The sequence below is a fragment of the Roseateles terrae genome (assembly GCF_014192155.1).
GTDB classification, from domain to species: Bacteria; Pseudomonadota; Gammaproteobacteria; order Burkholderiales; family Burkholderiaceae_C; genus Roseateles; species Roseateles terrae.
On sequence record NZ_JACHXO010000011.1, the window covers coordinates 1 to 57,206 of the forward strand.

The 57,206-nt window shown below is 66.8% G+C and carries 48 protein-coding genes (1 of these 48 running past the window's edge); 21 read left to right on the plus strand and 27 right to left on the minus strand.

Features of this window, described 5'->3' with window-relative positions:
* Positions 1-204: hypothetical protein (locus tag FHS28_RS23930; RefSeq protein WP_221194207.1), on the plus strand; the 204-nt coding region annotated here is incomplete at its 5' end.
* On the opposite strand, the gene FHS28_RS22900 is transcribed toward FHS28_RS23930, so the two are convergent.
* Both FHS28_RS22900 and FHS28_RS22905 read right to left on the minus strand, forming a co-directional pair.
* Positions 201-1,181, minus strand: coding sequence for an MBL fold metallo-hydrolase (locus FHS28_RS22900; protein ID WP_088454480.1), 981 nt, complete (start codon positions 1,179-1,181; stop codon positions 201-203). The two genes, FHS28_RS23930 and FHS28_RS22900, sit on opposite strands and share 4 nt — an antisense overlap.
* Positions 1,182-1,236: 55 nt before the next feature.
* A complete protein-coding gene (locus FHS28_RS22905; RefSeq protein ID WP_246410505.1) occupies positions 1,237-2,949 on the minus strand; it encodes a long-chain-fatty-acid--CoA ligase in 1,713 nt (570 codons plus the stop codon).
* 271 nt (positions 2,950-3,220) lie between these two features.
* On the opposite strand from FHS28_RS22905, the gene FHS28_RS22910 reads away from it, so the two are divergent.
* The gene (locus FHS28_RS22910; RefSeq protein WP_088454478.1) at positions 3,221-4,204 is read left to right on the plus strand and encodes an esterase/lipase family protein; all 984 of its coding nucleotides are present in this window, start codon (positions 3,221-3,223) and stop codon (positions 4,202-4,204) included.
* Here the strand turns inward: FHS28_RS22910 and hppD are convergent.
* Entirely contained in the window at positions 4,137-5,261 is a 1,125-nt protein-coding gene (gene hppD / locus FHS28_RS22915) for a 4-hydroxyphenylpyruvate dioxygenase (protein ID WP_088454477.1), read from the minus strand. The two genes, FHS28_RS22910 and hppD, sit on opposite strands and share 68 nt — an antisense overlap.
* Positions 5,262-5,381: 120 nt before the next feature.
* On the opposite strand from hppD, the gene FHS28_RS22920 reads away from it, so the two are divergent.
* Positions 5,382-5,864: an Lrp/AsnC family transcriptional regulator gene (locus FHS28_RS22920; protein WP_088454476.1), complete on the plus strand. Its 483-nt coding sequence runs from the start codon at positions 5,382-5,384 to the stop codon at positions 5,862-5,864.
* A 27-nt stretch (positions 5,865-5,891) separates the two neighbouring features.
* On the opposite strand, the gene FHS28_RS22925 is transcribed toward FHS28_RS22920, so the two are convergent.
* The 5 genes from FHS28_RS22925 to fusA all read right to left on the minus strand — a co-directional run bounded on the left by FHS28_RS22925 (position 5,892) and on the right by fusA (position 10,784).
* Entirely contained in the window at positions 5,892-6,770 is an 879-nt protein-coding gene (locus FHS28_RS22925; protein WP_246410507.1) for an HDOD domain-containing protein, read from the minus strand.
* Positions 6,771-6,887: 117 nt separating this feature from the next.
* On the minus strand, positions 6,888-7,154 hold the full coding sequence (locus tag FHS28_RS22930; protein WP_184295496.1) for a hypothetical protein: 267 nt from the start codon (positions 7,152-7,154) through the stop codon (positions 6,888-6,890).
* 67 nt (positions 7,155-7,221) lie between these two features.
* A complete protein-coding gene (locus tag FHS28_RS22935) occupies positions 7,222-7,407 on the minus strand; it encodes a hypothetical protein (protein WP_088454473.1) in 186 nt (61 codons plus the stop codon).
* Between the two features lie 531 nt (positions 7,408-7,938).
* Complete coding sequence (locus tag FHS28_RS22940; RefSeq protein WP_088454472.1) at positions 7,939-8,598, minus strand: hypothetical protein; 660 nt, start codon at positions 8,596-8,598, stop codon at positions 7,939-7,941.
* An 80-nt stretch (positions 8,599-8,678) separates the two neighbouring features.
* Positions 8,679-10,784 (minus strand): elongation factor G, encoded by a 2,106-nt coding sequence (gene fusA, locus FHS28_RS22945; RefSeq protein WP_088454471.1) that lies wholly within the window; start codon positions 10,782-10,784, stop codon positions 8,679-8,681.
* Positions 10,785-11,152: 368 nt separating this feature from the next.
* Between fusA and FHS28_RS22950 the strand changes: the two genes are divergently transcribed.
* Positions 11,153-12,349: a PQQ-dependent sugar dehydrogenase gene (locus FHS28_RS22950; protein WP_184295499.1), complete on the plus strand. Its 1,197-nt coding sequence runs from the start codon at positions 11,153-11,155 to the stop codon at positions 12,347-12,349.
* 4 nt (positions 12,350-12,353) lie between these two features.
* On the opposite strand, the gene FHS28_RS22955 is transcribed toward FHS28_RS22950, so the two are convergent.
* From FHS28_RS22955 to ftrA, 4 genes are all read right to left on the minus strand, one after another.
* Positions 12,354-12,863, minus strand: a complete 510-nt coding sequence (locus FHS28_RS22955) for a GNAT family N-acetyltransferase (RefSeq protein ID WP_088454469.1) — start codon at positions 12,861-12,863, stop codon at positions 12,354-12,356.
* Positions 12,864-13,001: 138 nt separating this feature from the next.
* Positions 13,002-13,652 (minus strand): GNAT family N-acetyltransferase, encoded by a 651-nt coding sequence (locus FHS28_RS22960; RefSeq protein WP_088454468.1) that lies wholly within the window; start codon positions 13,650-13,652, stop codon positions 13,002-13,004.
* Positions 13,653-13,895: 243 nt separating this feature from the next.
* Complete coding sequence (locus tag FHS28_RS22965; protein ID WP_184295503.1) at positions 13,896-15,080, minus strand: GGDEF domain-containing protein; 1,185 nt, start codon at positions 15,078-15,080, stop codon at positions 13,896-13,898.
* Positions 15,081-15,181: 101 nt separating this feature from the next.
* Positions 15,182-16,129 (minus strand): transcriptional regulator FtrA, encoded by a 948-nt coding sequence (gene ftrA, locus FHS28_RS22970; RefSeq protein ID WP_088454466.1) that lies wholly within the window; start codon positions 16,127-16,129, stop codon positions 15,182-15,184.
* Positions 16,130-16,227: 98 nt separating this feature from the next.
* Between ftrA and FHS28_RS22975 the strand changes: the two genes are divergently transcribed.
* Positions 16,228-16,686 carry a rhodanese-like domain-containing protein gene (locus tag FHS28_RS22975; RefSeq protein WP_088454465.1) on the plus strand — a complete coding sequence of 153 codons (459 nt, stop codon included), beginning with the start codon at positions 16,228-16,230 and terminating at the stop codon, positions 16,684-16,686.
* 262 nt (positions 16,687-16,948) lie between these two features.
* Here the strand turns inward: FHS28_RS22975 and FHS28_RS22980 are convergent, their stop codons facing one another.
* Genes FHS28_RS22980 through FHS28_RS22990 form a run of 3 tightly spaced genes read right to left on the minus strand, consistent with a single transcriptional unit; the run spans position 16,949 to position 18,993 of the window.
* Positions 16,949-17,491, minus strand: coding sequence for a CreA family protein (locus FHS28_RS22980; RefSeq protein ID WP_088454464.1), 543 nt, complete (start codon positions 17,489-17,491; stop codon positions 16,949-16,951).
* A 54-nt stretch (positions 17,492-17,545) separates the two neighbouring features.
* A complete protein-coding gene (locus FHS28_RS22985; protein WP_088454463.1) occupies positions 17,546-17,926 on the minus strand; it encodes an antibiotic biosynthesis monooxygenase family protein in 381 nt (126 codons plus the stop codon).
* Complete coding sequence (locus tag FHS28_RS22990) at positions 17,923-18,993, minus strand: hypothetical protein (RefSeq protein ID WP_088454462.1); 1,071 nt, start codon at positions 18,991-18,993, stop codon at positions 17,923-17,925. Before FHS28_RS22990 ends, FHS28_RS22985 begins: the two co-directional genes overlap by 4 nt.
* 74 nt (positions 18,994-19,067) lie before the next feature.
* Here FHS28_RS22990 and FHS28_RS22995 point away from each other — a divergent pair, with 74 nt between their 5' ends.
* The 4 genes from FHS28_RS22995 (at position 19,068) to FHS28_RS23010 (ending at position 23,191) form a co-directional block, all read left to right on the plus strand.
* On the plus strand, positions 19,068-19,772 hold the full coding sequence (locus FHS28_RS22995) for an ArsR/SmtB family transcription factor (RefSeq protein WP_088454461.1): 705 nt from the start codon (positions 19,068-19,070) through the stop codon (positions 19,770-19,772).
* A complete protein-coding gene (locus tag FHS28_RS23000; RefSeq protein ID WP_088454460.1) occupies positions 19,769-20,599 on the plus strand; it encodes a DUF72 domain-containing protein in 831 nt (276 codons plus the stop codon). Before FHS28_RS22995 ends, FHS28_RS23000 begins: the two co-directional genes overlap by 4 nt.
* 215 nt (positions 20,600-20,814) lie before the next feature.
* Positions 20,815-22,014, plus strand: coding sequence for a GGDEF domain-containing protein (locus FHS28_RS23005; protein ID WP_088454459.1), 1,200 nt, complete (start codon positions 20,815-20,817; stop codon positions 22,012-22,014).
* 64 nt (positions 22,015-22,078) lie between these two features.
* Entirely contained in the window at positions 22,079-23,191 is a 1,113-nt protein-coding gene (locus FHS28_RS23010) for a calcium:cation antiporter (protein WP_088454494.1), read from the plus strand.
* 129 nt (positions 23,192-23,320) lie between these two features.
* Here FHS28_RS23010 and FHS28_RS24700 read toward each other — a convergent pair whose 3' ends face one another.
* From FHS28_RS24700 to icmF, 3 genes are all read right to left on the minus strand, one after another.
* Positions 23,321-24,877, minus strand: coding sequence for a methyl-accepting chemotaxis protein (locus FHS28_RS24700; protein WP_088454458.1), 1,557 nt, complete (start codon positions 24,875-24,877; stop codon positions 23,321-23,323).
* Between the two features lie 217 nt (positions 24,878-25,094).
* Complete coding sequence (locus FHS28_RS24705) at positions 25,095-26,639, minus strand: methyl-accepting chemotaxis protein (RefSeq protein ID WP_088454457.1); 1,545 nt, start codon at positions 26,637-26,639, stop codon at positions 25,095-25,097.
* A gap of 65 nt (positions 26,640-26,704) precedes the next feature.
* Entirely contained in the window at positions 26,705-29,998 is a 3,294-nt protein-coding gene (gene icmF / locus FHS28_RS23025) for a fused isobutyryl-CoA mutase/GTPase IcmF (protein WP_088454456.1), read from the minus strand.
* A gap of 184 nt (positions 29,999-30,182) precedes the next feature.
* Between icmF and FHS28_RS23030 the strand changes: the two genes are divergently transcribed.
* From FHS28_RS23030 to FHS28_RS23045, 4 genes are all read left to right on the plus strand, one after another.
* Positions 30,183-30,866 carry an ANTAR domain-containing response regulator gene (locus FHS28_RS23030; RefSeq protein WP_088454455.1) on the plus strand — a complete coding sequence of 228 codons (684 nt, stop codon included), beginning with the start codon at positions 30,183-30,185 and terminating at the stop codon, positions 30,864-30,866.
* A 566-nt stretch (positions 30,867-31,432) separates the two neighbouring features.
* Positions 31,433-32,650 (plus strand): CmpA/NrtA family ABC transporter substrate-binding protein, encoded by a 1,218-nt coding sequence (locus FHS28_RS23035; protein WP_088454493.1) that lies wholly within the window; start codon positions 31,433-31,435, stop codon positions 32,648-32,650.
* Between the two features lie 12 nt (positions 32,651-32,662).
* Positions 32,663-33,643, plus strand: coding sequence for a nitrate ABC transporter permease (gene ntrB / locus FHS28_RS23040; RefSeq protein ID WP_088454454.1), 981 nt, complete (start codon positions 32,663-32,665; stop codon positions 33,641-33,643).
* Between the two features lie 10 nt (positions 33,644-33,653).
* Complete coding sequence (locus FHS28_RS23045) at positions 33,654-34,457, plus strand: ABC transporter ATP-binding protein (RefSeq protein ID WP_088454453.1); 804 nt, start codon at positions 33,654-33,656, stop codon at positions 34,455-34,457.
* A gap of 10 nt (positions 34,458-34,467) precedes the next feature.
* On the opposite strand, the gene FHS28_RS23050 is transcribed toward FHS28_RS23045, so the two are convergent.
* Positions 34,468-35,757: a type IV pili methyl-accepting chemotaxis transducer N-terminal domain-containing protein gene (locus FHS28_RS23050; RefSeq protein ID WP_184295509.1), complete on the minus strand. Its 1,290-nt coding sequence runs from the start codon at positions 35,755-35,757 to the stop codon at positions 34,468-34,470.
* Between the two features lie 363 nt (positions 35,758-36,120).
* Between FHS28_RS23050 and nirB the strand changes: the two genes are divergently transcribed.
* The 4 genes from nirB to cobA are packed head-to-tail and all read left to right on the plus strand — an operon-like array spanning position 36,121 to position 42,705.
* Positions 36,121-38,631, plus strand: a complete 2,511-nt coding sequence (gene nirB, locus FHS28_RS23055) for a nitrite reductase large subunit NirB (protein WP_088454451.1) — start codon at positions 36,121-36,123, stop codon at positions 38,629-38,631.
* A 9-nt stretch (positions 38,632-38,640) separates the two neighbouring features.
* Positions 38,641-39,021 carry a nitrite reductase small subunit NirD gene (gene nirD, locus FHS28_RS23060; protein WP_088454450.1) on the plus strand — a complete coding sequence of 127 codons (381 nt, stop codon included), beginning with the start codon at positions 38,641-38,643 and terminating at the stop codon, positions 39,019-39,021.
* A gap of 10 nt (positions 39,022-39,031) precedes the next feature.
* Entirely contained in the window at positions 39,032-41,857 is a 2,826-nt protein-coding gene (locus tag FHS28_RS23065) for a nitrate reductase (protein WP_088454449.1), read from the plus strand.
* Positions 41,854-42,705 carry a uroporphyrinogen-III C-methyltransferase gene (gene cobA / locus FHS28_RS23070; protein ID WP_246410509.1) on the plus strand — a complete coding sequence of 284 codons (852 nt, stop codon included), beginning with the start codon at positions 41,854-41,856 and terminating at the stop codon, positions 42,703-42,705. The genes FHS28_RS23065 and cobA overlap by 4 nt, the downstream gene beginning before the upstream one ends.
* Before the next feature lie 60 nt (positions 42,706-42,765).
* Here the strand turns inward: cobA and FHS28_RS23075 are convergent, their stop codons facing one another.
* Positions 42,766-43,944, minus strand: coding sequence for a YbfB/YjiJ family MFS transporter (locus FHS28_RS23075; protein WP_088454447.1), 1,179 nt, complete (start codon positions 43,942-43,944; stop codon positions 42,766-42,768).
* 306 nt (positions 43,945-44,250) lie between these two features.
* Positions 44,251-45,792 (minus strand): methyl-accepting chemotaxis protein, encoded by a 1,542-nt coding sequence (locus FHS28_RS24710; protein ID WP_088454445.1) that lies wholly within the window; start codon positions 45,790-45,792, stop codon positions 44,251-44,253.
* 146 nt (positions 45,793-45,938) lie between these two features.
* Here FHS28_RS24710 and FHS28_RS23090 point away from each other — a divergent pair, with 146 nt between their 5' ends.
* Positions 45,939-46,718 carry a type III pantothenate kinase gene (locus FHS28_RS23090; protein ID WP_088454444.1) on the plus strand — a complete coding sequence of 260 codons (780 nt, stop codon included), beginning with the start codon at positions 45,939-45,941 and terminating at the stop codon, positions 46,716-46,718.
* Positions 46,719-46,725: 7 nt separating this feature from the next.
* On the opposite strand, the gene FHS28_RS23095 is transcribed toward FHS28_RS23090, so the two are convergent.
* From FHS28_RS23095 to FHS28_RS23120, 6 genes are all read right to left on the minus strand, one after another.
* On the minus strand, positions 46,726-47,514 hold the full coding sequence (locus FHS28_RS23095) for a nucleotidyltransferase domain-containing protein (protein WP_088454443.1): 789 nt from the start codon (positions 47,512-47,514) through the stop codon (positions 46,726-46,728).
* Between the two features lie 192 nt (positions 47,515-47,706).
* Entirely contained in the window at positions 47,707-49,056 is a 1,350-nt protein-coding gene (hslU, locus tag FHS28_RS23100; protein ID WP_088454442.1) for an ATP-dependent protease ATPase subunit HslU, read from the minus strand.
* Positions 49,053-49,589, minus strand: coding sequence for an ATP-dependent protease subunit HslV (hslV, locus tag FHS28_RS23105; RefSeq protein ID WP_088454441.1), 537 nt, complete (start codon positions 49,587-49,589; stop codon positions 49,053-49,055). Before hslV ends, hslU begins: the two co-directional genes overlap by 4 nt.
* A gap of 269 nt (positions 49,590-49,858) precedes the next feature.
* Entirely contained in the window at positions 49,859-51,601 is a 1,743-nt protein-coding gene (locus FHS28_RS23110; RefSeq protein WP_088454440.1) for a hypothetical protein, read from the minus strand.
* An 86-nt stretch (positions 51,602-51,687) separates the two neighbouring features.
* Positions 51,688-52,347, minus strand: a complete 660-nt coding sequence (gene dksA / locus FHS28_RS23115) for an RNA polymerase-binding protein DksA (RefSeq protein WP_375140798.1) — start codon at positions 52,345-52,347, stop codon at positions 51,688-51,690.
* A gap of 133 nt (positions 52,348-52,480) precedes the next feature.
* Positions 52,481-53,626: a CobW family GTP-binding protein gene (locus FHS28_RS23120; RefSeq protein WP_088454491.1), complete on the minus strand. Its 1,146-nt coding sequence runs from the start codon at positions 53,624-53,626 to the stop codon at positions 52,481-52,483.
* A gap of 120 nt (positions 53,627-53,746) precedes the next feature.
* On the opposite strand from FHS28_RS23120, the gene FHS28_RS23125 reads away from it, so the two are divergent.
* The 3 genes in view from FHS28_RS23125 to glyQ are tightly spaced (at most 48 nt apart) and all read left to right on the plus strand, a layout consistent with a single transcriptional unit that may run on beyond the window.
* On the plus strand, positions 53,747-54,631 hold the full coding sequence (locus tag FHS28_RS23125; protein WP_088454490.1) for a CorC family transporter: 885 nt from the start codon (positions 53,747-53,749) through the stop codon (positions 54,629-54,631).
* Entirely contained in the window at positions 54,631-56,190 is a 1,560-nt protein-coding gene (gene lnt / locus FHS28_RS23130) for an apolipoprotein N-acyltransferase (protein ID WP_088454439.1), read from the plus strand. The genes FHS28_RS23125 and lnt overlap by 1 nt, the downstream gene beginning before the upstream one ends.
* Before the next feature lie 48 nt (positions 56,191-56,238).
* Positions 56,239-57,206 carry the 5' portion of a glycine--tRNA ligase subunit alpha gene (gene glyQ / locus FHS28_RS23135; RefSeq protein ID WP_088454438.1) on the plus strand. 34 nt of this gene lie beyond the right edge of the window, so only the first 968 of its 1,002 coding nucleotides appear in the window; the start codon lies at positions 56,239-56,241; the stop codon falls past the right edge of the window.

Sequence of the window (57,206 nt, forward strand, 5' to 3'; positions counted from 1 at the left end):
CTCAGCGCCGATGATAGTGCGGATTCCCGTGTGAAAGTAGGTCATCGTCAGGCTAATAACCCTGCAAACCCCCTGAACTCCAGCAGTTCAGGGGGCTTTGCTTTTTGGGTATTCGAATTTGATCCGTCGGTGGATGACACCGACCAAAGCAAAACGCCAAGCCCAGCCCGTGCATTTGCTTCTGAAGTATTTGTATCTGATTAGCTGGCGGTCAGGACATTCACTCCCGACGCGTTCCCCTTGAGGGATAGGTGCCCCGCCCGCAACAGCGCATCCGCGAGCTGCCCCACCCATTCGGACGCGGAAAGCGCGCCTCCCGCAGCGGATCCACCGGCCACGAGCGCCCACATTCGTTGATAAACGGGCGTCTGAAGCGCCCAGTGAATCAAGGCAGTGCGATCCAGCCCGCCCACCTCCATGAGGTGAAAGACCAGCAGTGCCTTGGCCGCGTGCACCGCATGCCGAATGGGCTCACGACGAAAGTAGCGAAGTCGTTCCCTCGCCCTCGCCAGGGCGTCCGCCACATCAACAAAGGGCGAGCCGTGTCCCGGAATCACAAGGGTGGGCCGCAACCGTTCGATGAGGTCGAGACTGTCTTCCACCTCTCCAAATGCGTCCCGCCCGTTCAGTTCCGGGAACACGATCCCGAATCCGTTTTCCCACAGGGCGTCGGCGGAGATCACCGTGCGCGATCCCAGTTCAAACAGAATGATGGACGCGGGATCATGTCCCGGCGCCGCATGGATCTGCCACTGATCAAACGGCGGCGGCAGGTGGGATCCTGGCATGAGGCGCCCCGCAGGTAGGAAGCGCTCGGCCAGTTGCCCGGTGTCGGCGAAACTCAGACCGGAGTCGTCCCACGCCAACGCCGCGTCAAACTCGCCAGGTGGAATCCAGATTGGCACCTTGAACTTCGCCGAAACCGCGGCGTTCCCGCCGCAGTGATCCGAATGCAGATGGGTATTGGCGATGCCGACAAGCTCGTCCCCCGACAAAGCCGCTTCCAGCAGCGCGAGCGTCTGAGCTGCATGCGAGATGTGCCCGGTATCAACCACCATCGCCTGCTTGCGGGCCGAGGCGGACCCAAGTCCCGCGCCCTTGGCATGCAGCACCACATTGTTGGACGACAGCCAGCCTCGCTCCAACACCGTCACCCCGGGAATCCGCAAGTCGGCGGTCATGGACGATGCTCGCCACGAAGTCCACAGCCACCGGTCACCCGCACAGGCGCTGCCCTCACTGCTGCCGCAGCTCCCGCCGCAGGATCTTGCCCACATTGGTCTTGGGCAACTCATCGCGGAACTCGATGTACTTGGGCCGCTTGTAGCCGGTGAACTGGCCATGGCAGTAAGCGCTCAGATCTTCTTCAGCCAGGGCCGGGTCCTTCTTGATCACGAACAGCTTCACCGCCTCGCCCGAATGCGGGTCGGGCACCCCCACGGCGGCGCATTCCAGCACGCCTGGGTGCATGTTCACCACCTGCTCGATTTCGGTGGGGTAGACATTGAACCCGCTGACCAGAATCATGTCCTTCTTCCGGTCCACGATCCGGGTGAACCCCTGCGCATCCATGACGCCGATGTCGCCGGTCTTGAAGAACCCATCCGGCCCGATGGCCTGCGCGGTTTCTTCCGGGCGATTCCAGTAACCGGCCATCACCTGCGGACCGCGAATGCAGATCTCGCCACGCTCGCCCAGGGGCACATCGCGACCGTTGTCATCCCGGATGGCGATTTCAGTATTGGGCACCGGCAAGCCGATTGACCCGTTGAAACCATCGACGTCCAGCCGATTGATCGTCGCGACTGGAGAGGTTTCGGAGAGGCCGTACCCTTCCACCACCGCGCAGCCGGTGATGCGCTGCCATTTCTCCGCCGTCGCCTGCTGTACCGCCATGCCGCCGCCGTTGGAAATCACCAGCTCGCTGAAGTCCAGCTTGGCAAAGCTCGCATCATTGGCCAGCGCATTGAACAGGGTATTCACCGCCGGGAACATGTTGACCTTGTAGTTGCGCAAGGTCGCCACAAATCCTGGGATGTCCCGTGGATTCGGAATCAGTAGGTTCATCATGCCCAGCCGTGCGCCCAGCATGTAGCAGGCCGTCAGGGCGAAGATGTGATACAGCGGCAGCGCGCAGACGATGGTCAGGGGCTTGTTGCCGAGTTTGCCGAGCATCGGCGCAAACCAGGCTTCGCTCTGGAGGATATTGGCCACCACGTTTCGGTGGAGCAGCGTCGCCCCTTTGGACAGACCCGTGGTGCCGCCGGTGTATTGCAGAAAGGCCGGGTCATCCGCCCGCAGCGTCACAGGCTTGAGCTGCGACTGCGCGCCTTGCGACAGGGCCTGCTTGAACCGCGTGACCGTCCGCCCCTGGGTCATCGGCAGCCGGAACTCCGGCACCATCTTCTTGAGATGCCGCACCGCGAAGTTGATCAGCGGTCCTTTCCACCAGCTGAGCATGTCGCCCAGGCCGGTGAGCACCACATGCTTCACCTGCGTCCGCTCGATCACCTCTGACAGCGTCCTGGCGAAGTTCTCCAGCACGATGATGGCTTCCGCCCCGGAGTCCTTGAGCTGATGTTCCAGTTCACGCGGGGTATAGAGCGGGTTCACATTCACAACCACATAGCCGGCGCGCAGGATGGCGGCGATGGTCACCATGTACTGCAGCACGTTGGGCATCATGATGGCCACGCGTGCGCCCTTGGCCAGTCCGCGACCTTGCAGCCACGCCCCCAGCGCCTTGGAGTGTTCATCGACCTCGGCGAAGGTGATGCGCTGGTCCATGCAGACGGCCGCATCGCGGCTGGCATGAACGCGGAACGCTTCTTCCAGCAGCTCCACCAGGGACCCATACCGGTCCAGCGGAATCTGGGCGGCCACCCCGGGCGGATAGCTCGCGAGCCACGGCTGGGCGGCATGCGTGCGGGGCGGGGTTTCAGCAGTCATGGTTACAGCAGTCATGTCTCCGTCGCTCTCGTTATGGGCCCAGGGGCGCGAGGACCACGGGCCAGTGAAGTTGCCCATGCTCGCGTCAGACGAAGCGCAGGACAAAGGGGAGTTGCCCTAGCCTCCCCGTCACCTTAATGACAGGCCCGCAGCCGGGCCACAAGTCTGTCCTGATGTCACGGACGGAAAAGTCTGACCCGCGGGCCGCCACCCCCGGGCGCCTACACTGCGCTCACCTGATTTTTGAGCCACGCGCCTTGAGCGCCGAGAGATGAACGGCCACATTCACCGCTTCACGTCCCTGTTCCGCTGGGTGTTCGGCCCACTGCTGTCTGCCTGGGTGGGGGGCCGCTATGGCCTGGTCCCCGGCCTCGCCGCGCTGGCGGTGTTCCTGGCGGGGCCGGGCCTCGTGATGCTGCCCAGCTTCCTGGCTCTGCGCTTCTTCCCGCCGGCGCCGGGTCTTCCGGCTGCCCCGTGGTCGGACCTGATGGCCGCCTGGTGGCGCGAAGTCGTTGCCGTGACGCGGGTCTTCAACTGGGATCAGCCCTGGGCAGAAAACCGGTTTCCTGACTTCCTGCCGGAGCGCACCCATGCGCCGCGGGGCATCTTGCTGGTCCATGGCTACAGCTGCAACCGCGGGCTGTGGAACGCCTGGATGCCGCGCCTCCAGCGCGACGGCATTCCCTACATGGCGGTGACGCAGGAGCCGGCCTTCGGTTCCATCGACGCATACGCGCCCTGCATCGATGAGGCCATGCGCCGTCTGCACGCCCTCACGGGCTCGCCGCCGCTGATCGTGGCGCACAGCATGGGCGGCCTGAGCGCGCGCGCCTGGTGGCGCAGCGTCGGCCATGCGCCGGAGCGGATCCACCGCATCCTCACGCTCGGCACTCCCCACCGTGGCACCTTGCTCGCACGGCTCGGCAGCACCGTCAACGCCCGGCAGATGCGGGATGATTCCCCCTGGCTGCTGCAGCTGGCCGATGAGGAGCCGGACGTCCTCGGTGGACATTTCGACTGCCTCTACGGCCACTGCGACCAGGTGGTTTTCCCCTCGGAAACGGCGCTGCTCCCAGGGGCCCGGGTGTTGCATCTGCCGGCCCGGGGCCACCTTCAACTGGTGTTCGAACCGCAGGCCTATGACCGCGCGATCAGCCTGATCCACGCGGCCCCGATCGACGCAGGTGTCAAGCCTCGGCCTTCAGCACCCCGCGTCGAATCTGATCCAGCTCGATACTCTCAAACAACGCCTTGAAGTTGCCTTCACCGAAGCCTTCATTCCCCTTGCGCTGAATCAGCTCGAAGAAGATCGGGCCGATGACTTCCTTGGTGAAGATCTGCAGCAGCAACTCATGCGGCGCGCCCTGGTGGGCCGCACCGTCAATCAGGATCCGCAGCCGGCGCAATTCATCCACCGGCTCCTGATGCTCCGGCAGGCGCTTGCTGACCAGGTCGTAATAGGTGTCGATGGTGTCCTGGAACTGCACGCCGGTGGAGATCATCCCCTCCACCGTCGCGTAGATGTTGTCGGTGCCCAGGGCCACGTGCTGAATCCCTTCCCCGTGATAGAGGTCGAGGTATTCGGCGATCTGGCTCTTGTCGTCGCTGCTCTCGTTGATGGGAATGCGGATCTTGCCGCAGGGGCTGGTCATGGCCTTGGACTTCAGACCGGTCAGCTTGCCTTCGATGTCGAAGTAGCGGACTTCACGGAAGTTGAACAGGCGCTCGTAGAACTCCGCCCATTCCTTCATCCGGCCGCGGAAGACGTTGTGGGTCAGGTGATCGATGTAGGTCAGGCCGTGGCCCTTGGGTCGAGATTCGACGGGTTTGCCTTGCGCATCCAGCAGCGGCACGAAATCCACGTCATAGATGCTGATGTTGCCGATCTCGCCCGGAGCAGCGCCGTTCTTCCCTTGCCACCGGTCCACGAAGTAGATCAGCGAATCGCCGATACCCTTGATGGCGGGGATATTCAGCTCCATCGGGCCGGCCTTGTTGTCAAAGCCCCAGGCGCCGAGTTCCAGCGCACGGCGATAGGCAAAGGCCGCATCGTTCACGCGGAAGGCGATGGCGCAGATGGACGGACCATGCAGACGGGCAAACCGCTGTGCAAAGGCGTCGGTTTCGGCGTTGACGATGAAGTTCACGTCCCCTTGCCGATACAGCGTCACATTCTTGTGGCGATGGCGGGCGACGGCCACAAATCCCATCGAGGTGAACAGCGCGCCGAGCGCGGCCGGATCGGGAGCGGCGAATTCGATGAATTCAAAGCCGTCGGTGCCCATCGGGTTGTCCCAAGGGGTGAATGCCATGCGTGTCTCCAGATTTGTCAAAAATCAATGCGTGAGACTGTAGGCGTCGGCCCTCGCAGTTTTCATGCGATCTGATGCCATTCCGCTGCATCGGCGCAGGAATCCTGCAAGAATTCGGAAATGGACAAGCAGATCGAGCTTGATGCGATCGACCGACGCATCCTCCACGCCCTCCAGGCGGATGGCCGCATGACTTACGACGCGCTCGCGGCCGAGGCCAACCTGTCGGCGTCGGCGGTGCTGCGCCGCGTCCGGCGGCTGGAGGAACTGGGCGTCATCCAAGGCTATGTGGCCCTGTTGAATCCGGAGCGGGTAGGGCTGGGCCTGACGGCCTACATCAATGTCCGCCTGGAAAAGCACACCGAGACCCACAAGCGCAATCCGATGGATCTGTTCCGGGCGGCGGTCCAGAGCTGGCCGGAGGTGGTGGAGTGCTCCGCCCTCACGGGGGACATGGACTACCTGCTTCGAGTGCTGGTGGAAGACATGTCCCACTACGCCCGGTTCATCACCGAGACGCTGCTCAAGCATCCCAGCGTGCAGGACTGCAAGACCAGCTTTGTGCTGGACCGCTTGAAGAACACCACGGCGCTGCCTGTGTAAGGGCGGCCGACCCATGCAATGCCGGCCTCAGCCGGGTGTGCCATCCAGCTCGTGCAGCAGCTTGAGCGTATGCGACGGCGACAACGTCAACAGCTCGCCGATTTCGGCCAGATCATCCGGAATGGCGGGGTTCTCCCAACTGACCGAACTGTGCCGCGCCAGGCGAACGGCCAGCATCACGCATCGCACCTGCGGATCGCGGGCTTTCTTGTCGTTGGTGATGTGCGCCAGAAGCTCGGGCAGGTGCCAGGCCTTCATCAGCGCCTGTTCCAGATCCCCCAGCTCGATGTTCAGCACCTGCTTCTGCGCCGCGGTGCTGCGTAATCCGGGCTGGGCCGCCTGCAGGCGCTGAATCTCCAGCGCCAGGGTCGGCGCCTCGCACCAGAGCAGCATCTCGGAGAAATCGTGCAGCAGAGCGGCGCTGTGGATCACTTCCGCATCCGGGTCGGCGCGGTGAGCCGCAAAGCCGAGGGCAAAGCGTGCCGCCCGCTCCGCCCGTAGCAGCACGCGCTGCAATCCAGCCAATGCGTCCGGCCGACCGGCGAGCCGCTCCTCCACCGTCGGTTGAGGGCCGAAGGCCTTGAAGAAGGGCGTGATGCCCAGGAGCACCAGCGCGGCCGTGACCGTTTCTGCGTCGGTCAGCAGCCGGCTGGAGCGCTGCGACGCCGCATGCGCCAGCAGCTTCAGGGTCATGAGCGGATCCTTGTTCAGGATCTCGCCCAGCAGGTGGGCGTCTGCTGCGTCCTCATTGGATCGCCACAGTTCCAGCTGCTCGCTGGTACTCGCCAGGACTGGAATAGTCATATGGCGAAGGTGGGCGGTCCACGCGGACAGGTCGCGAAGCGGCTGCTCCAGCATGGGCTGGGCCGGGGGTACCGGCACAGGAAGAGGAAGCAGGTCGCTCATGGTCGGGCAGGGCCTTGGGGGCAGTGATGCACGGAGTGCTTGGATCGTATATCGGCTCCGCATCCGCCAGCTTGATGCCCACAAGCACGGCGATGAGGGCGATCCACACGGGCGCCATCACAGACGCCGGACGCCCGCGAGGGTGCCGACCAGTTGACCGTTGACATACAGCCCGCCGTGATCCGACGAACCACCTCCCAGCGGACCGAACTCCAGATGAAGATCGGTGCCGGCCTCGGACCGTGCGGCGGTGGGTGCCAGCAGCCAGGCCCAGCGGATCAGCCGACCGCCCAGACGGAGCAGACGGCTCGAGATCCATTCCCGCCAACCGCGGGGTTCGGCCAGGCGGCTGTGGGCGCTGGCCATGCAAATGATCGAAGACATGAGAATTCTCCCTGGGTCGCCTCCCTGACGCCCCGGGATCGATCTCGGGGCGCGGAAGGTCAGCCTTTCATGGACTGAGTTCGTGCAGATGCCGCAGCTCGCGCTGCAACGACTGATGGGCTTGTTGACGCTTGCCGCCGGCGCTGGGGCCATGTCGGCCGGCAGATCGCTTGAGGCAGGGCGCCACATGCGGATTGCGTGGCTTGCGCGTGGTCAGCGTTTGCTGGGCACGTGGGGCAGTGAACTTGGCCATGAGTAGCCTCCTGGTGTTGACAGCTGAAAGAGGGAATAGGGCGGTGTTGGGCTCTTGTTGAGCCGGCTCGCCTCGTAACTTGCGCAAATGATAAACACTCGATTATCAAGCGCAAGTGCTTTTTATCTGGTGTTGTCACTCGCCGACGGGACGCGACGGCAATGCCCGACGGCAATGCCCGACGGCAATGCCCGACGGCAATGCCCCGGCGGCAATGCCCCGGCGGCAATGTCCGGCGGCCAGGTGCATCGGCTACTTGCATCGGCCGCACACATCGGGCGTGCACGTCGTCGAAGTGGCTCAGCGTCAGCCGTCGTCGGGACTTCCGCCCGGGGCAAGAGATGTCATGCCTTGACAGGGGAGCATCACGGCCGTCTCTGGCAGGCCTGTGCCGTGTCTGGCAGGCCTATGCCGTGTCGGGCAGGCTTATGCAGTTCCGGGCAGGCCCCTGCGCTGCCGCATGGCTGAAGCGCCCAATCCCTGAGCGACCTCAGCCCGTCGCGCTTGACCTTTCGCGATCAGCCCGCGCGCTCAGCGCTTCTTCGGCTTGAGCGGGGCGACGCTCTGCTGCAGCTTGCGCCACGCGTCGGCTTCGGAGACGCCCGATGGACTGGCGGTGACCACCGGCTTGCCGGCGGCGGCCGCTGCGGCAGCCCGCGTGGAGGCGCTCGTCGATACCGGTGCCGGCGCGGGGGCCGCAGCGGCGACCGGCGTCAACACTTCTCCCAGCAGATCCAGCAATCGGGTGCGCGCCCGCTGGGGATGCCGGCGATAGTAGGTGAGCACCAGCCCGACGATGAAACGTTCGTCATCGTCCTGCGGAAGGCCGGGCGGAGGCTCCGCCGCTGCCATGCCAAGAGCGCCCGGCGCCGCGCCGGAAGGACCGTGAGCCCCTGCCCCTGCTGCACCTGCAGACGCCGCACTCAGACCATGCTCCTGGTCCATCCACCCCATCGGCTTATGGCACAACTGCTCGAACTGCCGCGCCAGCCGCTCTCCAATCTGACGGGAGCGGCTCTTGATCTGGCTCCAGTAACTGGGCTGGATCTGCAAGCGCTCCGCAAAGCGCCGCTCCAGACCGCGCAGGGCGGCGGCATCGGGGTGCTTGAGGGTGGCGGCAACGAACTCTTCGAACAGGCGCATCGCGTTGTCCAAACGGATCTGCGCGACGTCGCGGGGGGCGGAACACATGCCGCAATGATAAAGCTTCGTTCACCTGCCCCTTGGCAGGTCCCGTCAACAGCCGCACGTTTGTTGAGGCTTCCCCGGTCCTACTCGTCGTCCTGCACCCGGTGTTGCGAGATGAGCTGCGCCTGGACTGACGGCGGCACCGCCTCATGATGCGAGAACGCCAGCGTGTAGCGCCCCTGGCCGCTGGTCAGCGCATTGAGCCGATTCTGATAGGCGGACAGCTCGGCCAGCGGCGCGGAGCCCAGCACCACGATCTGACCCGTGACCGGGTTGCGGGTGCCGCTGACCTGCCCGCGGCGGGCGGCCAGGTCGCCGGTGATGTCGCCGGTGGCCGATTCCGGCGCGGTGATTTCCACCGTCACGATCGGCTCCAGCACCAGCGGACGGGCCTCCTTCACCGCTGCCATCAGGGCCTTGCGGGCTGCGGTGATGAAAGCCACCTCTTTCGAATCGACCGTGTGGTGCTTGCCGTCGAGCACCGTCACCCGCAGGTCCTGCAACGGATAGCCCGCGACCACACCGCGGGCCAGCGCCTGCCGCACGCCTTTTTCAACGGCGGGCATGAATGCGCCGGGGATGGCGCCGCCCTTGACCTCATCGCGGAACTCGAAGCCGGCGCCCCGGGCCAGCGGCTCCACCCGCAGCCAGACCTCACCGAACTGCCCGGCACCGCCGGTCTGTTTCTTGTGCCGATGGTGCCCCTCCGCGGCAGCCGCGATCGTCTCCCGGTACGCCACGCGGGGCGGCTGCGCCACCACCTCCACCTTGTACGGGTCCTTCAGCCGCTCCAGCAGGCAGCGCAGATGCAGGTCGCCCAGCCCGTAGACCAGCGTCTCGCCCCCCTGCGCATTGCCTCCGCCAGCACCCCCTTCCGCCTCTCCGGCGCGCTCCAGCCGCAGACAGGGGTCTTCTTCCACCAGCCGCGCCAGTACGTCCCACAGGCGCTGCTCGTCGCCATGCCGGGTCGGCCGCAGGCTGAGGCCGTGCACGGCCACGGGCAGCTCGACCGGGCTCAGGTGCAGATGCTCGTCCTCGGGCGCATCGTGCAGCACCGCATCGAAGTGCAGATCGTCCAGCTTGGCCAGGGCGCACAGCTCGCCGGGCAGTGCCTGGTCGATGTCCACATGCTGTCGCCCCTGCAGCCGCAGCAGGTGGGCCAGCCGCACCGGCTTGCGGGCATGGCCGACGAATACCTGCGCATTGCGCCGCAGCGTGCCCTGATGCACCCGCACCATCGCCAGCTTGCCGAGGTAGGGATCGGACAAGATCTTGAACACATGCGCCACCACGTGCCGCTCCGGATCCATCGCCACCTGCAGCGGCTGCGCTTCTTCGCCTTCGCCTTGCAGGAACTGTGGCGGGTTGGCCTCGGTGGGATTGGGCAGCAGCTTTTCGATCACCCCCAGCAGCTCCGCCACGCCCGCACCCGTGCGCGCCGACACAAAACACACGGGGATCAGATGCCCCTCCCGCAGGGCCTGCTCCAGTGGCGTATGCAGCTCGGTGGCGGGCACATCGCCGTCATTGAGGTAGCGATCCACAAAGGCGGGATCGACTTCGACCACTTGTTCCACCAGCGCGCGATGCGCGTCTGCCACTGAACCGAAGTCGGTTTCTCCCTCGGTGCCAAAGAAGCAGTCCTGCACCCCGGTTCCGGCCTGCGCAGGCAGATTCATTGGCAGGCACTCCCGACCGAAGGTCTGCTGCACCTGAGACAGCAGCGACGCCAGGTCCACCCCGGGCACATCGATCTTGTTGATGATCAGCATCCGGGTGAGCCCGCGACGGGCGGCGGCTTCCATCAAGCGCAGCGCCATCAGCTCGATGCCGGTCTGGGCGTTGATCACGACGGCCACGGTTTCCACCGCTTCCAGCGCCGGCAGCGCCTGGCCGATGAAATCGGGCGACCCGGGGGTGTCCAGCATCTGCAGGTGCAGGCCGTCGTGATGGGCATGCAGCATCGACGTCTGCAGCGAATGCTGCATGCGACGCTCCTGCGGATCGTCGTCGCTGACGGTGCTGCCCTTCTCGACCGAGCCGGCGGTCTTGATGGCGCCCGTCTTGAGCAGCAATGCTTCGGCCAGCGTGGTCTTGCCGGCGCCGGCAGGGCCGGTCAGCGCCAGCGTGCGGATGGACGCAATGGCATCCACCGGCCCCGTGGGGGTCGGGGCAAGGGATTGGGACATGGCTCGCTCCTCTCGCTGAGGGTGGGAATCTGTCGGAGCCTGAATCCTGATTGCGGTCAGGGTAGAGGATGCGGCGCGTCGGCACAAGGGCCTCGGCGGGCGGACCGGTGGGGCAGGCCGCCGCTGACCTCCAGGAATTCCCGCTGTTGCGGGCAGGGCCGGGCGTTGTCGGCACGGCACGATCTGCCGGCGCGCGGCATAGACTGCGCGTGTGAACCCTCAAGATTTCAGGAGCAGTGACAGTGATGGTGATGCGGCCCGCGAAGCGTTCTCAGCGCAGTGATGGACAGGCTGGTGCACAGCCCCTGGAGCCAACGCTGATGCAGGCAGCGACACAGGCAACGACGCCGGCAACGATGCGGGCAAGGATGCAGACACACACGCCTGCCGCGCGCCGGCAGATGCTGGGACTGCTGCTGTCCGGCCTGGTGCTGGCCACCGCCGCCGGCCTGATGGCGCGCCCGGTGCAGGCCGCGGCCCCGCTGATGCAGGACAACAGCGCCGGCAAGCCCGAGGCAGACATCCCGCTGCAGACCTTGTCCACGGGCCTGGACCGTCCGTGGGGCATGGCGCAGCTGCCCAATGGCGATCTGCTGGTGACGCAAAAGGGCGGCGCTCTGCTGCGGCTGTCCGCGACCGGCAAGACGCTGGCGACGATCACCGGTGTGCCTGCGGTGGCCGACCGCGGCCAGGGCGGGCTGCTGGGCATCGCCATCGACCCGGACTTCAGCGCAGGCAGCCCGTGGGTCTACCTGTCGTACTCCGAGCCGGGCACCGGCAAGGAAGCCGGCCTGGCCGGCACCTCGGTGGCGCGCGGCAAGCTGGTCGGGCAGGCACTGGTCGATGTGCAGGTGATCTTCAGCCAGCAACCCAAGGTGGAGGGCGGGGGCCATTTCGGCTCGCGTCTCGTCTTTGGCCGGGACAAGACGCTGTTCATCACCACGGGCGAGCGCATGAAGGGCGAGCCTTCGCAAGACCTGATGCAGACGCTGGGCAAGATCGTCCGCATTCAGCGGGATGGCAGCATTCCGGCCGGGAACCCGGACTTTGGCAAGCCCTCCCGGCCAGGGGTGTGGAGCTATGGACATCGCAATGTCCAGGGCGCTGCCTTGCATCCTGCGACCGGAGAGTTGTGGATCAGCGAACATGGTCCGCAGGGCGGTGACGAGATCAACATTGCCCGTGCCGGGAAGAACTACGGCTGGCCGGTGAAGAGCTACGGCTGTCCCTATGGTTCGCCGGTAGGCGAGGCGTGCCGCATCGGCGGGGGGGGGCAGGCACCGGCCTTCGAGGAACCGCTGACCACCTGGGTGCCGCTCTCCATCGCGCCTTCGGGGCTGACCTTCTACACCGGCACCATGTTCCCGGCCTGGCGCGGCAACCTGTTCTCGGGGGCGCTCGGCGGTCAGGCCCTGTGGCGCCTGACGCTGGATGGGGACAAGGTGGTGGCGCGCGAGAAGCTGTACGGCAGCCTGGGCGAGCGGATCCGCGACGTGATCCAGGCGCAGGACGGGGCGCTTTTGCTGCTCACTGATAGCGGGAAGCTGATGCGCCTGGCGCGCTGAGTCGTCAGGGCAGCAGCTTCCAGTAGAGCGCTGTTGCGCGCAGCGTGCCGTCGGGATTCGCCGCGAATTGGGGAATCTCGCCGGTGCGCTGCCAGCCCCCGGACTGGTAGAAGGTCTCGGCGGGAGACTGCGCTTCCGTATCCAGCACCAGCAGGGTGAGCCCGGCCTCCCGCGCGGCGGCTTCCACGGCGGCCATCAACTGGACGGCCACACCGCGACGACGGGCGTCCGGGTGGACCATGAGCTTCTGCACTTCACCGCGATGGCGTCCATTGGGTTTGCCGCAGAGCGACAGCTGCACGGTGCCCAGCAGCTCGGGTCCTTCATGCAGCAGCCAGAGCCGATGCTTCGGGCCGAGCTGGTCGAAGACCTGCTCCCAGTAGTCGCGCATCTGCGGCTCATCGACGTCGGCCAGAAAGCCCAGGGACGCACCGCCGTCCACCACCTGGAAGAACAGCTCACCGAGGGCCGGGATCCAGTCGCGGTCTTGGGGGCTCAGGGACAGCAAGGGCATGGGCGTGTGCAGCGGGCGGAGCGGTTGAGACCGGGGTTGCAATGGCAGCAGCGAGCGGATGGCGATGGCCAATGCCGTCGCGGTTGCCGTCGCGGTTGCCGTCGCGGTTGCGGTGCTGGCGATTGGGGTGGGATGCGGTCAGACCAGATGCGGCAGGCGCTTGTAGTAGATGGCGACATTCTGCAGCTGACCTTCGGCGCCGTGGCAGTGATCGGGGATCTGACCGGCGCGTTGCCAGCCGAGATGGGCGAAGACGGCTTCGGCCTGCGAGTCGGCGCAGGTTTCGAGTTGCAGGAGATAACGGCCCTGGGTGGCGGCGGTGCATTCCACCCGGCTCATCAGATGGCTGGCGACGCCCCGGCCGCGTTCCTGGGTATGCACCATCAACCGCTGGACTTCCCCACGGTGGTGCGCATTGGCGAGCGGGCACAGGGACAGCTGCACGGCGCCGAGCAGGCGTCCGGGTGCTTCGGACTCACAGGCGATCCAGAGGCTGTGGTGTTGACCCAGCCGGGCGAAGACGCCGTGCCAATAGTCGAGAGCGGCGTAGCGGGACAGCGGGGCGAGGAATCCGAGCGTGGCGCCCTGGTGGACGTTGTCGATCAGCAGGTGGGTGAGGGCAGGGAGCCACTGCAGGTCTCTGGAGCTCAACTGCACGATCTGAATAGGGGCTCGCTGCTCGGCTGGCGCCGGCAGGGCGTCGCTGACTTTGGCGCTGGCGCTCGCATGGGCGCTGCGGGCGGCGCGGACGGATGCGGAAGCGGAGACGGGACTCAGGGCAGCAAACATGAACGGGCAACTCCAGGTCGGAACGACTTGTCCGTCTTGTGGACGGGACCTGGAAAACCCTGACGCAAGGTGTGTGCCAGCGCACGGTCGCTCGGGCCTTGGCTCACTTGCTGTGGGCGGTAATCGCGCGGTCGCTTGTGACGCGATCAGCGAGCGACTGCGAAAGCCAGGCCTCCCCGACCCTCAACGAGGCACACGAAACATCGTCTGGCGCTTCAATCCACCGCGTGGACGTCTGGTGACTCACAAGATCTTGAGTTCGGCCTCGAGTCCGGGTTCGGCGCAGAGGCGACCACGGCCTTGATGCTTGGCGGCATAAAGGGCCGTCTCGGTGCGCTGGAGCAAATCGTCCAGATTGCGGTCGCCCGACCGCAGCTTGCCCCAGCCGGCCGAAAAATCCAGCGGCATGCCGAGGGTCCCGGGCGCCGATTCCAGAAGTGCCTGACGAAGCCGCCGATCCAGCGCGGGCGGTCCCACCAGATCCGAGCGGGCCATCAAGACCGCAAAGCGCTGGCCGTCGATCCGGGCCACCAGATCGCCCAGCCGTTTCTGTTCGTCCAGGCTGCGCGCGAAGAGCTGAATGGCGGCGTCGCCCTTGTCCTCGCCCAGCGTCTGGTTGATGGCTTTCAGGCCGTCCAGATCCATCACCAGCAGCATCAGCGGCTCGTTATAGCGGCGGGCCATCGAGATCATGTCGACTGACCGCTGCTGGAAGGCCCGGCGATTCGCCAGCCCGGTGGCGCTGTCCACCTGACTCAGCCGACGCAGTTCGCCTTCGCTCTGCTCGCGCCAGGCCACCAGCACCGCCATGCCGACGGTCAGCACGCAGACATTGGCGGTGACGGCAAACAGCACATTCAGCGGATGCGGCGCATCGAAGCGGGGCAGTCCCTCCGCCCCGATGCCGGCCAGCCAGGCCCGTGCCAGGTTCAGCAGCGCGGCGACGCCCAGGCTCACCGCCAGCAGCAGCCGCCATCGCAGGTGCCCGGTCGAGCCGCGTTTCACCACCGGCTTGACCGGCAGCATCACGCTGACCGCGAGCCCCAGCATCTGCAGTCCCAGACAGCCGTTGGACCATGCCAGCCGAAAGTCCTGATGGCCCCAGCCGATGCCATAGCCCGCCATCACGATGGCCGGCATGGCCCATTGCAGCCAGCGTCCCAGCCGGTCGGGCAGCCATTGACGGGTGGCCATCCACAGCAGGCTCAGGCTCAGGCTGAGCAGACCGAGCGCCGCGGTGGCCACCAGCGGGTGGCCTTCCTCGGGCAAGAGCAGCAGCGCCCATCCGCCGGCCTGCGCGGCGGCGGCCCACTGCGCAAAGCGGGCGCCGGGGCTGTTGCGCCATCCCAGTTGCAAGGGCAGCAGCACGGCCAGCGCCAGGGACAGGATCAACAGCAGGCTGAAGAGCGTCGGAACGTCGAAGCGCATCACAAAGGAGCCGGAGCGGGACCGGCCAGGATGGAGCTGCCCCATTGTGGCCCCAGCTGGGGCCCGGTGTTGCCTGCGTCAGCGCGGCGGCTTGACCGCCGTCATGCGAATTGGCGACGGTACCGGGAGGGCGCGGGCACTCCCAGCCGCCGGAAATGCCGCCGCAGCGACTCCGGCGACCCCAGCCCCGACAGGTCCGCCACGCCTTCCACGTCGAGGTCCGGGTGGGTCTCCAGCAACTCCTTGGCCAGGGCGACCCGTTCCCGAACCAGCCACTCCATCACGGCCACCCCGGTGCTGGCCTTGAAGTGCCGCTGCAAGGAGCGTTCGCTCATGCCCACATGCTGCGCCAGGCTCGCCACCCGATGATCGTTGCGGGGATGGGCCCGCAGATGCGCCTGCAGGCGCGCCATCGGGCTGTCCGCCCGCGTGGGCATGGGCCGCGGCACGAACTGCGCCTGCCCGCCTTCCCGCTGCGGCGCCATCACCAGCCGCTGTGCCACCGCATTGGCCACGGCACTCCCATGGTCCTTGCGCACCAGATGCATCAGCATGTCCAGACCGGCGGCGGAGCCGGCGGATGTGATCACCGAGCCTTCATCGACATACAGCGCCGATGCGTCCACCTCGATCTTCGGAAACGCCTGCTTCAACTGCTGCGCATACCGCCAATGCGTCGAGGCGCGGCGCCCGTCCAGCAGCCCGGCATGGGCCAGCACGAACACGCCTGAGCAGATGCTGCAGATGCGCGCGCCGCGCACATGCGCCTTGCGCAGCGCATTCAGCAGCGGCTGAGGCGGCCGCTCGCTGGCGTCTCGCCAGCCCGGCACCACGATCGTGTCGGCCCGCCGCAGCATCGCCAATGAATAGGGGGCCTGGACCTGTACGCCGCCCGTCCCCCTCAGCGGACCTGCCTCCACGGCGCACACCGCATGGCGGTACCAGTCCACGCCCAGCTCGGGACGCTCCAGGGCAAACAGCTCCACGGCGCAACCGAATTCGAACATGCAAAGGCGGTCATACGCCAGGATGGCAACCAGATGGGTCATGGCGGGATCTTACCGATCCGTGTCGGTCCTGCCACTGGCGCAACCGCGTGGTGATGGCGACACTGAATCCCGTCCCATCCCCCTATTCAGGAGCCCCCATGACCTTGACCACAGCCGCCCCGCCCGAAACGCTCGACGCGACCCACGTTGCCAGCTCAGCGCATTCAACCAATGCAGTGACGGCGGTCCCGGCTGCTGACAGTGAAGAAGCGCTGGCGCACTTCGAATCGGCGTTCCGCTTTGAGACCGATTGTTGGGATGTGCATGACGCCCTGTCGAGTGGTGCGCCGGGATTTGTCTTGATGGATGCGCGCAGTCATGCCTTGTACGACGCGGGCCACATCCCGGGCGCGATCTCGATGCCGCACGGCAAGATCACGGAGGGGAGGATGTCCGTCTACCCGCGAGCCACGATGTTTGTGGTGTATTGCGCGGGTCCTCACTGCAACGGTGGGCACCGGGCAGCTGTTCGGCTTGCGAGGCTGGGGCGTCCCGTGAAGTTGATGACGGGCGGCATCACGGGCTGGCAGGACGAAGGTTTCGCGCTGGTGAGGTAGGGGGGCGCCCCAGCCTTCAGCTCACGAGTGGCCACCATTGATGGCGTGCGAGCTGCTTTCCGGCATGGGAGGTGGTGCGGCACTGGCCCAGAAACGCCGAGTCGGGGCCTTTTTGCGGAAGTCAAGAAGGGAATGGCCGGCGGAGCCGGACAGGAATGACATGGAGCAAAAAGGTTCCGGCTCGGTGCTTTCGAGCGGAGTCAAAGAACGTTCCCCCCAAATGAAGCGCCCCCGGAAACAGCGCGCTCCATTCGTCATTGGGTTACTTCAGCGGAATGGGTGTCCCCCGATCGACCGGCACTGCAGTCACGCTGTTCTGCGGCGAGCCTTCGATCACCCGATCGGAGTAGGTCAGATAAACCAGGGTATTGCGCTTCGGATCCACCATCCGCACCACCCGCAGCCGCTTGAACACCAGGGACCGCCGCTCGGAGAAGACCTCTTCTTTTTTCGGCAGCGGTTTCGGGAAACTGATGGGCCCCACGGCCCGGCAGGCGATTGACGCTTCGGATTTGTCTTCCGCCAGGCCGAGCGCGCCCTTCACTCCGCCGGTCTTGGCCCGCGACACAAAGCAGGTGACGCCCGGCACCCCGGGGTCATCGTAGGCATCCACCACGATTTTGTGGTCTGGCCCGATCAACTTGAACACGGTATCCACCTCACCGATGGTGTCCGACTCCGCGGCACGGGCCGCGCCGGGCCACAGGCCGATCAGCGCCGCCACGAGCCCGGTCACCGACAGGGCCTGAACCGCACGCGCGTAGCGCGGAGAAGGAAGAGTGAGCGATCGATAGGAACGGGACATAAACAGGTTCTCCTCGGATGCGTCGTTGTAGCACGGCGCATGCCTGATGCGTGTTCACGCCCTGTGGTCTGTGGGTGGCATCTCCGTCACCTCAGCATGGCGCAGGCGGCTGTCCAGCGGCGCCTCGTCCCGCTCCCGCAAGCCATAGTCCCGCACCACCTGCGCCACTCGCAGCCGATAGTCCTGGAACACGCCGCCGCGACCGGCCGCCTGCGCCGCCCGATGCTCATCGAGCCGCCGCCATGCCTGCACCGAGGCTTCGTCCCGCCAGAACGAGAGCGACAACATCCGCCCCGGATGCGTGAGGCTCTGAAAGCGTTCCACGCTGATGAAGCCGTCCATGGTTTCCAGCACCGGCCGGAGGTTGGCGGCGCGTCGCAGGTAGTGCTCCCGCTGGCCTTCTGCGGGCAGCACTTCAAAGATGACGGCGATCATGCGAGGACTCCGCTGGAGGGCGGCGACTCATTCCAACTTCGCCTCTTGACGTCTGCTTCTGTACCAGCCTCCACCGTCACCGCCGCCGTCACGTCCCCCTCTGCCCCCGCGGGCTCGTCATCAAACAGCAAGACCGTCATGTTTGCCAAGGTCATCGCCCGGTGACGGGTCGGCAACGGCTTGTACGCCGACGCTTGCACCCAGCGCAAGGCCGACGCCGCGGTCGTCAGCGCCATGCTTTCCCCGGGACATGCATGCGCGCCCGCCCCAAAGATCCATTCGCTGCCGGCCAGCAGCACGGTCACTGGCGCCCCTGCGGCCACTGCAACGCCGCCCACCGCCAGATCCCGCTGCGCAAACCGCCGCGTCAGTCGAACGGCGCCGCCGTCCCGGGCGATCGCCCGCAGCCCATCGCGGTCCGGCGCTTCGCCCGACACCGCCAGCTGCCACAACCCATGCCCCAGCAGCGCGCTCCCAGCTTCGTGGCTTTGCCACAGCCATGCCAGTCGATGCGCCTCCCGGGTCATCGCATCCGCCCAAGGCTTGCGGTCCCCGCAGCTCCGGTGGTGCAACCAAGCCGCCTGCAAGGGCGCATCAGGAGCGTCGGCCTCTGCCTGCCGTAGCGCTTGCAACAGGGCTGCGACCGCCGCATGCCCACCCATCACCGACGCCCGCGTGGCTTCCGGCGCCAGTGCGGCCGCGATGGCCCGCAACTGCCGCACCAGCAGGTGCTGCTGCGGGACGGTCATCACCCGCATGCCCAGCAGCCCGGCCACCGTGCCTGCGGGCACGGCCCACACCCAGTGATCCCACCCGTGGCACTGCACGGCCAGCGCCGCCTGCCGCGCCGCTTCTTCCCGCACCGCCGCATCGGAGACCGCCCGCATCACCTGCAGCACCAGCGACTTCTCTGCCGCATGCGTGGCGTCATCCCGCTGCCGCAACCATCGATTGAACACCTCGGTCAGCGGTCCCGGCCACGCTGCGAGCGCGGGCGGCACAGGCACACCGGGCGGCCGCACGCCCAGATCGGGATGAACCAGCAGGGCATGGGGGCAGGGGGACATGGCAGATTCTCCAAAGACGGGACAGCGACATGGTCGTGCACCGCTGACGCCCATGCTTCGCTTAGGATCGAAACATGGATGCAAGCCTCACTGCCGACGAAGCGCTGGCCCACATCGCTGCGAGCATGGCGGAGCCGGTGCGTGCGCGCATGCTGTGCTGCCTGATGGACGGCCATGCGCGGACTGCCACGGAGCTGGCGGCGGTGGGGGAGGTGGCGGCGTCCACCGCGAGTGCGCACCTGTCGCGGTTGTTGACGCAGGGCCTGGTGGCTTGCCTGGCCCAGGGCCGCCACCGCTATTACCGGCTGGCCGACGACACGGTCGGACAAGCGCTGGAGGCTTTGCTGGTGGTGGCTGGACAGCCGCGCCCGACCTTTGAGCCGAGCACGCCCATCGCCTTGCGGCAGGCGCGCCGGTGCTACGACCATCTTGCCGGACACTGGGGTGTCCAGCTGCATGACCATGCCCTGCGCAGCGGCTGGATCACGCCTGAGGACGAACCGGACCGCCCGGGCGCCTACCTGATCAGCGACCGGGGCCTGGCGGCGTGGAAGGGGCTGGGCGTGGACCTGAGTGGGGCCTTGCAGGGGCGCCGAAGGCCGGCCTGCGCCTGCATGGACTGGAGTGAGCGCCGCCCGCATCTGGGGGGGGCGCTGGGGGCGATGTGGCTGCAGGCGCTGCTGTCGCAGGGGTGGCTGGAGGCTGCGCTGGACAGCCGGGCCTTGACGATCACGCGGCGGGGCCGGACCCGTCTGACGCAATTGCTGGAGACTTCATGAGCGACGCTGGTGGAACTTCTGATCGGACGCGGACGGCTTCGATCCGCGTTGGCATTGGGGGATGGACCTATGCACCGTGGCGAGAGACCTTCTATCCGCCGGACGTTTCCGCTGCCAAGGAATTGCAATGGGCGAGCCGCCGCTTGAGCGTCATCGAGATCAACGGCACTTACTACAGCACCCAGCGACCGGCGACCTTTGCGAAATGGCGGGACGCCACGCCGGACGGTTTTGTGTTTTCCATCAAGGCGCACCGCCTGACCACCAACCGCCGCGTGCTGGCGGAGGCGGGTGAATCGGTGCAGCACTTTCTGAACAGTGGTGTTGCTGAGCTGGGGCCGAAGCTGGGTCCGATCCTGTGGCAGTTTGCACCCACGAAGCGTTTTGACCCGGACGACTTCGGCGCATTTCTGAAGTTGCTGCCGCGCGCGCTGGACGGTGTGCCGCTGCGGCACGCGGTGGATGTCCGCCACGACAGTTTCCGCACGCCGGCCTTTCTCGCTTTGGCGCGCCGTCACGAAGTGGGTGTGGTCTTCACTGAATCGGACGACTACCCGGCGCTGCCGGACCTCACATCCGACTTCGTTTATGCCCGTGTCATGCGCACGCAATCCTCTCTGGTCACGGGCGTGACGGAGGAGGTGCTGGACGGCCTTGCTGCCAGCGCCCGTGCCTGGTGTGCCGGCACTCAGCCCACGGGCCTGCCCCTGATCGATGCGACATACAAAGCGCCAGCCCAACCGCGCGACGTCTACCTGCTCTTCATCAGCGGCGCCAAGGAGCGCGCCCCTGCCGCCGCCCAGGCCCTCCTGACCCGCCTGCGCTGACCGCCCCACTCCCGCGCCCCCCCGGCCGTCGCGCCGTCGCCCAGCGACGCGCCCCTCCAGCCACTCCCGCGGAACTGGCTTTGCCAGGCCGCTGGGAGGCGCCCCCTGGGGGCAGGAGCGAAGCGACTGGGGGGCCCAAAGCCTTTGCTTCGCCAGGCCGCTGGGAGGCGCCCCCTGGGGGCAGGAGCGAAGCGACTGGGGGGCATAATCAGCCAATGATTCACATCCCGACATTGATGCTGGCACTGCTCAGCGGCTTTGCGATGCTGGGTGTGCAACTGTGGATGGCGCGGCGCAGCCGCCTGCGCTACCTCGACCTCGGTGTCTGGACCTCAGGCTCCTGGATCCTCCTGCTCGGCTTCACCCTGCTGGCCGCGCGCATCATCCTTCCCACCTGGATCTCCGCCCTCGCAGGCAACGGCTGCATCGCCGTCGGCCTGGTGGCCTACAGCGAGGGCATCCATCGCCATGTGCTCGGACGCGGCATGCCGCGCTGGTGGATCTGGGCCGGTCTCACCGTCGCCTGGCTGCTCATCGCGTGGATGCTGGCGTGGCCGTTTTACCTGCGCACCATCGGCATCTCGCTGCTCTTCGCAGCGTTGCTGCTGCCCGGGATCGGTGTTTTGCTCGGCCCCGGCTGGCGCGCGGAGTACTCGCTGCGCAGCGTCGCGCTCACCTTGCTGCTGGCGGCGGGCAGCCTGCTGCTGCGCGCCGTCCATGCCTGGCGCCATCCCGAGGACTATCAGGATCTGCTGCAAAGCAGCCTCGGCCAGGGCCTGACCTTCCTCTTCAGCTTCATCTGCCTCATCGGTACGGGCTTCGGTTTCGTGCTGGCCAACTTCGAGCGCATCGCCCGCCGCATGGAAGATATGGCGTCCACCGACGCCCTGACCGGCTGCCTCAACCGGGCGACCGCCGACGCGCTGCTGCGTCATGCGCTGGAACTGGGGCGCCGCGAGCAGACGCCGGTCGGCTTCGTCCTGCTGGACCTGGACCACTTCAAGATCATCAACGACACCCACGGCCACAGCGCCGGCGACACCGCGCTCCAGGACTTTGTCGCCGAAGTGCGCCGTCGCCTGCGGGCCTCGGATGTGATGGGGCGCTGGGGCGGCGAGGAGTTCGTGCTGGTGCTGCCGTCCACCGATGCCGCCGGTGCCGCACGCCTCGTCGAGCAGATCCGCGAAGGCGTCGAGGCTCTGCAGATCCGCCATGCATGCGGGGACGCCTTCGGCATCACAGTGTCGGCCGGTGTCGTGATTGCAGAGCCGCACCGGCATCTCAGTGCCGAGCAGCTCTTCACCCTGGTGGATCAGGCGCTGTACCGCGCCAAGGGCGCGGGGCGCAACCGCGTGCATGTGCACGGCGCAGCAGCCCCCTGGCCAGAGGTGACCCCCGGTCCTGCGGCAGCTTGAGGACGCGGCGGATGCGCAGCCTCGCGTCGGGCAGAGCGGCCGCGCAGTGGTCTATGCTCAGACCATGTCTGCCACCCACTCGACTTCCTTCCTGAGCCGTCTGCCCGCGGCCTTGCCCCTCTGGACCCTGCTGTCTCCCGTCGCCGCCCTGGGCGCGCTGCTCGGGCTGAGCAGCGGGGGCGGATGGATGGTCCTGTCACTGGTCAGTGTGCTGCTCATTGCCTCCGTGCTGGCCGCTGTGCACCATGCGGAGGTGGTCGCCCACCGCGTGGGCGAGCCCTACGGCTCGCTGGTGCTGGCCGTGGCCGTCACCGTCATTGAAGTGGCGCTGATCGTGTCGCTGATGCTGGCCGGTGGAGAAGCCACCAATACCCTGGCGCGAGACACGGTGTTCTCCGCCATCATGATCGTCTGCAACGGCGTGCTGGGCCTGTGCATCCTGGTGGGCGGCTGGAAGCACCAGGTGCTGCGCTTCCGTGTGGATGGCACCAGTCCGACGCTCGCCGTGCTGGCGGCGCTGTCGGTGCTCACCCTGGTGCTCCCGGCCTTCACCACCAGTTCTCCCGGACCGACCTTCACCCGCACGCAGCTCTTCTTTGCCGGCGCGGTGTCGCTGGTGCTCTATGGCGCCTTTGTGTTCGTGCAGGCGGTGCGCCACCGCGACTACTTCCTGCCGGTCACCGGTGCCGACGACCAGCACAGCCATGCCGAGCCGCCCAGCAACCGCGTGGCGCTGGTGAGCCTGGCCCTGCTGATGGCCTGTCTTGTGGGCGTGGTCGGGCTGGCCAAGATGCTGGCGCCGACGATTGAACAGGCGGTGAGCAGCATCGGCGCGCCGCCCTCGCTGGTGGGGGTGATCGTCGCCTTGCTGGTGCTGCTGCCGGAGACGGTGGCCGCCGTGCGTGCCGCGCTGCACAACCGGCTGCAGACCAGCCTGAACCTCGCCCTCGGCTCGGGTCTGGCCAGCATCGGCCTGACCATTCCGACGGTGGCCGTGCTGTCACCGCTGTTCCCGCATTCGCTGGTGCTGGGCCTCTCGCCCCTGAGCATGGTGCTGCTGTTCCTGACCTTCATCGTGGGCGGCCTGACGCTGGGCGGCGGCCGCGCCACCGTGCTTCAGGGCGCGGTCCACATGGTCGTTTTCGTCGTCTTCCTGTTCCTGGCGGTCATTCCCTGACAGCAGGTTCGAACGCAGCCCCCGTTGACGTGACAAGCGGCCACGTCGACGGCGGGGCGCGCCGTTGGCTGACACTCTCGTCCGTGAGGCAGGTCGGTGCCGCACGAAGGGTTTCTGGCGCTCGACGTTTCAGCGCGGCGACAGGCGGAAGGCACTCACCAGTTCATTGAGCTGCTGCGCCTGATTCTGCAGCGAGCCCGCCGCCGCGGCGGACTCCTCCACCAGCGCCGCGTTCTGCTGCGTCATCTCGTCCAGCCGCTGCACCGCCACGTTCACCTGGCCGATGCCGCCGCTCTGCTCGGAGGCTGCGGTGGCGATCTCGTTGACGATCTCCGCCACGCGGCGCACGCCCTGCACGATTTCGCCCATCGTCTCGCCGGCATCCGTCACCAGTCGCGTGCCGGACGCCACCCGGTCGACGCTTTCGCCGATCAGCTGCTTGATTTCCTTCGCCGCGGTGGCACTGCGCTGGGCGAGGGCCCGCACTTCACCGGCCACCACTGCAAAGCCGCGGCCCTGTTCACCCGCGCGCGCCGCTTCCACCGCCGCATTCAGCGCCAGAATGTTGGTCTGGAAAGCGATGCCGTCGATGACACCGATGATGTCGCTGATCTTGCGCGAGCTGGTTTCGATCTGCTGCATCACCTGCACCACTTCTCCGACCACCGCGCCGCCCTTGGAGGCCGAGTTGCGCGCTTCGCTGACCAGCGCATTGGCCTGCTGGGCCGAGCTGGCGGTATGGGCCACCGTGCCGGTGAGTTCCTCCAGCGACGACGCCGTCTCCTGAAGATTGGAGGCGGTGGACTCGGTGCGCGCGGACAGATCCTGATTGCCGGTGGCAATCTCCCGCGTGGCCACATTGATCGTCTCGGTGCCTTCACGCACCTGGCTGACCATGCGCCGCAGCGAGTCCTGCATGCGGCTGAGTTCCCGCAGCAGCACGCCGATCTCGTCGCTGCGCTCCACATGGATGTCCTGGCTGAGGTCGCCGCTGGCAATCGTTGCGGCCACCGCGCCGGCATGCACCATGGGCGCCCGCACCGAGTGGGTGATGCGCCAGGCGATGACCACCCCCAGCACCACAGCCAGGCCCGTCAACACAATCATCAGGCTGGCGGCCTCTCGGGCCTGCCGCGCCTGTTCCGCCGCGAAGGCGTCGGTGTCTTCGGCGATGAGGGTGGTGAGCTTCTCCACGGCGGCCAGGTACTCGGCCGCTGCAGGCGCGAGGGTCTTGTCGACCTGCTGCTGCCCCGCCGCCGGGTCTGCCTTGATGGCCTCCATCACCGACTTGCGGATGTCCACATAGCGCTTGCGGGCGTCGGCGATCACCGCCATCTGTGCCTTCTGCTCCTTGTCGTCGATGTCGGACTCGAGCCTGGCCTGCAGTTCGTTGATGCGTTCCGTGGTTTTGCCCATCTGGTCGCCCAGATAGTCGATCAATTGCTGTTGTCCGCCGGACTTCGCAATCGACATCACGCGGTTCAGGTTCAGTTCGGTGGAGCCGCGCCACTGGAAAGACTGCGTTCGTCGCTGTTCCTGCTGGTGAAGCGCCTCGCTCAGCCGCATCATCTCGCGCAGCTTGTAGACGCCGACGCCGGTCATCAGCGCCGCCATCGCCAGCACCGCCGCAAAGCCGATTTGCAGCAGCGTGGTGATCTTCATCCGGTTGAGCTTCTGGATCAGCATGGCAATCCCCAACGTCTCGTGATGTGTACGCTGATTATGGGAGTCGGCCCTGCTGTGCAGCAAGCCGTCGAGCGCTGCGATCGCTCTGGCCGAGGCACTTGTCACGTCATGGCACGTGCGAGGCCGTCCCCGATGGGCAGGGCAACGTTGTCGGCGCGGATGCCGCAACAATCCCTTCACGAGACTGACGGCGGATGCCTTGCGCGCTGGAGCGACTTCAGACCAGCTTGAACACCCGCACCAGATCGGCCAGTTCGGCGGCCTGCTGCTGCAGACTGTCGGCGGCAGCGGTGCTTTCTTCCACCAGCGCGGCGTTCTGCTGCGTGACCTGATCCAGCTGCGTCACCGCCAGCCCGATCTGCTGGATGCCGCGTGACTGCTCCTGGCTGGCCGCCGCGATCTCGCCGATCAGCACGCTGACCTGGCGCACCTGACCGACGATGCCCTGCATGGCTTCACCGGCGTCCCCCGCGCGGCGCGAACCGGAGGCCACCTGTTCCACGCTGCGCGAGATCAGCGCCTTGATTTCCCGAGCGGCCTGTGCGGACCGCTGTGCGAGCGCGCGCACTTCCGAGGCCACCACCGCAAAACCGCGCCCCTGTTCCCCCGCGCGTGCAGCCTCCACCGCGGCGTTCAGCGCCAGGATGTTGGTCTGGAAGGCGATGGCGTCGATGACGCCAATGATGTCGGCGATCTGGCGGGACGAGGCGCTGATCTCATCCATTGTGCGCACCAGATCAGACACCACGGTTCCGCCCGAGTCTGCGGCGCTGGCGGCTTCCGTCGCCAGCGAGTTGGCCTGCCCGGCGGTGGCGGCATTGTTGTGGACGGTGCTGGTGAGCTGCTCCATCGAGGCGGCGGTCTGCTGAAGACTGCTGGCCTGTTCCTCCGTCCGCTGGCTGAGATCCAGGCTGCCGGTGGCGATGTGGCTGGAGCCGGTGGCAATGTTCTCGCTGCTGCCCCGCACCCGGGTCACGATGCCGCGCAGGGCATCGGTCATCGAGCCCAAGGCGGCCACCAGCCGCGCCGCCTCGTCCGCGCCGGTGCTGGCGCTGCGTTCGCGCAGGTCGCCTTCGGCCACGGCTTCCGCAAAGGTCACCGCTTCCTTCATCGGTTCGGTGATGGAGCGGGTGGTCAACCAACCGGCCATCACCGCGAGCAGCAGGGCCATGCCCGTCGCGGTCAGGCTCCACAGCCGCACCGAGGCGCTGGTGGCCTCGGCTTCCCGGTACGACCCCGCACCCACACGCACCTGAAGTTCCAGCAGCTCGTCGATGGCTGCCTTGGCCTGTGTGCCCAGCGGCATGATCCGCTCGCCATACAGCGTCTGGGCACGCGCCACGTCGCCGTCCTTGAGGGCATCCCGCGTGGCCAGCAGGCCTTCTTTCACATAGCGGGTTCGCACCTCGGTGAAGGCCTGGGCCAGGCGCTTTTCCTCGTCGGTGAGGTAGGTGGCGAGGTAGGCCTTCCACAGGCCGGACACCTTGCCGATATTGGCCTGCAACTGCTGATCGAGCTCCGGCAGCTTCGCCGGGTCGCGCAGCATTTCCATCACCAGGATGCGGTTGCGCAGCATCAGGCCGTCGATGTCGCCGATCTGCTTGAGAGGAAGGGTGCGGTCCTCATAGAGCGTCTTGAGCTCGCCAAAGACGCGGCCGCTGCCGCGGATGCCCAGTGCCGAGATCAACACCAGCAGCACCAGCATCAGCCCGAAGGCCAGGGACAGGCGCGTGCCCGTGTTGAAGCTTCTGAGCAGACCCATCGTGCACCTCCCGAGTGCGCGCCGGCGGGCGCGGGCATGTTCGTGCTGTACCTGTTTGGCTGTGCTTACATGCTGCGCCGGTACTGCCCACCGACCTCGAACAAGGCCGCGGTGATCTGACCCAGCGAGCAGACCCGCACCGCATCCATCAGCACTTCGAAGACATTGCCGTTGTCGATCACCGCCTGCTGCAGCCGCTGCAGCATGGCCGGGCTGGCGTCGGCATGGCGGGCCTGGAAGGCTTCCAGGCGGGTCAGCTGGCTGGTCTTCTCTTCCTCGGTGGAGCGCGCCAGCTCAATGTGCTCCGGCACCGGGTCGCCATGCGGATTGCGGAAGGTGTTCACGCCGATGATCGGGTACTCGCCGGTGTGTTTGAGCATCTCGTAGTGCATCGACTCTTCCTGGATGCGGCCACGCTGGTAGCCCGTCTCCATCGCCCCCAGCACGCCGCCCCGCTCGGCGATGCGCTCGAATTCCGCCAGCACCGCTTCTTCCACCAGCTCGGTCATCTCCTCGATGATGAATGCGCCCTGGCTCGGGTTCTCGTTTTTCGCCAGGCCCCACTCGCGGTTGATGATCAGCTGGATGGCCATGGCCCGGCGCACTGATTCCTCGGTCGGCGTGGTGATGGCCTCGTCGTAGGCGTTGGTGTGCAGCGAGTTGCAGTTGTCGTAGATGGCGATCAGCGCCTGCAGCGTGGTGCGAATGTCATTGAAGGCGATCTCCTGCGCATGCAGGCTGCGGCCCGAGGTCTGCACGTGGTACTTGAGCTTCTGGCTGCGCTCGTTCGCGCCGTAGCGGTCCCGCATCGCCACCGCCCAGATGCGTCGCGCCACGCGGCCCAGCACGGTGTACTCCGGGTCCATGCCATTGCTGAAGAAGAAGCTCAGGTTGGGGGCGAAGTCGTCGATGTGCATGCCCCGCGCCAGATACGCCTCCACAAAGGTGAAGCCGTTGGACAGGGTGAAGGCCAGCTGCGAGATCGGATTGGCGCCGGCCTCGGCAATGTGATAGCCGCTGATCGAGACCGAATAGAAGTTCCGCACGTTGTGACGCACGAAGTAATCGGCGATGTCGCCCATCACCTTCAGCGAGAACTCGGTCGAGAAGATGCAGGTGTTCTGGCCCTGGTCTTCCTTGAGGATGTCCGCCTGCACCGTGCCGCGCACCTGCGACAGCACGGTGGCGCGCAGGCTCGCAGCTTCTTCGGCGCTCGGCTCCCGGCCCTGCTCGGTGCGGAATCGTTCCATGCGCTGGTCGATGGCGGTGTTCATGAACATCGCCAGGATGGTGGGCGCCGGTCCGTTGATCGTCATGGACACCGACGTCGCCGGATCGCACAGGTCAAAGCCGTCGTAGAGCACCTTCATGTCGTCCAGCGTGGCGATGCTCACGCCGGAGTTGCCGACCTTGCCGTAGATATCCGGCCGCGGGGCGGGATCGGCCCCATAAAGGGTGACCGAGTCGAAGGCGGTGGACAGCCGCTTGGCCGGCATGCCTTCGGACACCAGCTTGAAACGCCGGTTGGTGCGGAAGGCGTCGCCTTCGCCCGCGAACATGCGGGTGGGATCTTCGCCTTCGCGCTTGAAGGGGAACACGCCGGCGGTGAAGGGGAAGTAGCCCGGCAGGTTCTCCAGCATCAGCCACTTCAGCAGTTCGCCGTGGTCTTCGTACGGCGGCAGCACCACCTTGCGCACCCGGGTGCCGGAGAGGCTGGAGGAGACGAGCGCAGTCCGCTGCTCCCGGTCGCGGATCTTCACCACGAATTCATCGCCGGCATAGGCCTGCTGAACCTGCGGCCAGCGGGCCAGCAGCTCGCGTGCATCGGCATCCAGACGGGCCTGCCGTGTCTGCGCGAGAGACTGCAGCGCCGCGACGTTGGACGAGGCATCCGCCTGCGTCAGCATCGCCGCGCTGGCTTCGAGCTGCTGCACTTCGCGCGCCAGGCGGGCCTGGGCACGGGCACGGCGCTTGTAGCCCCGCACCGCGTCGGCAATCTCGGCCAGGTACCTGGCTCGGGCCGGCGGCACGATCGGCGTCTGGTGGGTGCTGAAACGGGTGGCCGCCAGCGGCAGCCGACCGCCGGTCAGGCCCAGGCCCAGTTCCGCCAGACGCGGCTTCAGCGCCTGATACAGCGCCGTCACGCCGTCATCATTGAAGCGGCTGGCCATGGTGCCGAACACCGGCATTTCATCAGGCTTGCGGGTCCAGGCCTCGCGGTTGCGCTGCACCTGCTTGGCCACATCGCGCCAGGCGTCGGCCGCGCCCTTGCGGTCGAACTTGTTGATGGCCACGAACTCGGCGAAGTCCAGCATGTCGATCTTCTCGAGCTGGCTGGCCGCGCCGAATTCCGGCGTCATCACATACATCGGCACGTCCACATGCGGCACGATGGCGGCGTCCCCCTGACCGATGCCGGAGGTCTCGACGATCACCAGGTCGAAGCCGGCCACCTTGGCCGCGGCGATGACGTCCGGCAGCGCCTTGGAGATCTCCGAGCCGAAGTCCCGCGTGGCCAGCGAGCGCATGTAGACCCGCGGACCGGCCGCCCACGGGCTGATCGCATTCATGCGGATGCGGTCGCCCAGCAGCGCGCCGCCGCTCTTGCGGCGCGACGGGTCGATGGAGATGACGGCCACCCGCAGACGGTCGTCTTCATCCAGGCGCAGTCGGCGGATCAACTCATCGGTCAGGCTGGACTTGCCGGCGCCGCCCGTGCCGGTGATGCCCAGCACGGGCACCCGCAGGCCGGCGGCGGCGTCGCGCAGCGACTGGGTGAAGGTCTGGAAGTCGGGGTCCGACTGTTCGTTCTCCAGCGCGGTGATCACCCGGGCGAGCGAGCGCCAGGCCGATTCGTCGTGGCCCTGCAGCGCGTCGAGGCGGTAGGGCGGCTGCGCCGACAGGGCCTTGTCGCAGCGCATCAGCATCTCGCCGATCATGCCCTGCAGGCCCATGCGCTGCCCGTCTTCGGGACTGTAGATGCGCACGCCGTGCGCGTTGAGGTCGCGGATCTCGGCCGGCACGATCACGCCGCCGCCGCCGCCGAACACCTGGATGCCTTCGCCGCCGCGCTGCTTCAGCAGCTCCACCATGTACTTGAAGTATTCGACGTGGCCGCCCTGGTAGCTGCTCACCGCGATGCCCTGCGCGTCTTCCTGCAGCGCGGCGGTGACCACTTCATCGACCGAGCGGTTGTGGCCGAGGTGGATCACCTCCGCCCCCATGCCCTGAAGAATGCGCCGCATGATGTTGATGGCGGCATCGTGCCCGTCGAACAGACTGGCGGCGGTCACGAAGCGGACCTTGTGGGTGGGGCGGTACTCGGCCAGGGCCTTGTACTCGGCGGACAGCTCGGTCATGGATGGTCTCCTGCTGGGTCGCCCGCGCCCGTCTGTGTGCGGACCGTGTCGCTCGTGGCGACGCTGGGCATCCCGATGCGGTCGATTCTAGGCGCCGATTGACGTTAACGTAAACGGGATCCAAGGGTATACCCTCGATGCAACCCACCTGCGAACCGCCCTTCCAGCGCCGGCGCAGCAAGGCATGGAACTTGCGCCGCGCCGCTGTGTGAAAGCCTCACGTCCGCCCTCGTCCACCGCCCCGGACCCCTCCGGGCCCGTCCCCGTGTCCCCGCCGGCCACCCAGGGCCTGCGGGTGCTGCTGATCGACGACGGCGCCCACCGGGTCCATCTGCTCAGCGAGGAACTGGCGCGCCAGGGCTGCGAGGTGGTGGGCGTGATCGAGCAGGCCACGCTCATTCACGACTGCGTCCTGCGGCTGCAGCCGGATGTGGTGATCGTTGATGCGGAGTCCCCCACCCGGGACACGCTGGAGAACCTGGCCACGCTGTCGGCCCGCATGCCGAGGCCGGTGGTGGTGTTTGCGGAGGATGCCGACCAGACGCCGATGCGGCGCGCGATCAAGGCCGGCGTGAGTGCCTATGTGGTGGCGGGCCTGCAGACCCAGCGGCTCGCGCCGGTGCTGCAGGTGGCCATTGCCCGTTTCGAGCAGGACCTGGCCCTGCGGGAGGAGCTCAACAAGGCGCAGGAACAGCTGGCCTCCCGCAAGCGCATCGAGCGTGCCAAAGGCATCCTGATGAGCGAGATGGGCCTCGATGAGGACAAGGCTTACCAGCGGCTTCGCAAGCTCGCCATGGACCGGGGCGAGACGCTGGTGCAGGTGGCGCAGCGGGTGATCGACGCGCATGACCTGCTGCGTCCCGGCTGAACCGGGGCCACCCACGCCTTTGCGTAGCCTCGTGGCGCAGTACTGCCACACCAAGCCGACACCCTGACCCCACGCACCAGCACCGCGCACCAAGCCTACGCACCATGCCCGCCCGTGGTGCCCTTCCATCGTGCACGACGCGCCGGGATGCGCCGGGATGCGCCACGGTCGCAGCCGGTCTGCGGGCTGCCAGGCCCAGCCCCGATGACGGGCCACCGGCCTGTCGTCCCCGGTCATTGAGGGCCCACAGCCCTGTCGTCCCCGGTCACTCATCGGGCGGCCCATGCAGCCCCCAGCCATTGGCATCCACGCGGCCCCCCGCTGGCACGCTTCCTGCAAATGAACCCCTGAGGGCCACAAAGGCGTGACCCTCGAAGCCATCGGCGAAATTGGACAAAGGCGTCCGATCCGGTGTCTGTCGCGGCGTGCGGCAGACCAGAGATCGAGACGCCTTTTTTGTTTGGTCTGTAGCTTCCGCGTGCCCATGACCACGCGGATCCGGAGGTCCCCGCATGCAGCAAGGTTCGAAGGGTTCCCAGGGTTCCACCCCATCGAAGGAGGGTCTGATGAGTGCTGAACGTCGCCAACTGCTGGCCACGGGCGCCGCCCTGACGGGGCTGTCGGCCCTGCCGTCCGCCTGGGCCGCCGGTTCGGACAAGCCGGAGAAGGAAGAAGTCCGTATCGGCTTCATCCCGCTGACCGACTGCGCCTCGGTGGTGATGGCGGCGGCCCTGGGCTTCGACAGGAAGTACGGCATCAAGATCGTGCCGACCAAGGAAGCGTCCTGGGCCGGGGTGCGGGACAAGCTGGTCAACGGCGAGCTGGACATGGCCCATGTGCTGTACGGCCTCATCTATGGCGTGCATCTGGGGGTGGCGGGTCCCAAAAAGGACATGGCCGTGCTGATGACCCTCAACAACAACGGCCAGGCCATCACCCTGTCGCGCAAGCTGGCCGATGCGGGCGCCAGCGACATCACCTCACTGGCCAAGGTGATGCAGAAAGACAAGCGCGACTACACCTTCGCCCAGACCTTCCCCACCGGCACCCATGCGATGTGGCTCTATTACTGGCTGGCCAGTGCGGGCATTCATCCGATGAAGGACGCCAAGGTCATCACCGTGCCGCCCCCGCAGATGGTGGCCAACATGCGGGTGGGCAACATGGACGGCTTCTGCGTCGGTGAGCCCTGGGGCCATCGCGCCATCATCGACGGCATCGGCATCACGGCGGTCACCACGCAGGACATCTGGCGGGACCATCCGGAGAAGGTGCTCGGCACCACTGGCGACTTCGTCAAGAAATATCCCAACACCGCGCGGGCGGTGATCATGGCGGTGCTGGAAGCCAGCCGCTGGATCGATGCGAGCCTATCCAACAAACAGAAGATGGCCGAGACGATTGCCGACAAGGCCTACGTCAACACCAGCGTGGATGCGATCAACCAGCGCATCCTGGGCCGCTACCAGAACGGCCTGGGCAAGACCTGGGACGACCCGAACTACATGAAGTTCTTCAACGACGGCGCGGTGAACTTCCCGTACCTGTCCGACGGCATGTGGTTCCTGACCCAGCACAAGCGCTGGGGCCTGATCAAGGAGCATCCGGACTACCTGGGGGTGGCGCGCCAGATCAACCAGATCGATCTGTACAAGTCCGCGGCCTCGGCACTCGGGGTGAGCGTGCCCAAGGACAGCATGCGCAGCAGCAAGCTGATGGACGGCGTGGTGTGGGACGGCAAGGACCCCGCACGCTATGCCGATGGCTTCAAGGTCAAGGCCTGATGGGAGAACACCATGGTCAGTGCAGTCTTCCATTCCCCGCGTGACACCCGCCCGGAGACCGTGACCGGGCCGGCCAGCAACGTCGTGCCGCTCAGCGGCAAGGACGTCGAAGCTGCGGGCAGCGCGCCCGCAGCCGCGGCAGGAGCCGGCACCCCGCTGGCAGCCGTTGGGGCGACGGGGGTGATCGGCGACGACTTCTCGAAACCGGGCGCAGGCGCCCGTCTGATGACCGCGTTGCGGGCCTTGGCCTGGCGCATCGTGCCGCCCTTGTCGGGCCTGCTGCTGTTGCTGCTGTTCTGGCAGCTGGCCACCCAGAAGGGCGGTGCCTTCCCGACCCCGGGCGCGACGTGGGCCGCGGCCGTCCAACTGTTCTCCGACCCGTTCTACCGCAACGGTCCCAACGACCAGGGCATCGGCTGGAACGTGCTGAACTCGTTGCAGCGGGTGGGCCTGGGCTTCGGTCTCGCGGCGGCGGTGGGCATTCCGCTCGGTTTCATCATCGGCCGGTTCGACTTTGCCAGCCGCATGTTGAATCCGCTGATCAGCCTGCTCAAGCCGGTGTCGCCGCTGGCGTGGCTGCCCATTGGCCTGCTGGTCTTCAAGAGCGCCAATCCAGCGGCCATCTGGACCATCTTCATCTGCAGCATCTGGCCGATGGTGGTGAATACCGCCGTGGGAGTGCAGCGGGTGCCGCAGGACTATCTCAATGTGGCCCGGGTCCTGCGCCTGTCGGAATGGAAGCTGGTGACCCGCATCCTGCTGCCGGCGGTGCTGCCGTACCTGCTGACCGGCGTGCGGCTCTCGGTGGGCACGGCGTGGCTGGTGATCGTCGCCGCCGAAATGCTCACGGGCGGCGTCGGCATCGGCTTCTGGGTGTGGGACGAGTGGAACAACCTCAATGTCCAGCACATCATCATCGCCATCTTCGTGATTGGCCTCGTGGGCATGTTCCTGGAATGGGCCCTGGTGTCGCTGGCCCGGCGCTTTGAATGAGGAGACCGTCATGACGCAAGCCTTCGTCCGCGTGCAGCAGGCCGAAATGACCTTCATCACCAGGCAGGGCCGGTTTCCGGCGCTGCGCAACATCGACCTGGACATCGCCCGCGGGGAATTCGTCTCCCTGATCGGCCATTCCGGCTGCGGCAAGTCCACGCTGCTCAACCTGATCGCCGGCCTGCTGCGGCCGACTCAGGGCGGGCTGCTGTGTGACGGCCGCGAGATCGCCGGGCCTGGCCCGGAGCGGGCGGTGGTGTTCCAGAATCACTCGCTGCTCCCCTGGCTCAGCTGCTTCGACAATGTGATGCTGGCAGTGGAAACCGTCTTCGGTCCGCGGGAGACCAAGCCGCAACTGGTCGCCCGCACGGAAGCGGCGCTGGCACTGGTCGGCATGAGCCATGCGCTGCACAAACGGCCCCATGAGATTTCCGGCGGCATGAAGCAGCGGGTGGGCATTGCCCGCGCGCTGGCGATGGAGCCGAAGGTGCTGCTGATGGACGAGCCCTTCGGTGCGCTCGATGCGCTGACCCGGGCCCACCTCCAGGATGAGCTGCTGAAGATCGTGGCGGCGACCCAGAGCACGGTGGTGATGGTCACGCACGATGTGGATGAGGCGGTGCTGCTGTCCGACCGCATCGTGATGATGACCAATGGTCCGGCGGCGACCATCGGCGAGATTCATCCGGTGGCGCTGCCGCGTCCGCGGGATCGTGTGGCCCTGGCGGAAGATCCGGTCTACATGCAGGCGCGCAAGGCGGTGATCGATTTCCTCTACACCCGTCACCGCCACGGCGAGGCGGCCGCGGCCTGAGCCGGCCCGCTCAGCCGAGGATGATCTGCAGGCTGCGCTGGTAGTGAGCCGTCAGCATGTCCAGTTGCTGCAACAGCACCTCGCTGCTGCGCGCCAGTCCGGCGGCGGCCTCCTTGCCGTGGGTGTCCCGCAGGCTGCGCATCAGCCGCAGCCATTCGGCGCCGACCTCCGCCAGCAGGGCGCGGATGGCCTCGCTGGAGAGCGGGGCGGCATCCAGCTCCACCAGGCCCGCCGCAAAACGGTCCAGGCTGTCCGCCAGCGCCTGTCCGTCGCGCTGCGGCAGCAGGTCGGTCAACAGCGCCTCCTTGGCCAGACGCTGGCTCAGCATGCGTTGGCGGCCGCAGAGGTTGACGATCTGCAGCGGCTGCCCGCTGCCGCCGGCGGCAATGTCGGTGGCCAGCCGGTCCGACAGCGTCAGCAGTGCTTCGGCCGCAGCATCAGCTTCCAGGAGCAGGGCGGGATCCGGTTTGCCGTGCAGACACTGCTGCAGTCGCGTCCAGGCGGCCAGCAGCGGGGCGGGGTCGACCTCAGCCGGTAGCAGCGTCGGCAACCGCGCCAGATTGGCCGCGACCCGCTCACAGGATTCATCCTGCAGCGCCTTGGCCCGCTTGGCCTCGATGCCACCGGCCCGCTGCGCCATCAGCTTCACCAGCCGCTGGCTGAGCATCCGCTGCTGGCCCGCCAGATTCACCGCCTCGGCGCGCTGCGCCGCCTGCACCACGGACCGGGCCACATCGCCCAGCCGCAGGTGCGCATGCATGGCGGTGTCCCGCAGCAGGCGGAAGGCGGATTCCTCGTCCATGTCGCGGGCCGTCATCAGGAGACCCTTGGCCCGCTCGGTCCATTTGCGGTCGTCCAGCTGCTGCTGCACTGCGGCCACACAGGCGGATTGGGCCTGGGCCCGCCACAGCGCCCAGCGCAACTGGCGTTGCAGGGCGTCCGGCGCCGGCATGGATTCCAGCCAGACCTCCACCCCGAGCGACAGCGCCCGTCGGGCCTGTTCGGGCGCGGGCGCCGGGCCCATGGCCACGGTGGGCAGCTGGACGCCGTCCCGTCGCGCCGCGTTGAGGGCCTGCAGCCACGGTGACAGCGCCGTGTCGGTGGGGGCCTGCAGCAGGAAGACCTGCGCGTCGTGTTCGCGGGCAACGCGCGCCAGATCGAAGGACTGTTCCTGGTGCAGCGATGCGCAGATCCAGTGCATGTCGTTGCCGATCGGTGCCTCCAGCGGCTCGCCAGAGCCCAGCAGCAACACCCGCAGCGGCGCGGCGTCGTCAGCGGGCGCGCTGAGGGTCAACGGCATTGCAAGGGCCTCAGGGCCTGAAAGCACGGCAGAGGCATCAGAGTCAGCAGAGGCAGCGGAGGCATTCATGAACGGATGCGGGCGTGGCAACGCGGGCGGTCAGAAGCGTCGCAGCATAAGTCAGACGGCGGGTCGCTTCTGTGCGCTGCCGGTCTCAACCGCGGAAGCGCGTCGAATCCGTCGCCGTGGCATGGGACTTGCAAGTTCTCCATCGTGGCGCAATGACGCGCCCACCCCGGTGATGCGTTCGCATCGCCCCTTCTCTCGCCGCGCTGCGGCGTCCCCCGATGACTGTGTGGCCTCGCCGAGCCTGGTGCTCGACGCGGCCTTTTGGCGTTGGTTCTCTCCCTCTGGAGTGTCCGCATGAAGAAGATGAAGCTGGTGATGGTGGGCAACGGCATGGCCGGCGTGCGCACCCTGGAAGAGCTGCTGAAGATCGCGCCGGATCTCTACGACATCACCGTGTTTGGTGCCGAGCCGCATCCCAACTACAACCGCATCCTGCTCAGCCCGGTGCTGGCGGGGGAGCAGACGCTCGACGAGATCATCCTCAATCCGATCTCCTGGTATGAGGAGCACGGCATCACGCTGCATCTGGGCAAGCGGGTCACGACCATCGACCGGGTCAGGCGCCAGGTGGTGGCCGAGGATGGCACCGTGGCGGCGTATGACCGCCTGCTGCTCGCCACCGGCTCGTCGCCATTCATCCTGCCGGTGGCGGGCAAGGAGCTGGACGGGGTCATCGCCTACCGCGACATCGCCGACACCAACACGATGATCGAGGCGGCGCAGCGCTATCGGCATGCGGTGGTCATCGGTGGCGGGCTGCTCGGGCTGGAAGCCGCCAACGGCCTGATGCTGCGCGGCATGCAGGTCAGTGTGGTCCACCTGCATCCGTGGCTGATGGAGCGGCAGCTGGACGATCAGGCCGGCGACCTGCTGCGCAAGTCGCTGCAGGACCGGGGGCTGCGCTTTCTCATGGGGGCGCAGACCGAAGCGCTGATCGGCGGCGCCGATGGCCGCGTCATGGCCGTGCGGTTCAAGGACGGCCAGGAAATTCCCGCCGACCTGGTGGTGATGGCCGCGGGCATCCGCCCCAACACCGCGCTGGCGGAAAGCGCCGGGCTGCATTGCCATCGGGGCGTGGTGGTGTCGGACACGCTGCAGACGGTCACCGATCCCCGCATCTATGCCGTCGGCGAATGCGCGGCCCACCGCGGCATCGCCTACGGGCTGGTGGCGCCGCTGTTCGAGCAGGGCAAGGTCTGCGCCAATCATCTGGCCCAGTTCGGCATCGGCCGCTATCTCGGCAGCCAGACCAGCACCAAGCTGAAGGTCACCGGCATCGACCTGTTTTCTGCGGGCGACTTCATGGGTGGCGAGGGAACCGAAGAAATCGTGATGAGCGACCCGTTCGCGGGCGTCTACAAGAAGCTGGTCATCAAGGACGACCAGTTGGTGGGGGCCTGCCTCTACGGCGACACGGTGGATGGCAGCTGGTACTTCAAGCTGCTGCGCGAGGGACGCAAGATCACCGACATTCGCGACCGGCTGATGTTCGGCGAAAGCAACATCGGCGACGTCGGCCATCAAGGCCACAACAAGGCCGCCGCGATGGCCGACAGCGACGAAGTCTGCGGCTGCAATGGTGTGAGCAAGGGCGCCATCTGCAAGGCCATCAAGGACAAGGGGCTGTTCACGCTGGAGGAGGTCCGAAAGCACACCAAGGCCAGTGCCTCCTGCGGATCGTGCACCGGTCTGGTGGAGCAGCTGCTGATGTTCACCGCGGGCGGAGATTACTCGGCCGCGCCACGCAAGAAGGCCGTCTGCGGCTGCACCGAGCTGAGTCATCAGGAGGTGCGGGATGCCATCTTCCGAGACCACCTGGTGCGCATGAGCGACATCTTTGAACACCTGCATTGGACCACGCCCAATGGTTGCGCCACCTGCCGCCCGGCGCTGAACTACTACCTGATCTCTTCCTGGCCCAAGGAGGCGGTGGACGATCCGCAATCGCGCTACATCAATGAACGCAGCCACGCCAACATCCAGAAGGACGGCACCTACTCGGTGATTCCGCGGATGTGGGGCGGGGAGACCTCCGCAGCCGAGCTGCGGCGCATTGCCGATGCGGTCGACAAGTACCGCATCCCGACGGTGAAGGTGACCGGCGGCCAGCGCATCGACCTGCTGGGCGTGCGCAAGGAAGACCTGGTGCAGGTGTGGCGGGACATCGGCATGCCTAGCGGCCACGCCTATGCCAAGGCGCTGCGCACGGTGAAAACCTGCGTCGGCTCCGAATGGTGCCGCATGGGCACGCAGGACAGCACCCAGATGGGCAAGGACCTGGAGCGGGCCATGTGGCGGATGTATGCGCCGCACAAGGTGAAGTTTGCGGTCAGCGGCTGTCCGCGCAACTGCGCCGAAGCGGGCATCAAGGACGTCGGCATCATCGGTGTGGATTCCGGCTGGGAGATGTACATCGCCGGCAACGGCGGCATCAAGACCGAGGTGGCCCACTTCTTCACCAAGCTCAAGACGGCGGAGGAGGTGCTGGAGTACACCGGCGCCTTCATGCAGCTCTACCGCAAGGAAGGCTGGTATCTGGAGCGCACGGTGCATTACGTCAGCCGGGTGGGCCTGGACCATGTGAAGCAGCGCATCCTCGATGACGCCGAAGGGCGACGCGCCTTGTGGGCGGAGCTGCAGTTCGCGCTCGATGGGGAACCGGACCCATGGTTCGAGTTCAGCAAGGCCCAGGTTGACCTGCGCCAGTTCGAGCCGCTGCGCCCGGCGCCCTTGAATGCTCCCTTGAGCGCGGCATCAAGCACCTCATTGAGCGCCCCATCGAACGAACCCTTGAGCGCCGCCTGAGGAGCCACCATGACGACCTGGATTCCCATCTGCACCGTCCAAGAGATTCCCGTGCTGGGCGCGCGCCGCGTCAGCCGGGCCAAGGGCCCCGATGTGGCGCTGTTCCGCACCTCGGGCGACCAGATCCATGCCCTGCTGGACCGCTGCCCGCATCGTGCCGGACCGCTGAGTCAGGGCATCGTGTTCGGCGCGGCCGTGGCCTGCCCGCTGCACAACTGGACCATCGCACTCGATACCGGCTGCGCCCGTGAGCCCGACGAGGGGCGGACACCGGTCTTCCGGGTCAAGGTGGAGGCGGGGCAGGTCTGGCTGGACGGCGACGAGCTGGCCACCGTCGCCGTGGACCTGCTGCCGGTCCAGGCGGGGCCCTGCACCCGCGTGAACTGCTGAGCGCCACCCCATGGACCGCACCACCCGTTCGACCTGCCCCTACTGCGGCGTCGGCTGCGGCGTGCTGATCGACACCACTGACACGGCTGAGGGCCCGCAGATCACCGGCGTGCGGGGCGACCCCGACCATCCCGCCAACGCCGGACGGCTCTGCACCAAAGGCGCAACGCTGCACCTCACGGCCACCCCGATGGTGCGTCAGCAGCAGCGGCAACTGCAGCCGGCGTGGCGGCCCGCGCGTGGTGCAGCGCTGCAAGCGATCACCTGGGACGCGGTCGAGCAGCAGTTGGCCGAACGCCTGCTGGCGGTGCGGGCGGAGCACGGCCCCGATGCCATCGGCTTCTACATCTCGGGGCAGCTGCTGACCGAGGACTATCACGCCTTCAACAAGCTGGCCCGCGGGCTGGTCGGCACCAACCACATCGACAGCAACTCGCGGCTGTGCATGAGTGCGGCGGTCGTGGGCTACAAGCAGACGCTGGGCGCCGATGCGCCGCCGACCTGTTATGAAGACCTGAACCTGGCGAGCTGCCTGTTCCTGGCGGGCACCAACACTGCCTGGGCGCATCCGGTGCTGTTCCGCCGCATCGAAGCGGCACGGGCCGCGCGCCCCGACCTGAAGATCATCGTGGTGGATCCGCGCCGCACCGAGACGGCGGAGTTTGCCGACCTGCATCTGCCGCTGCGCCCTGGCACCGACGTCGCGCTGTTCCAGGGGATGCTGCATGCCTGCATCTGGGAAGACTGGGTCGACCGGGCCTTCATCGAGCAGCACACCGAAGGCTTTGAAGCGCTGAAGGCGCTGGTGCGCACGATGACGCCCGGGGAGGCGGCGCGCTTGACCGGTCTGAAGGAAGCGCAGGTGATGCAGGCGGCCCAGTGGTTTGCGCAGTCGCCAGCGAGCCTGTCGCTTTATTGCATGGGTCTGAACCAGAGCAGCAGCGGCACGGCGAAGAACACGGCCCTGATTCATCTGCATCTGGCGACGGGGCAGATCGGCCGACCGGGCGCCGGGCCGTTCTCGCTGACCGGTCAGCCCAACGCCATGGGCGGCCGCGAAACCGGCGGCATGGCGACGCTGCTGCCGGGACATCGTGACCCGATGCGTGCGCAGGACCGGGAGGAGATCGCCGCCTTGTGGGGCTGCGATCCGTTGCCCGATCGCCCCGGGCGGACGGCGGTCGAGATGTTCGAGGCCGCCGCGCGCGGCGAGATCAAGGCGCTGTGGATTGCCTGCACCAATCCCGCCCAGTCCCTGCCAGATCAGGCGCTGGTGCGCGCGGCGCTCTCCCGTTGTGAGCTGGTGATCCTGCAGGAGGCGTTCGTCGGGACGGCAACGGCGGACTTTGCGGACGTCCTCCTGCCGGCGGCCACCTGGGCAGAAAAGGACGGCACGGTCACCAACAGCGAACGGCGCATCAGCCGGGTGCGGGCGGCGCTGGCACCGGCGGGTGAGTCAAAGCCCGATTGGCAGATCGTGCGGGATGTGGCCGTTCGCATGGAAGCGGTGCTGCGGCCGGATGCCGCCAGCCTGTTTGCCTGGGAGCGACCGCAGCAGCTCTGGGACGAGCATCGCGCGGCCACCCGCGGGCGCGATCTGGACATCACCGGGCTGAGTTATGAGCAGCTGGAAGCGGCGCCGCAGCAATGGCCGTTTCCTGAGGGCGCCCAGCAGGGGCGTGCGCGTCTTTATGAGGACCGGCGCTTCGCGCATGCCGATGGCCGCGCGCGCTTTGTGGCGCGACCGTTTGTGCCGCCCGCGGAGCGGCAGGATGCGAGTTATCCACTGGCGCTCAGCACCGGGCGCCTGCGGGACCAGTGGCATGGCATGAGCCGCAGCGGCACCGTCCCACGACTTTTCGCCCATGCGCCATCGCCCGCCTTGCATCTGCATCCCACGGACATTGCGCGGCGACGCTTGCAGGAAGGCGCGCTGGTGCGGGTCGCTTCCCGGCGCGGCGCCATGGTGGTGCCCCTGCGCGCGGACGACGCCCTGTCGCCACAGTCCGCATGGCTGCCGATGCATTGGGGCAGTGAATTCGTCGGCGGGCAAGGGCAGCTGGGTGTGAATGCGGTGACGCAGCCGGTGTTCTGCCCGGATGCGCGACAGCCGGAGCTGAAGTTTGCGGCAGTGTCGGTGACCGCGGTGGACCTGCGCTGGCGATTGATGGGAGCCGCGTGGGTTCCTGCGGGCGAGGGGGCGGCGCTGCGCAGCCAGTTGCGCGCGTTGATGGGTGAGGCCGCCTATGCGAGCTGCCTGCCGGCGCCTGCTGCGCTCAGCACCGGCGAGCCGGCGATGGCTGACAACCACGTCCATCGACCGGTCTCGCCCTCCGGACCCATGGAGGGCTGGTCCATCGAGATGGCGTTTGCCGAGCGCCCCTCGGACGCTGTCGTGCAGGCATTGGCCAGCGCCTTGGGTCTGACCGGCATCGGCGTGCTGCGGTATGCCGACAGCCGACGCGGACGCAGCCGGCTGCTGCGGCTTTCGGGCGAGGGCGCGCAGGCGACGCTGCAAGCGGTGCTGCGGGTCGGCGAAGGTCAGGAGGCGCAGTGGCTGGATGCCTTGTGGCGGGACCGCACGCCGGTGGCGCCGTTCAGCCGCCGCCTGCTGGCACCAGATGCCGAAGTCAGCACCGCCTCGCTCAGTCCCCAGGTCTGCAACTGCTTCAACGTGCGCGAAGACGACATCAAGGCTTGCCTCTCCCGCCAGACTGCCGCAGCGCCCGCGGAGCGGCTGGCCCATCTGCAGGCCACGCTGCGCTGCGGGACCTCCTGCGGCTCCTGTCTGCCGACGCTGCGCCGCTGGGCGCACACCATCGAGGAGATCACATGAACACGGGGTCTGGATCGAATGAAAACAGCCTGCGGATGAAGGCCGGGTCCGTCTTTCTGGTGGGCGCCGGTCCGGGGGACCCGGAACTGCTGACACTCAAGGCGCATCGCATCCTGCAGGAGGCGGACGTGGTGCTGAGCGATGACTTGGTGGATGCCCGCGTGCTGGCGACCTTGCCCTCGCAGACGCGGGTATTGAAAGTGGGCAAACGCGGCGGATGCGTGTCCACCGAACAGCGCTTCATCCACGAGCTGATGATTCGCGAGGCCCGGTCGGGTGCGCGGGTCGTGCGACTCAAAGGGGGCGATCCCTTTGTGTTCGGTCGCGGCGGTGAGGAGGTGGACGCCCTGAGGGAGGCGGGTGTTGCGGTCGAGGTGATCAGCGGATTGTCCGCCGGCATCGCCGCCCCTGCGGCGGTGGGGGTGCCGGTCACGGATCGGCGATGCACACCCGGCGTGGCCTTCGTGACTGGCCATAACGGGGAGCACGGTCAGCAGCCGGATTGGGCGGCCCTTGCGCGCAGCGGTTTGACGCTGGTGGTCTACATGGGACTGGCGCGGGCGGCGACCATCTGCCAGGCGCTTCGTGAAGGCGGGCTGGACGGCCAGACACCCGCGGTGGTTGTCAGCGCGGCACACACGCCGCGGCAGCGCGAATGCTTCACGACGCTGGCGGCACTCCCGGATGCGATCGAGCAGCATCGAATGCCGAGTCCGGGTTTGCTGGTGATCGGCTCAGTGGTGGCGCTGTCCGAGGGATGGAGATCCTGCATGGATGCTCAGTCGCTGCAGGCAATGCAGGCGATTCAGGGGATGAAGGCGCTCCAGGCGTGGGAACCCGCGGCTTGATGCCGATGGCATGGCGATGGCACCTTCCTCCATTGTGCAGCCCGAGCCTGGGCCGGCGTCTCAAGTGTTTCGTTGCTGCCGCTCCCACTGACGAAGAATGACCGTCAGGATCAAGCCCGCCAACAGGACGGCTGCCGTGATCCACAAGGCGCCGCGATAAGTCCCGGTGGCTTGGGCCATCGCACCGGCCAGTGCAGGGGCGGAGACTTGCGCAGCGCCGTAGCTCAGCGTGAGTCGCGCCATGGCCTTGCCCGGGTTGCCCGGTGACCGTCGCCCGACCAGGGCGAGCGTGAGACTCACCAGCCCGATGAAGGTGGCGCCATACAGCAGTGCGCCGCTCAGCGCCGCAGCCAGACCGTCCGACAGGGCCGGAAGCACGACCGACAGCGTCTGCAGCGCAAAGGCGGCGATCAGGGCTTCCAGGTCGCCGAAGCGGCGTGCAATCCGGTCCCACAGAAACACGGCCGGCGTCGCTGCCACGCCCACGAGCAGCCAGGCCCAGGGGCCCTGGCCATGCAGCAGCGGCTGGCGCTCCACGATAGCGACGGTGAAGGTGGCATGGATCACAAAGCCCCAGCCGGCACAGAAATACGCTGCCAGCATCAGACGCATCCAGGTGGCGCTGGGCGCACCCGCCGGCACCTGCGCAGCGGGAGCGGCCGAAGGCGGCATCGGCGGGCGCCACTGCCAGGCGACGGCCAGCAGCAGGGCGCCGATACCGACGAAGCCCCACCAATGTCCAGCCCAGTCCCATTGCAGCGCATCCATGCCCATGGCGCCGATTGCGGACAAAACGATGCCCAGGCCCAGGCCCATGAAATGAACGCCCAGCTCGGGGCGTCGGCCGGCGCGAATCAGAAAACCCAGCACCAGCCCGGACCCCAGCAACATGCCGGCTGCGCCTGCCAGCCCACCCAGGTAGCGGGACAGGGCCCAGATCGGGACGGAGGGCGTCAGCGGCATCAGCGCGGTAGACAGCAGGCCCATCACCAGTCCGGCGAGATAAAGGCGATACCGCCACTGGGGGGCTTCGATCAGAGAGGCGATCAACGCGCCGCTCATGTAGCCGGCGTAATTGATGGCAGCCAGGCCGCCTCCGAGTGCGTCGCCCACGCCTGCCTGCGCATGCATCAGCGGCAGCAGGGGGGTGTAGGCGAAGCGGGCAATGCCGACGGTGAGCATCAGCGCGGTGATGCCACCGACGGACACCTGCCAGGGGCGAAGGGATGCAGCAGTCATCAAGGCGGGAGCAGCGCGGGCCGGATGTGTTGCCGCTGGTGCAGGACACGAAGCATCATCAGGGGCGCTGGGCAGTCCGTGTAGAACAGATGCGCAGGGTAACGCGACAGGGGCCAGCTGCGTATGCCGGGAATGCCCAGGGCCTGCGACCAGCGCGGGAATCCCATCCCAGGTATGAAAGCGAGCCGATCCATCGCTTCACGCAGATGTTGAACGAAACGTCGGGCCGTCCGTTGTCCGACATGCGTGAGGTAGTCAATCAAGGTCGCTCGTGGCAGTCGTGGGCAGACAGAACGCAACAAGCCTTTAGCGTCGCCCCGTCCTGAAATGCGCCACCAGCGCCGTCAGCTTCCGCGCCTGCTCATTCACGGACTCCGCGGACGCTGCAGATTGCTCCACCAGCGCCGCGTTCTGCTGCGTCATTTGATCCAGCTGGGCCACCGCGCCGTTCACGCTGCTGATGCCCTGGCTCTGTTCCACCGTGCTGGCGCTGATCTCGCTGATGATGTCGGACACGCGCTGCACGCTGGCCACGATCTCCTGCATCGTCTCGCCGGCTTCCCGCACCAGCTGCGACCCGGCCTCCACCTTGGAGACGCTGTCGCCGATGAGCGCCTTGATCTCCCGCGCTGCGCCAGCACTGCGCTGCGCCAAGGCGCGCACTTCACTCGCCACCACCGCAAATCCGCGCCCCTGCTCGCCCGCGCGCGCGGCTTCCACCGCCGCATTCAACGCCAGGATGTTGGTCTGGAAGGCGATGCTGTCGATGACGCCGATGATGTCGTTGATCTTCTTGGCACTGGCATCGATGGCGCCCATCGTGCCCACCACCTGCCCGACCACCGCGCCACCGCGCTGCGCCACTTCCGCTGCGCTGCCCGCCAGCTGATTGGCGGTGCGGGCGCTGTCTGCGCTCTGCTGCACGGTGCCGGTGAGCTGCGCCAGCGACGACGCGGCCTGCTGCAGGTTGGAGGCCGTCTGCTCGGTGCGGTGGCTCAGGTCGGTATTGCCGCTGGCAATCTCCGCGCTGGCGGTCTGCATCGCTTCCACACTGCTGCGGAACCCCATCATCATCGTGCGCAGTGAAGCCGTCATCTGCGCCAGCGCCTGTTGCACTTCGCCGATCTCATCGCTGCGCACCGCCTGCTCATGATCGGACAGGTCGCCGTCGCCGATCCGCCCCGCCTGCACCACCAGCTGCTTCAACGGCGTGGAGATGGTGCGCACGAAATAGGCGGTGGCCACCGCCAACAGCAACACGATGACACTCATCACCGCCGCCACGCCCCAGACGGTGCGCATCCGCTCGGCACCCGCCGCCTCCCGCAGGGCAGTCGCTTTGGTCTGCTGGAGCTTGATGAAGGCCTGCTGCGCGTCCAGATATTGCTCGATCGCCGGGACCACCTTCTGCTGCAGCGCGGCGTGCGAGGCGTCCACCTGCCCGTCCGCCTTGAGCTTCATCGCTTCATTGCGTGCGGCGATGTAGGCCTTGCGCCGCTCCGCGACGGTGGCCATGGCGGCTTTGTCGGCGTCGTCGTCCGCCAGCGCCTCCAGCTGTTTCTGCACCTCCGAGATGGTGTCCGTGGTGCGTGCAATGTCGGCCTTCAGCGCATCGGTCACCGCCATGTCGTTGGCGGCCAACCCGCCCTGCACCCGGCTGGCATTGGCCTCGGTCAAGCCCCGCCAGCGCAGCGCCAGCTCAAACCGTTGCTGCTGCTTCGCCTGTGTGACCTGCGACACCGCCAGCAGCGCCTGGGTACGCATGGCGGCCCCGGCAGACATCAGCACCGTCATCACCGCCATCACGATGACCGGCATCCACAAACGCGTCGCAATGGAAAACTTCATCGTCAGCCCTCCTGCCCTCGTATGGTGCACCAAACACCAGAAAATGAAGAGTCACCTCTCCAACCCCAGTCTCTTCGAAGCGCCTGTGCACCGTCTTGAGGACAAACGCTGCTAACCTGCCGGCTGTCGCAGCGTCGCGTGAACTTATGAGCTTTTTGGCCATCGACATCGGTAACACCCGCCTCAAGTGGGCGCTGTATGCCGGGCCGCAACCAGGCAGCCCCATGCTGGCGCATGGGGCCCAATTCCTGGAAAACATCGAGAAACTGGCCGAGCATGACTGGGCCGACCTGCCCACGCCCGGCAGCCTGCTGGGCTGCAACGTGGCGGGAGACGGCATGCGCCATCGGGTGGAGGAACAGCTCGAGGAGCTGTGGGACCTGGAGCCCCGCTGGGTGGCGTCTTCCTCCCAGGCGGGTGGCGTGACCAACGGCTACGACCATCCCACCCGGCTCGGGACTGACCGCTTCGTGGCAATGATCGGCGCCCGGCACCACGTGCTGACCCGCAGCCAGGGCCGTGCGCCGCAACCCGCGCTGGTGGTGATGGTGGGCACGGCGGTGACGGTGGATGCGCTGGACGCCGAAGGCCGTTTCCTGGGCGGCCTGATCCTGCCGGGGCACGGCATCATGCTGCGGGCGCTGGAAGGCGGCACGGCCGGCCTGCGGGTGCCCACCGGCGAGGTGCGCGAATTCCCGACCAACACCTCCGACGCGCTGACCAGCGGCGGCAACTACGCCATCACCGGCGCCATCGAGCGGATGCATCGCCACATGGTGCGGCGCTGCGGCCAGGTGCCGCTGACGCTGATGACCGGCGGTGCGGGCTGGAAGGTGTCCCCGTCGCTGGACATTCCGCATGAGCTGATGGAGTCGCTCATCTTCGACGGACTGCTCGCGCTGCAGTCCCATCGGCTGGCGCTCTAAGCGGCCTTCAGCCCCAGGTTTCCTTCAACACCGTCCGGAACAGCTCCGACAGCAACGGCTCCACTTCCGGTCGCTGCTGCGGATCCGGCCGGATGTGTTCCAGCCGCTGCAGTTCCTGCTCGATGAAGCGCTGGATGACCGGCACCTGCGGTGACAGCCCCAGCTCGGGCGTCACCGTCTTGAGGGCGACAAGATCGTGAATCGCGGGCGCGAGGCCCGGCACCTTGTCCGTCACCTCCAGCAGGCGCTGGAACTCGATCGGCGCCGGACGCTGATACCGCTCCAGCCAACGGACCGACAGCAAGGGCCGCAGCACATAGAAGTACTTCTTCAGCGGCACCTGCTCCGTCTGCAGATAACCGCGGAAGTTGGTCTGCGCCATGCTGCGGTAGTGGTAGATGCCGCGCTCGACCGAATAGACGGTAGGCAACAGCGCCAGCGCCCGCCGATGGAAGCTGCCGTTCTTCTCGTAGACGATGGGCGACTGCACCCACTCGACAAAACCGGGGTTGGACTTCCAGAACAGCCGCAGCGCCTTGCGCAGGTCCCAGCCGTTGATGTCCATGTCATCGACGATCGGATATTCGATGACATCCCGCTGCTCCTCCAGCCCGACGGAGAGGTAGCGCTCCGGGCGGTTCACATAGATGAAGCGGGCGTCGTAGTCGCTGTTGGGCGATGCAAAGCCCCACGCGCGGCTGCCCGATTCCACCGCCAGCAGGACCTTGGCGTCGTGTTCAATTTCGGCGCGCCGCAGGCGGACCAGGACTTCTCGTCGGGCGGATTCTTCGATCATGAGGCTTCAAACGTGCGAGGGGGCAGGGCGGTTGTCCGTGCTGTGCGCAACGGAGACGCCGAATGCACTGGCGGCGCACTTTAGGGATTTCCGAAGTCACGCCAATAGAAAAAACGCCAGGGGATCGCCCTGGCGTCTTGTTTTCACGACGGATGGTGGGAAGTCCCGACTGGCGTCCCCCGATCCCGCGCGTCAGAGGATGAAGCGGCTCAGATCTTCGTTCTGGGCCAGGGCGCCCAGCTTGCTGTCCACCGCGCTGCCGTCCAGGGTGATCGTCTGGCCGGCATGCTTGTGGGCGTCAAAGCTGATGTCGTCCAGCAGGCGCTCCAGCACGGTGGACAGGCGTCTGGCGCCGATGTTCTCGGTGCGTTCGTTCACCTCGAAAGCGATCTGCGCCAGGCGGCGGATGCCGTCATTGCTCAGCTCCAGCGTCAGCCCCTCGGTCGCCAGCAGGGCCTGATACTGCTTCACCAGGCTGGCGTGGGTGCTGGACAGAATTGCCTCGAAATCGTCCACCGACAGCGATTTGAGCTCCACCCGGATCGGGAAGCGGCCCTGCAATTCGGGGATCAGGTCGCTGGGCTTGCTCAGGTGGAAGGCGCCGGAGGCAATGAAGAGGATGTGGTCCGTCTTCACCATGCCGTACTTGGTGTTCACTGTCGTGCCTTCCACCAGCGGCAGCAGGTCGCGCTGCACGCCCTGACGGGAGACATCCGCACCGCCGTGTTCGGCGCGGCTGGCGACCTTGTCGATCTCGTCGATGAACACGATGCCGTTGTCCTGCGCATGCGCGAGGGCCGTGGTCTTGATCTCGTCCTCATTGACCAGCTTGGCGGCTTCTTCTTCCACCAACAGCTTCATGGCTTCGCCGATGCGCACCTTGCGCGTCTTGCGACGGCCCTGGCCCATCTGCGAGAACAGGCCCTTGAGCTGCTCGGTCATCTCTTCCATGCCCTGCGGACCCATGATCTCCATGGTGGGCTTGGCTTCGGCCAGCTCGATCTCGATTTCCTTGTCGTCCATCGAGCCTTCCCGCAGGCGCTTGCGCATGACCTGGCGCGCGGTGCCTTCACCGGCGCCGGTGGTGCTGCCGCTGTCGCTGGGGGTGAAGCCGGTCGTGCGCGGCTGGGGCACCAGCACGTCCAGGATGCGGTCCTCGGCGGCGTCTTCCGCGCGGGTGCGCTGCAGGCGCATCTGGCGCTCGCGCTCCTGCTTGACGGCGATGTCGACCAGGTCGCGGATGATGCTGTCCACGTCCTTGCCCACATAGCCCACTTCGGTGAACTTGGTGGCTTCCACCTTGATGAAGGGCGCATCAGCCAGCTTCGCCAGGCGCCGGGCAATCTCGGTCTTGCCGACACCGGTGGGGCCGATCATCAGGATGTTCTTGGGCGTGATTTCGCCGCGGAGCTTGTCGTCCACCTGCTGACGGCGCCAGCGGTTGCGCAGGGCGATGGCGACGGCGCGTTTGGCATCAGCCTGGCCGACGATGTGGCGGTCCAGTTCCGAGACGATTTCCTGAGGCGTCATGCTAGAGCTCATTCCAGTACTTCCAGCGTGTGGTTGCCATTGGTGTAGATGCAGATTTCGCCCGCAATGACCAGCGACTGTTTGACGATGTCAGCGGCACTGAGTTCGCTGTGATTGAGCAGGGCCTTGGCGGCGGCCTGGGCATAGGCGCCCCCGGAGCCGATGGCCACGATGCCCTGTTCCGGCTCCAGCACGTCGCCGTTGCCGGTGATGATCAATGAGGCGGTGCGGTCCGCCACGGCCAGCATGGCCTCCAGACGACGCAGCACCCGGTCGGTGCGCCAGTCGCGGGTCAGTTCCACAGCGGCCTTGGTCAGGTTGCCTTGGTACTTCTCCAGCTTGGCCTCGAAGCGCTCAAACAGAGTGAAAGCGTCGGCAGTCGCTCCCGCAAATCCAGCAAGGACTTGACCTTGGTAAAGCTTGCGCACCTTGCGGGCGGTGGACTTGACGACGATGGTGCCCAGGGTGACCTGGCCGTCACCGCCGATGGCGACCTGATTGCCGCGACGGACACTGACGATGGTGGTGCCGTGATACGGCGGCAAAGGGGAAGAGTCTTGTGACATGGCAGAGCCGGGCAAGCAGCCTTGGAAACAGCCTTGGAAACGCCAAGTGTGGGGCTGATGCCGGAATCACAAGAGGGGAAGGGGAGTTGCCGAAGGGGATTTGGCAGCCGTTGTGCGCCCTGCACGCGGCCACTTCGGTGCAGCCGATGCCTGACCCCATGAAAAACGGTCTCCGAGGAGATCCTGGGAGACCGTTTCGGCCGTTCTGACCGTTTCAGCAGCTCTGGCTGCTCAGTGCGCGCCCGCGCTCAAACGTGCCGCACCTTGACCCGGGCGTGTTCGTTGATGCCCATGGCGCCAAAGAACAGCGCCACCAGACGATGGGCATCGGTGAACTGCACCGCGCGGTTCTCGCTGCGACGGGCCAGCACCCAGTTCAGCAGGTCACCAGCGGCCATGAAGTCCAGGCGGATCAGCTTGGGGCAGGCGATGTTGACCAGCGAGGCCGGGCCCAGCTGATCGGTCATCAGCTTGAGGGTTTCGCTGATGTCGCCGCTGAGTTGCCCCGACAGCTCCATCTGGGCCGCCGTGCTGAGGGCGTCGGTGATGGTGGATTCGAGGAAGCTGATGCCGGTGTCCATGGCCGGCTGCACCGACGACTGCGGCGAGGCGGTCGAGAGGCTGTTGCCGCTGACCCGCACATGCGCTTCGGCTTTCTCCCACGAGGGCGGGGAGACTTCGTAGGTGACGCAGTAGTCGATGGCGACTTCGTCGAACTGGTCCGGACGGTTGGCCAGCCGCAGGGCTTCCAGGCGCAGCATCCAGTAGACCGGGTCGGCATCCCGGGCGCCGACCGGCGCCTGGTCCTTCAGCACCTGGAAGAAGTGGTCTCCGGCCAGCCAGCGCAGGTCCAGGGCCTGCGGGGCCCAGGCGCGGAAGACTTCCCGCAGCCGGGCGCAGGCTTCCGGATCGATCTGGCGCAGGTTCTGGAAGTCCAGCACCCAGGGCAGGGGCAGGTTTTCGCAGCGGCTGCGCATCTGCAGCACGCCGTCCACATCCAGGTATTCCGGGCAGGACCAGGCCACGGTGTTGCTGTGGCCGCGAGGTGCGCGCTCCTGCTGCACGGCTTCCGCCACGAGCTTGGGCAGCGAGAACCATTGCGGCGAGGACAGGCCGAACTGCTGGGCGTAGTCGTTGGCCAGGTGTTCGAACTTGGCCTGCTGGCCGGTGGCCCGGTACAGGTCGAACAGCACCAGCCAGGTGTCTGCATGGGTGTGCCGGCTGCCGCTTTCGCGGGTCAGGTCGGACAGGCTGCGTTCGCAGTGCTCGTAGTCGCCGTTGGCGAAGGCGATCACGGCTTCGTCCAGTTCGGCGTCGTGCACGACTTCGTTGACTTCCACGTCGCTCGGATCGGCCACATGGAAGTTCAGGGTCGGGATGGCGGCCTTGAGCTCGGGAATGGGCGCGGCGGCACCCGCACTCTGCGGGGACAGGCCGGAGCCCATGTTGGCCGAGGCCGGTGCCGGGGAGAGGTCCAGCCGCTCCACCGTCGTCGGCGAGGGTGCGAAGGCGGGGCTTCGCGCGCCGATGCCGTCCGCCGGCTGCGTGGCATTGAAATTGACCGGGCGGGTGCTGGTTTCGAAGAAGGCCGGCGGATGCTGGCCCTGCACCTGCGTGGGGGCGAAGCTCTCGCCCACCATCTGCTGCTCGATCTGGTCGATCTTGGACTTGATGCTGGTCTGGCTGCCGTTGATCTCGCTGATGCGGCCCAGTTCGTCGATGCCGGAGGTGGCGTGGCCCCCCAGGGCCGCCAGCTGCTCCGGGGTCAGGCCTTCGCGCCGGATGCGACGGAGCATGTCCAGCTCGCGCTTGCGGACGAAGTCGTTGCGCCGCTTGCGCTCGACCATGGCCCGCAGTTCCGCCTTGGCCGCGTCGGCTTCCGGATCATCCTGGCGCGAATTGATTTCCGCCCAGTCCGTCGTCGGGTTGGCAACGAAACGGGCCACCTTGCGGAAGAAGCTCTCGCCGTCTTTGGTGGTGGGATCGGTCATGCTTGGTGGCGTCTCTCTGGGCAGTCTCGGAAATCGGTGCCGATCAGCAGTCGGTCAGCAGTCAGTCAGCAGACGGGGCTCGGGACTCAATCCCCGAACATCTTCTGCTTCAGCTCCCGGCGTTGCTGGGCTTCCAGCGACAGGGTAGCGGTCGGACGGGCGATCAGACGGCCCAGGCCGATCGGTTCGCCAGTTTCGTCACAGTATCCGTATTCTCCGCTGTCCAGACGGGTCAGGGATTGCATGATCTTCTTGAGCAGCTTGCGCTCGCGGTCGCGGGTGCGCAGTTCCAGGGCGTGCTCTTCCTCGATGGTGGCCCGGTCGGCCGGATCGGGGACGATGGAGGTGTCTTCCCGCAGGTGCTCGGTGGTTTCACCGGCGTTGGAGAGGATGTCTTCCTTGAGCTGGGTCAGCTTGGCGCGGAAGAACTCCACCTGCTTGTCGTTCATGTATTCGCTGTCCGGCATGGCCAGCACTTCAGCGTCAGTCAGTTCAGCACCGGGCTTGGATTTCCAGGCATTGGCGAGTTTGGGGTCGGCTTTCACGGCGGTGCGGGGGTTCTGAGTCAAGGTTGAAGAGGCGGTCGCGCGCGGGACGGGGGCGTCCAGCGTGGCGACCGAACTGTCAGGAGCTTCCGCTTCAGGAGCGTCAGCGGCACTGGCGGCCTGGGCCGCCACAGGCTTGGCAACCTTGGCGCCTGCCTTCGGTGCAGTGGTCTTGGAGGCCGGGGTCTTGCTCACGTTCACTCTCCTAGCGGCTCGTTAGATCTGCTCGACACGATCCGCCAGGGCGGACGAGCCAGTCCGGTCTTGGGCGCGGCGATTGTAGCCACGTCCTGTAGCTACATGCGTCGCGCCGGGCTGACCCGGCAGTGTGGCACTAAGCCAGACAGCCTTCCAGCCCCTGAAGCAGGATGTCTTTCGGCAAATCAATACCAATGAACACCAGTTTGCTGATGCGGGCTTCGTCGGGGGACCACTTCGGGCCCAGGTCGGAGCCCATCAGCTGGTGCACGCCCTGGAAAATCACCTTCTTGTCGGTGCCCTTCATGTTCAGGACGCCCTTGTATCGCAGCATCTTCGGTCCGTAGACCTGCACGATGGCGCCCAGGAAGTCTTCCAGCTTGGCCGGGTTGAAGGGCCGGTCCGAGCGGAAGACAAACGACTTCACATCATCGTCATGGTGATGATGGTGGGGGTGGTTGCAGGCCTCGCCGGGGGCGTGGTCGTGGCCGGCGTGATCATCGTGGTCATGACCGTGGTGGGCATGGTCGTGCGCATGATCGTGGTCGTGACCATGGTCATGCTCGTCCACGCTCAGGAATTCGGGGTCGATTTCCAGCTTGGCGTTCAGATTGAAGCCGCGCAGGTCGAAGACCTCGGAAATGGGGACTTCACCGAAGTGCACCCGGCGCTGGGGCGCACGCGGATTCATGTGCTTGAGGCGGTGGGTCAGCGCATCGACGGCGGCGGCGTCCACCAGGTCGGTCTTGCTCAGAAAGATCTGGTCGGCAAAACCGACCTGACGGCGGGCTTCCTGACGGGTGTCGAGCTGCTCGCCGGCATGCTTGGCGTCCACCAGCGTCAGGATGGAGTCCAGCAGGAAGGTCTCGGCGATCTCGTCGTCCATGAAGAAGGTCTGGGCCACCGGGCCGGGGTCGGCCAGGCCGGTGGTCTCGATGACCACCCGCTCGAAGTCCAGCTCGCCGGTGCGGCGGCGCCGGGCCAGGTCGGTCAGGGTGGTGCGCAGGTCTTCGCGGATCGTGCAGCAGACGCAGCCGTTGCTCAGCTGGATGATCTGCTCCTGGGTGTCACTCACCAGGATGTCGTTGTCGATGTTTTCTTCGCCGAATTCGTTTTCGATCACGGCGATCTTCTGGCCATGGGCTTCGGTCAGGACACGCTTGAGCAGCGTCGTCTTGCCCGAGCCCAGGAAGCCGGTGAGGATCGTGGCGGGGATCAGGCCCGGTCCGCTCGCGGAGCCGTTCGCGGTGGCCGCGGTGTCATTCGATGCTGCTGTTGACATGGTGTACAACCGAAATTAGGAAGCTTGGGCCCAGCAAATGGGGGCGAAAGACTGTGGTTCAAGCGAATGTCAATGTCAATGGGTTATTCTGACGCCTCCTCCACCACGGCACACACTGCAGTGTCTGAACCTCAGCCTAGTCGGCCCGCCAAACATGGCGGGCGTGGCAACGACCATCGCGGTCTGCTGGACCGCGTCCTTGAATTCCTCCATCCAGGTCCGGACTCCACCCGCGAGTTGATGGAAACCCTGGCGGAGGCCGAAGAGCGTGAGCTCATCGCCCCCGAATCCCGGCAGATGCTGGAAGGCGTGCTGCGCATGGCCGAGCTCAGCGCCGGTGATGTGATGGTGGCCGCCCCCCGCATGGACTTGCTGGACATCCACGCCAGTGTGGACGACCTGCTGGGTGCGGTGATCGACACCGGCCACTCCCGCTTCCCCGTGTATGACGGTCAGCGGGACAACATCATCGGCATCCTGCTCGCCAAGGATCTGCTCAAGCTCCAGCGCGCGCCTGAGCTGAACCTGCGTGCGTTGCTGCGCCCGGCAGTTTTCGTGCCTGAGAGCAAGGGCCTGAACGAATTGCTGCGGGATTTCCGCTCCAACCGCAACCATCTGGCCATCGTCATCGATGAGTTCGGCAACACCGCCGGGCTCATCACCATTGAAGACGTGCTGGAGGAGATCGTGGGCGAGATCGAAGACGAATTCGACGTCGGTCACAGCGATGCCGGCATCTACACGCTGGCGGACGGCAGCTTCCGCGTGGCCGGCGACGCCACCATCCAGGCGGTCAATGAAGCCTTCGGTCTGGCGCTGTCGCACCAGGACTTCGACACCATCGGCGGTCTGGTCGCCCACGAGCACGGCCGGGTGCCGCGCCGGGGTGAATCGGTGGACCTGGCCGGGCTGCGCTTTGCGGTGATGATCAACCGCGGCGGCGCGGTGCGCTGGTTCAAGGTGGTCCGCGCGCCCGCGACCGAAGCGGACGACAGCAGCGGCTGATGCGGACAGCGGGTTCCCCACTCGGGCAGGGCGGTCTGCCCGTACCGGCGCGCCTGTCCGCGCTGCGACATCCGCTGCTCGCCCTGGTGGCGGGCGTGCTGCATACCGGCGCCTTCGCGCCCAGCCCCGCCTGGTGGCTGCAGCCGCTGGCGCTCGCCTGGCTGTTCTGGGCCGCGCTGGCGGTGCGGCCCCGGCGTGCGGCCGGCCTTGGCGCGCTGTTCGGCATCGGCTGGCTGGCGTCGGGACTTTGGTGGCTCTACATCAGCATGCACGATTTCGGCCATCTGCCGGCCGTCGTGTCGGGGCTGGCGGTGCTGCTGCTGGCGGCGTTTTTATCCCTCTATTACGCCCTGGCGCTGGGGCTGGCTGCGCGGCTGCAAGGCCCCGGGTGGATCCGGGCGCTGGGCGCTGCCAGCTTGTGGCTGGCCGCCGAACTGGGCCGGGCGACGTTATTCACCGGCTTCCCCTGGATCGCCAGCGGCTACGCCCATACGCAGGGTCCGCTGGCCGCATTTGCGCCGTGGATCGGCGTCTACGGCATTGCCGCCCTGAGTGCCGCGCTGGCCGCCGCACTGGCGCTGGGCGCCTGGCGGCTGCTGGGCGGCCTTGTGGTGCTGGTGGTGCTGGGTCAGGCGCTGCCACGAGCGTTCACCCAGCCGGCGGGGGACCTGGCGGTGTCGCTGGTGCAGCCCAGCATTCCGCAGGACCAGAAGTTCGACAAGGCCCGTTTTGACGACAACCTCAACCAGCTGGCCAGCCTGGTGGAGTCGGCCCGCGGCCAGCTGGTGATCACACCCGAATCGGTGCTGCCCGTCCCGCTGGCCTGGCTGGACCCGGTGCAGGTGGAGCGTCTGCAGCGGGCGTCGCAGCAGCGGCCGGTGCTGCTGGGCACCTTCCTGGGCAACGAGCAGGAAGGGTTTGTCAACTCCCTCATTGCCCTGGGTGCGCCGCAACCGTATGACTACGGCAAACGGCACCTGCTGCCCTTTGGGGAGTTCATCCCGCCGGGCTTCCACTGGTTCGTCCGCGCCATGCGCATCCCCATGGATGACCAGGCGCACGGCACCCATCAACGGGCCTGGGCGTTCGGCGGCCAGCGGCTGCGGCCGCTGATCTGCTATGAGGATCTGTTCGGCGAGGACGTGGTGGCCAGCGCGCTGGATCAGGGCGAGGCTTCGGCCACCGTCTTTGTCAACGCCAGCAACCTGGCCTGGTTCGGGCCGCGCATGGTGCAGGACCAGCATCTGCAGTTCTCCCGGATGCGGGCGCTGGAGTTCCAGCGGCCGGTGGTGCGGGCCACCAACACCGGCGCCACCGCGCTGGTCGATCATGAAGGGCAGGTCCGCGCCCGGCTGCCGGCCGAGCAGGCCGGCGTGCTGGAGGTGACGGTGCAGGGCCGGCGCGGCGAGACGCCGTATGCCCGCTGGCTGGCGGCAGCCGGGCTATGGCCGCTGTGGCTGGTGGCGGGGCTTGGGCTTGTCGCCGGGCTGTTCCCGGGGGTGTTCCCGGGCGCAATCCTGGGGCACAGACGCCACCGGACCCGGCCAGAACTTCCCTAGAATGGGCGTTTTCTCCAATATGCCCCGTCGTCCAGGGGTCGATGCTCCATGCTGACTTTCCAGCAAATGATTCTTCGCCTGCAGGAATACTGGTCCAAGCAGGGCTGCGCCCTGCTGCAACCCTACGACATGGAAGTCGGCGCGGGGACCAGCCACACCGCCACGTTCCTGCGCGCGCTCGGTCCGGAGCCCTGGAAGGCCGCCTATGTGCAGCCCAGCCGCCGTCCCAAGGATGGCCGTTATGGCGAGAACCCGAACCGCCTGCAGCACTATTACCAGTACCAGGTCGTGCTCAAGCCGGCGCCGGACAACATCCTCGAGCTCTATCTCGGCTCGCTGGAAGCGCTGGGCCTGGACCTCAAGAAGAACGACGTGCGGTTTGTCGAGGACGACTGGGAGAACCCCACCCTCGGCTGCTGGGGCCTGGGTTGGGAAGTCTGGCTCAACGGCATGGAAGTGACGCAGTTCACCTACTTCCAGCAAGTGGGCGGCATCGACTGCAAGCCGATCACCGGCGAGATCACCTACGGCCTGGAGCGGCTGGCGATGTATCTGCAGAACAAGGCCTCGGTCTACGACCTGGTCTATTCGGACGCCACTTCGCCATCTGGCCGCGCGCTGAGCTATGGCGACGTCTTCCACCAGAACGAGGTGGAACAGTCCACCTACAACTTCGAGTTCAGCGACGTCGACTTCCTGCTGCAGGCCTTCGGCGCCTACGAAAAGCAGTCGAAGTTCCTGATGGAGCAGCAGCTGGCGCTGCCGGCGTATGAGCAGCTGCTCAAGGCCGGCCACACCTTCAACCTGCTGGATGCCCGCGGCGCCATCAGTGTGACGGAACGGGCGGCCTACATCGGCCGCATCCGCAATCTGGCCCGCGCAGTGGCCCAGAGCTATGTGGACAGCCGTGCGCGACTGGGCTTCCCGATGGCGCCCAAGGCCTGGGCGGACGACGTGCTGGCGCAGATCGAGAAGAAGAACGCCGACAAAAACAGCGACAAGAGCAACGACAAAAA

Excerpts from the sequence above, each read along its gene's own strand:
- FHS28_RS22900 (WP_088454480.1), bottom strand. The coding sequence starts at position 1,181 with ATGACCGCCGACTTGCGGATTCCCGGGGTGACGGTGTTGGAGCGAGGC.
- FHS28_RS22905 (WP_246410505.1), bottom strand. The coding sequence starts at position 2,949 with ATGACTGCTGAAACCCCGCCCCGCACGCATGCCGCCCAGCCGTGGCTC.
- FHS28_RS22910 (WP_088454478.1), top strand. The coding sequence starts at position 3,221 with ATGAACGGCCACATTCACCGCTTCACGTCCCTGTTCCGCTGGGTGTTC.
- hppD (WP_088454477.1), bottom strand. The coding sequence starts at position 5,261 with ATGGCATTCACCCCTTGGGACAACCCGATGGGCACCGACGGCTTTGAA.
- FHS28_RS22920 (WP_088454476.1), top strand. The coding sequence starts at position 5,382 with ATGGACAAGCAGATCGAGCTTGATGCGATCGACCGACGCATCCTCCAC.
- FHS28_RS22925 (WP_246410507.1), bottom strand. The coding sequence starts at position 6,770 with ATGAGCGACCTGCTTCCTCTTCCTGTGCCGGTACCCCCGGCCCAGCCC.
- FHS28_RS22930 (WP_184295496.1), bottom strand. The coding sequence starts at position 7,154 with ATGTCTTCGATCATTTGCATGGCCAGCGCCCACAGCCGCCTGGCCGAA.
- FHS28_RS22935 (WP_088454473.1), bottom strand. The coding sequence starts at position 7,407 with ATGGCCAAGTTCACTGCCCCACGTGCCCAGCAAACGCTGACCACGCGC.
- FHS28_RS22940 (WP_088454472.1), bottom strand. The coding sequence starts at position 8,598 with ATGTGTTCCGCCCCCCGCGACGTCGCGCAGATCCGTTTGGACAACGCG.
- fusA (WP_088454471.1), bottom strand. The coding sequence starts at position 10,784 with ATGTCCCAATCCCTTGCCCCGACCCCCACGGGGCCGGTGGATGCCATT.
- FHS28_RS22950 (WP_184295499.1), top strand. The coding sequence starts at position 11,153 with ATGCAGACACACACGCCTGCCGCGCGCCGGCAGATGCTGGGACTGCTG.
- FHS28_RS22955 (WP_088454469.1), bottom strand. The coding sequence starts at position 12,863 with ATGCCCTTGCTGTCCCTGAGCCCCCAAGACCGCGACTGGATCCCGGCC.
- FHS28_RS22960 (WP_088454468.1), bottom strand. The coding sequence starts at position 13,652 with ATGTTTGCTGCCCTGAGTCCCGTCTCCGCTTCCGCATCCGTCCGCGCC.
- FHS28_RS22965 (WP_184295503.1), bottom strand. The coding sequence starts at position 15,080 with ATGCGCTTCGACGTTCCGACGCTCTTCAGCCTGCTGTTGATCCTGTCC.
- ftrA (WP_088454466.1), bottom strand. The coding sequence starts at position 16,129 with ATGACCCATCTGGTTGCCATCCTGGCGTATGACCGCCTTTGCATGTTC.
- FHS28_RS22975 (WP_088454465.1), top strand. The coding sequence starts at position 16,228 with ATGACCTTGACCACAGCCGCCCCGCCCGAAACGCTCGACGCGACCCAC.
- FHS28_RS22980 (WP_088454464.1), bottom strand. The coding sequence starts at position 17,491 with ATGTCCCGTTCCTATCGATCGCTCACTCTTCCTTCTCCGCGCTACGCG.
- FHS28_RS22985 (WP_088454463.1), bottom strand. The coding sequence starts at position 17,926 with ATGATCGCCGTCATCTTTGAAGTGCTGCCCGCAGAAGGCCAGCGGGAG.
- FHS28_RS22990 (WP_088454462.1), bottom strand. The coding sequence starts at position 18,993 with ATGTCCCCCTGCCCCCATGCCCTGCTGGTTCATCCCGATCTGGGCGTG.
- FHS28_RS22995 (WP_088454461.1), top strand. The coding sequence starts at position 19,068 with ATGGATGCAAGCCTCACTGCCGACGAAGCGCTGGCCCACATCGCTGCG.
- FHS28_RS23000 (WP_088454460.1), top strand. The coding sequence starts at position 19,769 with ATGAGCGACGCTGGTGGAACTTCTGATCGGACGCGGACGGCTTCGATC.
- FHS28_RS23005 (WP_088454459.1), top strand. The coding sequence starts at position 20,815 with ATGATTCACATCCCGACATTGATGCTGGCACTGCTCAGCGGCTTTGCG.
- FHS28_RS23010 (WP_088454494.1), top strand. The coding sequence starts at position 22,079 with ATGTCTGCCACCCACTCGACTTCCTTCCTGAGCCGTCTGCCCGCGGCC.
- FHS28_RS24700 (WP_088454458.1), bottom strand. The coding sequence starts at position 24,877 with ATGCTGATCCAGAAGCTCAACCGGATGAAGATCACCACGCTGCTGCAA.
- FHS28_RS24705 (WP_088454457.1), bottom strand. The coding sequence starts at position 26,639 with ATGGGTCTGCTCAGAAGCTTCAACACGGGCACGCGCCTGTCCCTGGCC.
- icmF (WP_088454456.1), bottom strand. The coding sequence starts at position 29,998 with ATGACCGAGCTGTCCGCCGAGTACAAGGCCCTGGCCGAGTACCGCCCC.
- FHS28_RS23030 (WP_088454455.1), top strand. The coding sequence starts at position 30,183 with ATGGAACTTGCGCCGCGCCGCTGTGTGAAAGCCTCACGTCCGCCCTCG.
- FHS28_RS23035 (WP_088454493.1), top strand. The coding sequence starts at position 31,433 with ATGAGTGCTGAACGTCGCCAACTGCTGGCCACGGGCGCCGCCCTGACG.
- ntrB (WP_088454454.1), top strand. The coding sequence starts at position 32,663 with ATGGTCAGTGCAGTCTTCCATTCCCCGCGTGACACCCGCCCGGAGACC.
- FHS28_RS23045 (WP_088454453.1), top strand. The coding sequence starts at position 33,654 with ATGACGCAAGCCTTCGTCCGCGTGCAGCAGGCCGAAATGACCTTCATC.
- FHS28_RS23050 (WP_184295509.1), bottom strand. The coding sequence starts at position 35,757 with ATGCCGTTGACCCTCAGCGCGCCCGCTGACGACGCCGCGCCGCTGCGG.
- nirB (WP_088454451.1), top strand. The coding sequence starts at position 36,121 with ATGAAGAAGATGAAGCTGGTGATGGTGGGCAACGGCATGGCCGGCGTG.
- nirD (WP_088454450.1), top strand. The coding sequence starts at position 38,641 with ATGACGACCTGGATTCCCATCTGCACCGTCCAAGAGATTCCCGTGCTG.
- FHS28_RS23065 (WP_088454449.1), top strand. The coding sequence starts at position 39,032 with ATGGACCGCACCACCCGTTCGACCTGCCCCTACTGCGGCGTCGGCTGC.
- cobA (WP_246410509.1), top strand. The coding sequence starts at position 41,854 with ATGAACACGGGGTCTGGATCGAATGAAAACAGCCTGCGGATGAAGGCC.
- FHS28_RS23075 (WP_088454447.1), bottom strand. The coding sequence starts at position 43,944 with ATGACTGCTGCATCCCTTCGCCCCTGGCAGGTGTCCGTCGGTGGCATC.
- FHS28_RS24710 (WP_088454445.1), bottom strand. The coding sequence starts at position 45,792 with ATGAAGTTTTCCATTGCGACGCGTTTGTGGATGCCGGTCATCGTGATG.
- FHS28_RS23090 (WP_088454444.1), top strand. The coding sequence starts at position 45,939 with ATGAGCTTTTTGGCCATCGACATCGGTAACACCCGCCTCAAGTGGGCG.
- FHS28_RS23095 (WP_088454443.1), bottom strand. The coding sequence starts at position 47,514 with ATGATCGAAGAATCCGCCCGACGAGAAGTCCTGGTCCGCCTGCGGCGC.
- hslU (WP_088454442.1), bottom strand. The coding sequence starts at position 49,056 with ATGAGCTCTAGCATGACGCCTCAGGAAATCGTCTCGGAACTGGACCGC.
- FHS28_RS23110 (WP_088454440.1), bottom strand. The coding sequence starts at position 51,601 with ATGACCGATCCCACCACCAAAGACGGCGAGAGCTTCTTCCGCAAGGTG.
- FHS28_RS23120 (WP_088454491.1), bottom strand. The coding sequence starts at position 53,626 with ATGTCAACAGCAGCATCGAATGACACCGCGGCCACCGCGAACGGCTCC.
- lnt (WP_088454439.1), top strand. The coding sequence starts at position 54,631 with ATGCGGACAGCGGGTTCCCCACTCGGGCAGGGCGGTCTGCCCGTACCG.